Raw genomic sequence first — 57,403 nt, 5'->3', positions numbered from 1 at the left:
CGCGTTCGGCTCGGACCCGGTCCTCGCCGCCCGGCACGTCGCCGCGTGGGTCGAGGGCCTGCAGACCGTGGGCGTCGCCGCGTGCGCCAAGCACTTCCCCGGCCACGGAGCGTCCACAGAGGACTCCCACGAGCAGCTCCCGGTGCTCCCGCGCACCGAGGAACAGCTCCGCGCCGTCGAGCTCGTGCCGTTCCAGGCGGCCGTGCGCGCCGGCGTCCGCTCGATCATGACCGGCCACCTCGTGGTCCCCGAGTGGGGCCCGCAGCCGGTGACGCTGAACAAACACGCCATCGACCTGTTGCGCACCGAGCTGGGCTTCACCGGCGCGCTGATCACCGACGGTCTCGACATGAAGGCCGTCGGCGGCGACCTGGCCCACGGCGCCGTCCGCGCGCTGGCGGCGGGCGTGGACGCGTTGTGCCTCGGTGGCATCGCCTTGGATGACGACGACCTGCAGTGGTTGATCGACTCGATCGTCGCCGCGGTGAAGTCCGGCGAGCTGTCCGAGGAACGCCTCGCGCAGGCAGCTGCCCGTTCGCTCGCGCTGGGCCTGCCGCCGTCGACCGTCGACGCCCACGACGCTGAGATCGGTCTCACGGCCGCTCGACGTGCTGTTGAAGTGCGCGGCCGGGTTGGTGTCGGAAGCGACCCGGTGGTGGTCGACCTCGTCGTCGACCCGTCCATCGCGGTGGGCGACGTCCCGTGGGGCCTGGGCCCCTACCTGGCCGAGGTGCTCCCCGGCACCGAGGTGATCGCGGCTCGCGACACCACGGCGGAAGAAGTTGCGAAAACCGCTGGTGGCCGCACGATTGTCGTCGTGACCAGAGACGCCCACCGACACACGAGCGCTCGACAACTGGTAACAAACTTAACTAATCTGGGCCTCGAGGTGGTGCACGTCGAAACCGGCGTGCCCGGCCCGGACCTGGGCAGCGTCGCCCGCATCGACACCCACGGCGGTTCTCGGGTGAGCCTCCGAGCCGCGGCCGAGCTGATCCTGAAAGGCACGACATGACCACGCCCCAGCCAGGCAGGCACATGGCAGCGGAGATCGCCGCGCAGCCGGAGATCTTCTCGTCCCTGTACTCCTCGCGCGCGGCCATCGCCGAGGTCGCCGCCGTGATCCGCGAACGGGCCCCGCGCTTCGTGCTCTTCGCGGCCCGCGGTTCGAGCGACCACGCCGCCATCTACGCGAAGTACCTGACCGAGATCCTGCTGGAGCTCCCGGCGGGCCTGGTCTCGGCCTCGACGACCACCCTCTACGGCGCCGAGCCGGACCTGCGCGACGTGCTGCTGGTGACGGTGTCGCAGTCGGGCGGCTCCCCCGACCTGCTGGAGGTCACCGCCTCCTACCGCAGGCGCGGCGCGCTGACGGTGGCCGTGACCAACACCCCGAACTCACCTCTGAACGCGGCCGCCGAGCTCTCGGTGGACGTCTCGGCGGGTGTCGAGCACGCCGTGGCCGCCACCAAGACCTACTCGGCGACGCTGCTGGCGTTGTACCTGCTGATCGACGCCGTGCGCGGCGGCGACGGCGAGGCGGCCGCGTCGCTCGGCGAGCTGGCTCAGGTCACCCTGGACGCGTCGGCCCCGACCGTGGACGAGGCCGTGCGCCGCTACCGGTTCGTGGACCGCGTCCTCACCACCGGCCGTGGCTACTCCTACGCCACGGCGTTGGAAGCGTCGTTGAAGCTGGCGGAGACCTCGTACCTGGCGGCCCGCGCGTACAGCGGTGCCGACCTGCTGCACGGTCCGGTCGCGGCCGTCGACGGCGAGACGGCGGTCCTGGCGATCACGTCCCTGGGCAAGGGCGGCGACTCGCTGCGCGACGCCCTCGACGTGGTGCACCAGCGCGGCGCGGACGTCGTGGCGGTCGGGTCGGCGTCGGAGAAGGTCGGGGCGACGCTGGCCGTGACGATCCCGGAGACGGCCGAGGAGGTGGCTCCGGTGCTGGAGATCCTGCCGGTGCAGCGCCTCGCCTACGGCCTCGCCCTGGCGCGTGGCGGCGACCCGGACAGCCCGCGGGGGCTGAACAAGGTCACCCGCACCCTGTAGTTCTGAACAGCGCCGTAGTTGTCACGCGACAAGGCCCGCCAGGTTCTCCTGGCGGGCCCTTTTCGTTGTCGCTCAGCCGAACACGGCACCAATGAGCCGCTGCGTCATCTCCTGGAACGGCCCCGCCAGCGACAGGTCCGCGTCGTCGACGTAGTTCAGCGCCGCGGTCAGGGTCTTGCTCCCGTCGGCCGTCGTGTACATCAGCGCGGCGTGGCCGAAGGCGCCACCGTTGTGCGTGATCACCTTGCCGCTGCCCGTCTCCTGCACGAACACGCCCAGCCCGTACCCGGCCTTCGGGTGCACGTGGAGCATCTCCTCCAGCAACGGCGCCGGCAGGAGCTCACCGCGGGCGAGCGCCGTGATGAACGTGTCCAGGTCGCGGGTCGTCGAGATCATGTCGCCACCGCTGGAGACCCACGACGGGTCGACGCGGGTCACGTCGATCGTCTTCTCCACGCCGCCGTCGTCGTAGCGGTAGTACGCGTGGGCGTGCGGCTCGGGGATCTCCGGACCGGACGGCGCCGAGGTGCCGGTGAGGCCGAGCGGTCCGATGACCAGCCGTTGCACCTCGTCGGCGAACGACCGGCCGGTGACCTTCTCGACCAGCAGCCGCGCCACCACGTAGTTGGTGTTGGCGTAGCTCCAGTCCGTGCCCGGCTCGAACCGCGCGGGCTTGCCCAGGGCGAACCGCACGAGGTCCTCCGGCCGGTGGAAGTCGAACCGGTGGTCCACCCACTCCTTGCCCTGCCAGGGGATGCCCGGCGCGACCGTGCCGTCGTCGTAGTACTCGCCGGTGTGGTTGAACAGGCCGCTGGTGTGCTGCAACAGCATCCGCACCGTGATCCGGCCGTCGAACCCGTACTCGGGCAGGTGGTCGGCGACCACGTCGTCCAGGCCGATCTCGCCCTCGGCGACGAGCTTCAGCACCACGACCGCGACGAACGTCTTGGTGTTGCTGCCGACCCGGACGTGCCCGTTCGGCGGTGGCTCCGCGCTTCCCTCCCGCTCGCTGAGGCCCGCCCGGAAGGACCTCTCACCCTGGTCGTCACGCACGCGGATCTCCACACCGGTGATCCCGGCGTCGACGAACTCCTGGGCGATGGACTGCAGCTGCTCGGTCATGGTCGTGATCCCTTCTGGTTGGTCGATCAGAGGCCGCGGGCGGTGATGTCGCCGTAGGCGGTGGTGGCGTGGATGTGCAGCGCGGCGGTGCCGTCGTTCTTGAGGGAGTTGTGGACCCGGCCGTAGGTGGTGCCGGCGTCGAGCGAGGCGGACAGCGCGGTGGCGACGGTGATGTCGCCCTTCTGCGTGCTGATCTCGGCGGACCCGGTCAGGCGGCCGACGGTGACGTCACCGGCCTGGGTGCTGACCTTGAGACCGGCGACCTCGTCGATCTTGACGTCGCTCTGCGCCGCCTCGAGGGCGACGTCGCCGAGCCGGCCGACCCCGCGGAACTCGGCGGCCGCGACCTTGGCCTCGACCCGCGACCCGGCGGGCAGCTGGACGGTGATGTCGACGGCGCCGGACGAACCGAGCAGCGTGCCGCCGGCGTCTCCCGTGATCCGCAGGACACCGTCGGCGAACTCGACGCGGGTCTTCTCGGCCGCCTTGACGTCGCGGCTCCTGGCGGCGTCGGCGGGACGGACGTCCACGGCGGTGTCGGCGCGGTCGGCGGCGATGAGCTGGACCCGGCCGGCGGGGAGGTCGAGGACGGTGGCGATCGGGGCGGGGGTGGCGAAGTTCTGCATCTCGGGCTCCTGCGTCTCGTTGTTTCTGACATCGCAAACGCTACGTTGCGTTCGCAGAAGTCGGCAACAAACTTCATTGCGCAGGATTGCAGTACTTGCAGTTCAAAGCCCTAAGATCGTTGCAACAGGTTCCGTTTTCAACGCAACGATCATGGCCGCGTCGATTGCAATGAGCTGATTTTGAACGCTACGGACACGCCGAAGGGCGCCTTCCCCGTGCGACGGGGGAAGACGCCCTCGGGTGTCGTGCTTACTGGCCCGCGGTGGCGTACCCGGCGACGACCGGCGCCGCGGGCACCTCGGCGTCGAACACCACCCGTCCGTCGACCCAGACCTTCTTCGGCCGCAGCTCGTCGTCCCACCAGACGAGGTCTGCGACGGCACCCGGTGCGAGCCGGCCGAGACCGGACTCCCCGATCACCTCGGCCGGCACGATCGTCGCCGACGCCAGCGCGTCGGCCACCGGCACGCCCACGGACACGATGTTCCGCACGGCGCGGTCGAGGGTCAGGGCGGACCCGGCGATCGTGCCTTCCGGCGAGCGCGGCACGCCGTCCTCGGTGAGCAGCACGTCCGCACCACCGAGGTGGTAGCGGCCGGGCGGCATCCCCGCGGCGGCGACGGCATCGGTGACCAGCGCGACTCGTGCTCCGGCAGCGTTGAACACGAGACGGCACACGTCCGGCCCGACATGTGCGAGGTCCGCGATCAGCCCGAGCGTGAAGCGTTCGTCGACCAGCGCCACGCCCGGCACGCCGGGTTCGCGGTGGCCGAGCGGCCGCTGGGCGTTGAACAGGTGCGTCACCATGCGGGCGCCGGCGTCGGCGGCCTCACGGGTCTGCTCACCGGTCGCGTCGGAGTGCCCGACCGCGACCAGCACCCCGGCCTCGACGAGACGGCGGACCGCCTCCAGACCACCGGGCTGCTCGGGTGCCATGGTCACCATCCGCAGAGCGCGGCGCAGCGTGTCGTCCTCCAGCAGCGCCGAGATCTGGTCAGGTCCCGGCTCGACCATGAACGACGGGTCGTGCACCCCCGCCCGCTTCGGCGACAGGAACGGTCCCTCGAGGTGCACTCCCAAGGGCCTCGCGCCAACCCCGTCCGGCAACGCCGCGGAAGCCGAGAGCACAGCCCTCGCCTGCCGCAGCACCACGTCGACCGGTGCGGTGATCAACGTGGGCAGGAACCGGGTCACACCGGTCGACGGCAGTGCTTCGGCGACGGAACGCATCCCGGCGGCGTCCACCTCGGCGAAGTCGACGCCGACGGCGCCGTTCACCTGGACGTCGACGAGACCCGGCGTCAGCAGGCCGTCGGACAGGACCTCCGCGCCGGGTGGAGCTTCACCGGTGGTCACCTCGACGATGCGGCCGTCCCTGATCCGCACCGAGGCAGGACCGACGATCGTGCGACCGAGCAAAGCGCGCGGTGCTGCGACAACGGCGTCCAAGATCCCTCCTAGAATGGTCCAGACCATTATGGCGACAACAAGGCCCCCCGTCACCTGTCGTTACCAGATAACCATCTCACAGATCATTCGGTGAATCATGGCCATAGGTGCGGGTGGCACGAACGTGCGGGACTTTGTCGCATACTGGACACCAGACATCCGAGGTCTACGACGAGTTGAGGGTGCGAGTGGCAGTCACCGACGATGCGATCCTGCGCGTCAAGGAGATGATCGTGTCGGGCGAGCTCAAGCCCGGCGACCGCCTCCCGCGTGAGGCCGACCTGGCAGAACGCCTCGGCCTGTCCCGCAACTCCCTGCGCGAGGCCGTGAAGGCCCTGTCCCTGGTCAGGGTCTTGGACGTGCGCCAAGGCGACGGCACGTACGTCTCGTCCCTGCGCGCCGACGACCTGCTGGGCGCCCTGTCGTTCGTCCTGGATCTGCACCGCGGCGAGGACTCAGTCTTGGAGGTTCTCCAAGTCCGCCGCATCCTGGAGCCCGCCGCGGCCGCCATGGCCGCCCAACGGGTGGACGCCGACGAGATCGTCAAGCTCCGAGCCCTGTGCGACGCGGCCGAGTCGGCCAAGTCCGTCGAGGAGCTCGTGGAGCACGACCTGGACTTCCACCGCGCCATCGCCCAGTGCTCGGGCAACGCCTACCTGGCCCAGCTCCTCGACACCCTGGCCGGCCCCACCGTGCGGGTCCGCATCTGGCGCGGCATCACCCAGTCCAACGCGGTGGACCGCACGGTCGCCGAACACCGCGCGATCGTGGACGCGTTGGCCGCGCACCAGCCGGAGCTCGCGCGGTCGTGGTCCACGGTGCACGTGGCCGGTGTGGAGCAGTGGTTGTCAGACCTGGCCTAGTTCGCCGCGCTTGACGGCTTCGACGAACGCCGCCCAGCCTGGGACGGCGATGGTCGTGGCGTGGTTCTTGGAGTCACGGACGCGCGCGGTGGGGCCGGTGAAAGCCACCTCGACGCAGTCAGCATTGCCGCCGTTGTTGCTGCGACTGCTCTTACGCCACACAGCGGGCACGTCGATCCCTACCTTTCAGCAGCCAACCTCCCGATCCACGTGGCGGACTGCTCGGGGGTCAACGCCAGCTTCGAGAGGTGCTTGAAGGTGAGGGTAGCCGACTTCACCCGAGCCGGGTCTTCGATGTGGATGGCACCTTCGGTGTGCTCGACGTAGAGAACACGCGGGTCGTTGGGATAGGCGAAGTCCAGCAGCGTGAACGAGCCGTTGTGCCCGTCGTGCATGCCGATCGACTCCAGAATGACCTGCACCGTGACGTTGGTCAGCTCGCTCACCTTGTTGATGTGCACCAACTGTTCGCGATCCGCATGGCGCAGCGCGGACTCGGCGATGATCGCGTGGTACTGGAGCGGGTTGTCACCTTGAAGACGCCGCTGTCGCCGCGATCGGATCTCGATCTGATCCTCGATCCACTTCTTCGACCGTTGTGCCCGCGAACCGGCGAACAACGCTCGCATGTACCGCTTCGTCTGAAGGGTGCCCGGCACGTAGCTGGCCTGGAACGTCCGGATCACAGTCGCATCGTGCTCAAGGCTGATGTACCCGTGATCTTCCAGCCGGAACTGGTGCCACCAGGCCTTTTCGACCGCGAGGTTCCACATCTCGACGTACGGGTCCACGTCGTCCGCGATTACGCCGTACATGTCGAGCATCGTCTCGAAGGCGGTGTAGTCCGGCACTTGGCCGTTCTCAATGCGGCTGACCTTCGGGACGTTGTAGTGCAGGCGGTCGGCGATGTCCCTCTGGCTCAGGCCGGCCTTCTCGCGCAGCTCTTGCAGCACTCTGCCGAGGCGTCGCTGGCGGAAGGTGGGTTCGGGCACGAATGAGACGGTATCGGCGTGATCTGGAATCTGAGATTCTCACTCGCCCAGAAGTGACACGACCGGATGAAGACAAAAAGAAACCCGGCCCACGAGGGACCGGGTGGATATACATGCATGCCAGCATGCCAGCACGAACCTTGCTTTCATGCATCACCAGCCGGATGGGCGCGTGTACAGGCCTGAGGGGTCAGGCAGCTGGTGAGCTTGGCAGTCGGCCGCCGACAGCGTTCGCCTCCAGTGGTGACCGGTGCCCACCCCGGTTCCCGCGCTCATCGACAAGGCTCCGGCCATGTAACCACCACCTAGGTTGACCACACCCACCGGCACTCTTCGCCAAGCGTGTTCGACCGGCAGCTTGAGGTCGCTGTCGTTGCTGACGAGCGCGACGGCGTCGACCGCGCCGGTCAGCACGTCGACGAGGAGATGAGAAGCGACGTCGACGTCCGAGCCCTTCCTCGAACGTCGCCACCGAGGCCATGAACGACGCTCCGGTGACTGGCTGTCCCCAGGCTTGCACCTTGATCGGCCAGTCCGGCTGGACGAGCACAGGTCGGCCGCGGTTGCCCTCCGTCTCCAGCGGCCGCTTGATCACCCTCGCTGATGTGGTTGCAGTAGACAATCCGGTCGACGTGAGCGCCCGGCCAGGTGGACGCCCTGGCCGCACACCAGCCGGAACTCGCGCGCTCGTGGTCCACGGTGCACGTGGCCGGGGTCGAGCAGTGGCTGTCAGACCTGGCCTAGGTCGACTGTGAGGAGTCACTTGAGTTCGAAGGTGTGTGACGTCGCCTGTCCATGGCTGCCGGTGTAGTAACCGGAAGCCTTGACCATGACCTTCTCCTTGCCTCCGTCAGCGAACTTGAGGATCTCCACGCCGCCTTCCTTGGCCGGATAGCCCACCCAGCTCATCGTCTCCGCAGGTGTCTTACCCGGAGTCACCGAACCATGAGGCATCAGAGTGCTGGCCAGCAGCTGAAGAGCGTGCAGCCGATCGTCTCCTTCTTTATCACCGAGCTCCTGCTTCACAAACGCGAGCACGCCTTTCCATGCCCAGTTCTCCAATACAACGAACTCACCCGAGTTTCGCACGCAAGCCAGTCTGTCCGATGTTGCATCGTCCAGCTTGGTGCGATGAAGACTCACAAAGGTTGTGCCAGGAACAGCGTGCCCGTAAACGGTGCGCCCGGCGAACCCAAAACCCTCTTCCGCCTGCTTGGAGGCCACCTCGTTGGTTGACTTGCTCCAACCCTCCCAAATCTTGCCGAAAACCCACTTGCCACCTTCGACGACTTGGGCCGCGATCTCACCTCTGATCTCATTGCTGAACTCAGCCAGCCATCCTGCCGCAGCACCACTGACACCTGCAACGACAGGCGCCGGTACGCACGCTGCCAGAGCAGGAACACCGACCGTCAGCGCGACGGCGGCACGACCCGAGTCAACCAGCACTCTCCTCCGAGAGATCACCATCTCGCCCCCTGCATCGCTCAGACCAATGTCGCAACGGTACGCGGGAATCCCAATATCCGCATATGACGGAACTCAAGGTAACAATTCAAGAAAGATGGGAACCCAGCCGACCCATGCGTAAAACCTATAGAGGACGGAAAGTGGAAATCCATAACGGAACTTAATGGCAGGGTTGTCAGATCTGGCGAAGCTGTTCCAAGACCACCCGAACGGCCGGCTGCCCGTCCGCCCGGTTCCGCACAACCGCTGACACGGTCCGGAAAACCTGCTGCTTCAACGGCCGCAACGCCACCCCGGGCCGCCGCGCGACAGACGGCACCAGCGCCACCCCGAGCCCGGCCTCGACCAGACCGCACATCACCCCGAAGTCGTCGCAATAGGCTTGGGCCCGAGGCACGAACCCGGCCGCTCCACAAGCCCTCTGCGTCAGCTCGTGACAGGACGCGTCGGTCCGGGGCATGATCCACTGCCGATCGACCAACGCTGAAAGGTCCACAGAATCCTGCTGCACCAACGGATCCGACAGGGGCAGGGCGACGTTCACCGGTTCCACGAAGAGTTCGAACGACTCGCACGACTCCGGCAGCGACCGGGGCATGATGTTGTACGAGTGGATCAGCGCGATGTCGATATCCCCGCGCCGCAACGCCGGCAGTGAAGCCTCGGGTTCCATCTCGTGCACGAACAGGTCCACATCGGACCCGTGCGCCGACCGCAGCACCTGGATCACCCGCGGCAGCAGCGCGGCCACCGACACGAACGCGCCGATCCGCACGACACCCGAAACCGAAGTCCTGAGAGACGCCAAATCCGCTTCGGCCGCGGCCAACTGATCCAGCACCAGCTGCGTGTGAGCCGCCAGCATGTGTCCGGCGCGCGTCAACGACAGGCGGCGCCCGTCCCGTTCAACCAGCGGAACCCCTGCCTCTCGCTCCAGGGCGGCCAGCTGCTGGGACACCGCTGGAGAGGTCACGTGCAGAGCCTCGGCGGCGGCCGTGACCGTGCCGTGGACCGAGAGAGCGTGGAGCAAACGGAGTCTTCGCACGTCCAACACAAAGCTCAGCTTAACGTTCCGGACAGAAACTCTAACTGGAACTTCGCGAAGACTGGAGCCACGCTGGAGTCATGTTCGGACGAGTGCTGGTAGCGATGGTCACCCCGTTCACCCCCGACGGTGACCTGGACCTCAAGGGTGCGCAGGAGCTGGCGGCGCACCTCGTCGACAAGGGTGGGGCCGACGGGCTGGTCGTCAACGGCACGACCGGTGAGGCGCCGACCACGACCGACGCCGAGAAGGCGCAGGTCATCAAGGCCGTGAAGGAAGCGGTCGGGCAACGAACCCAAATCCTCGCCGGTGTCGGCACCAACTCCACGCGCCACACGATCGAGCTCGCGCACCAGGCCGAGGCCAACGGCGCGGACGGGCTGCTCGTCGTCACGCCGTACTACAGCAAGCCCACGCAGGAAGGCGTCGAGAACCACTTCCGGCAGGTGGCGAACGCGTCCGGCCTGCCCGCGCTGCTCTACGACATCCCCGGCCGCACCGGCACGGCGATCGACACCGAGACGTTGCTCCGGCTCGCCGAGCACCCGCGGATCGTCGGCGTGAAGGACTGCAAGGTCGACCTGCTGGCGACGGCGAAGGTCATCGCCGAGACCGGGCTCGACTACTACTCCGGCAACGACGAGCTGATCCTGCCGCTGTACTCGATCGGCGGTGTCGGCACGGTCAGCACGGTCGGGCACGTCGTCGGCAACGAGATCAAGGCGATGCTCGACGCCTACGACGAGGGCGACAACAAGGAAGCCCTCCGCCGCCACCAGGCGTTGCTGCCGGTCATCACGGCGATCATGACCCGCGAGCCGGGTGCGGTGGCGGTCAAGGCCGCGCTCACCCTGCTCGGGCTGCCGTCCGGACCGGTCCGCGAACCGCTGGTCGGTGCCACGCCGCAGCTGATCAACGAGCTGAAGGCGCTCTTCTAGAGCCCGTAGACCCGGCGAGCGGTGCCCGAGAAGATCTCGGCCTGCTCGCCGGCGGACAGCTCGGACACCAACTCCTGAGCAGCCCCAAGCCACTCGGAGTAGGAAGCCGCCAGCAGGCACACCGGCCAGTCCGAGCCGAACATCAACCGCTCAGGACCGAACGCGTCCAGCACGACCTCGAAGTACGGGCGCAGGTCGGCCACGCTCCACGACTTCCAGTCGGCCTCGGTGACCAGCCCGGACAGCTTGCACGTCACGTTGTCGTGCGCCGCCAGCGACCGGACCAGCTCGGCCCACTCCCCGATGTCGGACCCGATCGCGGGCTTCGAGCAGTGGTCGAGAACGAACCGAACCTGCGGCAACGCGGCCACGGTCCGTCGCGCGGCCGGCAGCTGCACCGGCACCGTCAGCAGCTCGTAGACCAGCCCGTGCGACCCCACGGCGGCGAGGCCGTTCCAGACGTCCTTGCGGCACAACCACTCCGGGTCCGGCTCGCTCTGCACCTGGTGCCGGATCCCGCGCAGCCACGACCCGTCGGCGCTGTCCACCAACGCGGACAACGCGTCACCGACCGCGGGCGACGTCAGGTCCGTCCAGCCCACCACCGCGGCCACGACGTCCGACGACGCCGCCACCGCCAGGAACTCAGGCGTCTCCTCCGGCACGCACACCGTCTGCACCAGCACGGATGCCGACACCGAAGGAGCCGCGGCGATGAAATCCGGTTCCAGGAACGACCGGCGGATCGCGCCCATCGGCGGGTCGGTGATCCAGTCCTGGTCGCGGACGGACAGGTCCCACAGGTGGTGGTGAGCGTCGACGATCACGGCGTCGGAACCTCCGAACCCAGCAGTCCCAACGACTTCAGCTCCTCCCACAGCGACGCGGGGATCGAAGCCGAGAAGGAAGCCGCGTTCGACGTCATCTGCGAAGCAGTCCGCGACCCGATCACCACCGACACGACGGCCGGGTGGCCGAGCGCGAACTGGATCGCCACCTCCGGCAGCGTCACCCCGTGCCGCGAGCACACCGCGGCGATCTCACGGGCCCGCGTCACCAGCTCAGGCGGGGCGTCCTCGTAGTTGTACTTCGCGTCGGTGGGCACGACCGGCTTCGACAGCAGCCCGGAGTTGAAGACACCGCAGGCCACCACCGACACACCGCGCTCGACGCACGCGGGCAGGAACGACGGCAGCGAAGGCTGTTCCAGCAACGTGTAGCGCCCGGCCAGCATCACCACGTCGATGTCGGTCTCGCGGACGAACCGCTCCGGCATCTGCCACTGGTTCATGCCGACGCCGATCGCGCCGACGACCCCCTGCGACCGCAACGACTCCAGCGCCGGGTAGGCCTCGCCGAACGCCTCGTCCCAGTGCTCGTCGGGGTCGTGGATGTAGACGATCTCCACCCGGTCCGTCCCGAGACGCTCCAAAGAGGACTCCAGGGAGCGGAGAACCCCGTCCGCCGAGTAGTCCCGGACCCGCCGGAACTGGCGCGGCACGGCGAAACCCTCGTCGTCGAGCCCCTCGCCGTCGAACGGCTCCAGCACCCGCCCGACCTTCGTGGAGATCACGTACTCGTCGCGCGGACGTCCGGACAAAGCAACCCCAAGACGCCGCTCCGACAGCCCGAGCCCGTAGTGCGGCGCGGTGTCGAAGTAGCGGACACCGCTCTGCCATGCGGCCTCGACCGCGCCGAACGCCTCGGCGTCGGAGATCTCCCGGTAGAGGTTGCCGATCGGCGCACCACCGAAGCCCAGACGAGAAACAGCGACCTTCACGGCAGCTCCCACACGAGTCGGACATCGGGTTCGGCGCCGGAGTAGTCGTCCTCGACCTCCAGCAGCTCGGCCATCCGAGCCTGCCACGGGATGTTCGCGGGATGCGAGGCCAGGAACTCCCGCATCGCCCGGTAGTCCTCCACCTCGACCAGGTGGAACAGCTCGCGCCCGGACCGCCAGATCCGCCACGAGTGCACCCCGGCCTCGCGCAACGCCCCGTCCAGCTCGACCGGAATCGTCGCGTGGATCCTGTCGTAGTCGGCCTCTCGACCAGCTCGAAGCCGGGTGTGCAGAGCAACGGTCTCCACGCTCACTCCTGCTTCTGGCCGGTCGCGAACCGCGTCACGATCAACGCGAGGATGATCACCGCGCCGTACGAGGCCTTGATGTAGAAGCCGGACACGCCCTGCAGCCGCAGGATCTGCTCGACCAGCCCCAGCATCAGCACGCCCGACAGCGCGCCGAACAGCGTGCCCTTGCCGCCCTGCAACGAGATCCCGCCGATCACCGCGGCCGCGAAGACCTGGAAGATCATGCCCTCGCCCTGGGTGGCGGCCACCGAACCGAGCCGGCCGGTCATCAGGATGCCCGCGACCACCGCCAGCACCGAGCCGATGATCAGCACGGTCCACGTCACCCGGTCGACCCGGATGCCGGCGGCCCGCGCGGCCTCGGAGTTGCCGCCGATCGCGTACAACGAACGCCCGGCGCGCAGGTACTTCAGCACGAAGATGCCCGCGGCGTAGCAGACGATGCAGATCCACACCGCCGCCGGCAGCCCGAGCCAGGTCGTGGAACCCAGGTACAGGAACGACTCCGGCACGTCGATCAGCGACTTGCCCTCGGTGATCGCGAGCTGCAGACCGCGCAGCATCGTCAGCATGCCCAGGGTCACCATGAACCCGGACAGGCCGACCTTCAGGATCAGGAACCCGTTGAAGCCACCGATCACCACGCCGATGAGCAGGCACAACGGCAGCGCCATCCAGGCCGCGAGCCCGACGTCGAGACCACCGGCGGACGCGGGCACGATCAACGCGACCGCCAGTGCGGGGGCCAGACCGACCGTCGACTCGAGCGACAGGTCCATCTTGCCGACGATGAGGATCATCGCCTGGCCCAGCACCAGCAGCGAGAGCTCGCTCTGCTGGGTCAGCACGGCGATGAGGTTGGCCGGCGTCAGGAAGATCGGCGACAGGATCGCCCCGACGACCAGCAGGATGATGATCACCGGCACGAGCGCCAGGTCCTGGTACCGCGCCAGCTGGAACCTCTGCTTCGGCGGAGCGGCCGGTGCCGGGACCGGCGGTGTCATGGCCTTGGTCATTCCGAGCTCATTCCCTCGATGGCGGAGATCAGGTCCTGGTCGCGCCAGCCGCGGGTGAACTCCCGCACGACCTGGCCGTGGAACAACACCAGGACGCGGTCGCAGACCCGCAGGTCGTCGAGCTCGTCCGAGACGACGAGCGCGGCCTTGTCCCGGCGCGCCTGCGCGTCGACGACGCCGAGCAGCGACTCCTTGGACTTCACGTCGACACCCGCGGTCGGGTTGATCAGCACCAGCACGGACGGGTCGCCCGCCAGTGCCCGTGCCATCACGACCTTCTGCTGGTTGCCGCCGGAAAGATCGGACACCGGTTGGTCCGGTCCGGCGGCCTTCACGTCGTAGGAGGCGATCGCGGTGGAGCCGGCCGAGCGTTGGGCCGACGGCCACACGAACGCGCCGGCGGTGCTCATCGTCGCGTTCTCCGCGATGGACAGGTCCACCACGAGCCCCTGGTGGTGCCGATCCCGTGGCACACAGCCGATTCCGGCCTTCAGAGCCGAAGGCACGTCACCGCCGCGCACCGCGGAACCGTCCACCGAGATCGAGCCGGACGACGGCTTCCGCAGCCCGTAGACCGTCTCCGCGAACTCGTGCTTGCCCGACGACGCACTGCCCGCGAGCCCGATGACCTCGCCGCGGGTCGCCGACAGCGAGATGTCCGAGAAGTGGTCCCCGCTCAACGACGAGACCTTCAGGACCTCTTCCGTCGACGACGGCCGGTCGTCGCCGCTGGGCACGTTCAGCCCGCCGGCCTCGCCGGTCATCGCCTCGATCAGGTCGGGCTTCGACATCTCCGCGACCGGGGCGGTGACGATGTGCCGCGCGTCGCGGTAGACCGTCACCGTCTGGCAGACCTCGTAGACCTCCTGCAGGTGGTGGGAGATGAAGAGGAACGTCACTCCCCTGTCCTGCAACGACCTCATCCGGTCGAACAACCGCTCGATCGCCGGGCCGTCGAGCTGCGCGGTCGGTTCGTCGAGGATCACGAACCGCGAGCCGATCGACAACGCCCGCGCGATCTCGACCAGCTGCCGTTGCTCGACGGTCAACGTGGACACCAGCGCGTCCGGCCGCACCGCCACGTCGTAGGTCTCCAGCAACTCCGAGGCCTCATGACGCAGCTTCTTCCAGCTGATCAGCCTGCCGCCGAGGTCCTGCCGGTTGATGAACAGGTTCTCGGCGACCGACAGCTCCGGCACGACGGTCGACTTCTGGTAGACGCACGCGACGTGCCGCCGCCACGCCGCGCTGTCGGCGACGGGCGGCGCGGGTTCGCCGAAGAAGGTGACCTCGCCCGCGTCCGGCACCTGCATGCCGGTCAGGACAGAGACCAACGTCGACTTGCCCGCGCCGTTGCGCCCGACGAGCGCGTGCGACTCCCCTGCCCGGATCTCGATGCCCACGTCGTCGAGCGCGAGCGTCTGCCCGAACCGCTTCGTCACGCCCAGCGCGATGGCCGCGAACTCGGTCATTTCGCCAGCTGGTTGCCCCAGAAGGCCTTGTCGTCCACGTTCTCCTTGGTGATCAGCGGCGCCGCGAGCTGGTCCTCCAGCCGGCCGCTGCCGGTGTCGACGATGACGGAGTCGTGGTCGGTCTTGCCGGGCTGGAACGTCTTGCCCTCGACCGCGGCCTTCGCGTAGAAGAGCGCCCACTGCGCGTACAGGTCGGCCGGCTGCGAGACGGTCGCGTCGATCTCGCCCTTGCGGATGGCCTCCAGCTCCTGCGGGATGCCGTCGTTGGAGACGATGAAGATGTGCTTCGGGTCGGTCGGCGGCACGATGAGGTTCTTCTGCCGCAACACCTGCAGCGTCGGCGTGAGGAACGCGCCGCCGGCCTGCATGTAGATGCCGTTGATGTCCGGGTGCTGGTTGAGCCGGGTCTGCAGCGCGGCGGACGCCTTCGGGCCCTCCCAGTCGGTCGGCTCCTCGAAGATCGTGATGCCGGGGTAGTCCTTCTTCATGCAGGCGGCGAACGCCTCGGACCGGTCACGGCCGTTGATCGACGCCAGCGCGCCCTGGAACTCGACGACCTTGCCCTTGCCCCCGAGCTTCTCGCCGAGGAACTTGCACGCCTTCTCGCCGTACGCCTTGTTGTCCGCGCGCACGACCATGTAGGTCTTGCCCTTGTCCGGACGGGTGTCGACGGTGACGACCGGGATGTTGGCCTTCTCCAGGCGGTCCAGGGTCGAGGCGATGGCACCGGTGTCCTGCGGGGCCATGATGATCGCCTTGGCGCCCTGCGACTGCAGCGACTGGGCGTTGGCGACCAGGTTCTCGACCTTGTTCTGCGAGTTGGTCGGGTTCAGCAGGTTGATCCCGAGGTCCTTGGCCTTGTCCGGGAAGTACTTGATGTAGGAGTTCCAGAAGTCGGTGTCGGCCCGCGGGTGGTCGGCGCCGATCGGGCCGACCCCGCCGGATCCGGTCCCGGCAGCTCCGCCGCCACACGCGGACAGGGTCAGAGCACCGGCGAGGGCGAGGCACACCGCGGCGGTGAGGTTGCGACGCTTCATCGTGAGTTGCCTTTCATCACTGCTGGGGACGCAAGCGAAGGCCGTACATGCCACCGTCGACGGCCAGAACCGTGCCGGCGGTGGAACCCGACAGCGGGCTCGCCAGGTAGGCGATGGCTCCCGCGACCTCGTCGGCGGAGACGAGCCGGCCGTGCGGCTGGCGTGCCTCCAGCGCGGCTCGCTCGGCCACCGGGTCCGGCGCCGAGTCGAGCAGGCGGCCCACCCACGGGGTGTCCGCCGTGCCGGGGGCGACCGCGTTGACGCGAATGCCTTCGCGCACGTGGTCGGCGGCCATCGCGAGCGTCAGCGCGTGCACCGCGCCCTTGCTGGCCGAGTAGAGAGCGCGCTGCGGGAGCCCGGCCCAGGCAGCGATGGAGCAGGTGTTGACGATCGCCGCGGCGGGCGAGTTCCGCAGGTGTGGCACCGCGGCCCGCGCGACGCGGACCATGCCGAGGACGTTGACGTTCAGGACCTTCAGCCACTCCTCGTCGGAGTTGGCCGTGACGTCGCCCTGGGCGCCGATGCCCGCGTTGTTGACCACGACGTCGAGCCGGCCGAACCGCCCGACGACCTCGTCGATCGCGCCCTGGACGCTCGTGCCGTCCGACACGTCCGTGCGGATGCCGACGAGCGGGTCCGGCACGTCGGGGTTGAGGTCGAGCACGGCGACCGTCGCTCCCCTGCTGCTCAGCAGGGTCGCGGCGGCCAGCCCGATGCCGGACGCACCGCCCGTGACGACGGCGACGAGCCCCTCGAAGTCAGTCATCCCCACGCTCCAGCTCCGTCCACACAGGACCGTCGGGGTAGACGTACTCCGCCAGCGTCTCGTCCTTGAGCTGCGCGGAGAACCCCGGTTCGGCCGGTGCCAGGTAGCGGCCGCGTTCGACGACGGCCGGGTCGAGGAAGTGCTCGTGCAGGTGGTCGACCCACTCGATCACGCGGTCGCCGACCTCGCCGGACACCGCCACGTAGTCGAAGAACGACAGGTGCCGGACCAGCTCGCACAACCCGACACCACCGGCGTGCGGGCACACCGGCACGCCGAACTTCTTGGCCAGCAACAGGATCGCGATGTTCTCGTTCACGCCCGCGACCCGGCACGCGTCGAGCTGCAGCACGTCGATCGCGCCGGCCTGCAGGAGCTGCTTGAACACCACGCGGTTCTGCACGTGCTCGCCGGTCGCGACCTTGATCGGGGCCAGCGCGTCGGCGATCGCGCGGTGTGCCAGCACGTCGTCCGGCGAGGTCGGCTCCTCGATCCAGTACGGGTCGTACGGCGCCAGCTCGCGCATCCAGCGCACGGCCGTGCCGACGTCCCAGCGCTGGTTCGCGTCCACCGCGACCCGCACCTCGTCGCCGACGACCTCGCGGGCGAGCTTCATCCGCCGCACGTCGTCGTCGAGGCTGCCGCCGACCTTGAGCTTGATCATGTCGAAGCCGTCGGCCAGCGCCTGGCGCGCGAGGCCGGCGAGCTTCTCGTCGGAGTAGCCGAGCCAGCCCGGTGACGTCGTGTAGGCCGGGTAGCCGTCGCGGGCGACGATCTCCGCGCGGTCGGCTTTGCCGTGCTCGACCTCGCGCAGGAGCTGCAAAGCCCCGTCGGGCGTCAGCGCGTCGCTGAGGTACCGGAAGTCGACGAGGCTGACGATCTCCTCGGGCGACATCCTGGCGAGGAACCGCCAGACCGGCAGCCCGGCGCGGCGGGCGGCGAGGTCCCACGCGGCGTTGACGACGGCGCCGATCGCCATGTGCGCGACGCCCTTCTCGGGGCCGAGCCAGCGGATCTGCGAGTCGCCGATGAGCTCGAAGTACAGCTCAGCCAGCGCCTTCGCGTCCTCCGGCACGTCCTTGCCGACGACGTGCGGGGCCAGCGCCTTGATCGCGGCGGCCTGCACGTCGTTGCCGCGGCCGATCGTGAACGCGAGTCCGTGGCCCTCCGGTCCGTCGTCGGTCCGCAGCACGACGTACGCGGCGCTGTAGTCCGGGTCGGGGTTCATCGCGTCGGACCCGTCGAGCTCCTGGGACGTGGGGAACCTGATGTCCAGGACGTCCAGTGCGGTGATCTTCGGCATCACGCCTGCCCCAGGATCTGCCGCTGCCGGCCGAGACCCTCGATCTCCAGCTCGACCACGTCGCCCGCGCGCAGGTACGGCTTGGGCTCCGGCTGGCCGAGCGCCACTCCGGCGGGTGTACCCGTGTTGATGACGTCACCCGGACGAAGGACAAGGAACTGGCTGAGGTAGCGGACGACCTCGGCGATCGGGAAGATCATGTTCTTGGTGGACGAGTTCTGCCTGATCTCGCCGTTCACCCAGAGCCGCATGTCGAGGTTCTGCGGGTCGGCGATCTCGTCGGCGGGCACGAGGAAGGGACCGAGCGGGTTGAACGTCTCGCAGTTCTTGCCCTTGTCCCAGGTTCCGCCCCGCTCGATCTGGAACTCGCGCTCGGAGACGTCGTGCGAGAGCACGTACGCGCCGATGCACTCCAGAGCCTCCTCGTCGGTCTCGAGGTAGCGGGCCGTGCGCCCGATGACGACGCCGAGCTCGACCTCCCAGTCGGTCTTCACCGACCGCCGCGGGACGAGCACCTGGTCGTACGGGCCGACGATCGTGTCGGGCGTCTTGAGGAACACCACCGGCTCGCCGGGGATGTCGGCGCCGGTCTCCTCCGCGTGGTCGCGGTAGTTGAGGCCGATGCAGATGATCTTGCCGGGGTGCGCGAGCGGCGGCCCGACCCGGACGTCCTCCGTGCTCAACGCCCCCAGCTCGCCGCCTTCGAGCGCCGCCCGCACGCGGTTGACGCCGTCGTTCTCGAGGAACGCCCCGTCGATGTCGGGGGTGATCGGCAGGAGGTCGTACGTGGTCCCGTCGTCGGTCCTCACCGCAGGACGCTCATGGTCCACCGGCCCCAGGCGCAAGAACTGCACGGCCGTTCCTCCTCTGCTCACACCGCACGAAATACATCGGATGTATAGCCCTGCCGAGGTACATCCGTCTAGGCCTTGAAGAGAAGTCGTCGGATGACTATCAGGGGTTGATCATGAAATTGGTGGCCACGTCACTCGTGGCAGGCGCACTGCTGACGCCGTCGTCCCCGGTCGAGCCCGTGACGGTGTTCGTGGAGCTGACCACGGCACCGGCGGTGGAGGCCCGCACCGCCGCGCAGGCACGATCGGCGCGCGACAGGACATCGGAGCAGGTGGAGTGGGTCGTGTCCCGGTCTGGTGGCCGTGAGGTCGCCAGGACCGCCAACGCCGTTCCCGGCGTCGTGCTGGCGGCGTCGCGGTCCCGCGTGGCCGACCTGGCGCGGATGCCGGAGGTCCGGGCGGTACATCGGATGACCCCCAAGAAGCTCACCAACGCCTCCGCCGTCCGGCTCACCCGCACGTCCGAGGTGTGGCGGTCGCTGGGCCGGTTCGGTGACGGCGTGCGGATCGGCGTGATCGACACCGGCATCGACTACCGGCACGCGGACTTCGGCGGCGGCACGTTCCCGACCGCCAAGGTCGTCGGCGGCTACGACTTCGCGGGCGACGCCTACACGGGCGCGGCGGGCGCGGTCCCGAAGCCGGACGCCGACCCGCTGGACTGCCAGGGCCACGGCACGCACGTCGCCGGCACGGCGGCCGGGTTCGGCGTCAACGCGGACGGGACGACCTTCCGCGGCTCGTACTCGTCGGTCGACCTCGGCTCGCTGAAGATCGGACCGGGAACGGCGCCGCGCGCGTCGCTCTACGCGTTGAAGGTCTTCGGCTGCGAGGGCGGTACGAACCTGACCGCACAGGCCCTCGACTGGGCGCTCGACCCCAACGGCGACGGCGACTTCTCCGACCGGCTCGACGTCGTGAACCTGTCGCTGGGCAGCGACTTCGGCGCGGCGGACGACCCCGACTCGTTGTTCGTGCGCAAGCTCGTGGAGCACGGCGTGGTCGTGGTCGCGGCGGCGGGCAACGGTGGCGACTTCTACGACGTGTCCGGGTCGCCGGGCAACACGCCAGAGGCGATCTCGGTGGCGAACAGCCGGGACGCGTTCTCGATGCTGGACGGACTGGAGGCGTCCGGTCAGCGGTGGGCGGGGCAGTACAGCCAGAACTACGAGCAGCCGGTGGACCTCACGGCACCCGTCGTGCGACTCACGTCCGATGTGGACGGTTGCGGGCCGATCGGCGAGCAGCTGACCGGCAAGATCGTCTGGCTGGAGTGGGACGACAGCGACGCGACCCGCGCCTGCGGTTCCGGTGCCCGCACGGACAACGCGTGGAAGGCCGGAGCGGCCGGGGTGCTGCTGCCGACGACGCTGCCCGCGTTCGCCGCCGGGATCGCCGGCAACGCCCACATCCCCGCGTTCCAGCTGACCGCGGCTGCCACCAGGGCGTTGCGACCCGCGATGGAGGCGGGAACGCTGACGGTGCACCTGACCTCGGCGTTGAAGAAGTCGGTGCCGTCGGTGGAGCCGGCGATCGAGGACACGATCACGCCGTCGTCGTCGCGTTCGCGTTCGTCGATCGCCGTCTCGGCGCCGGGTGACACGATCTTCTCCGCGGAGTCCGGGACCGCGTCCGACGGCGTGTCGATGGGCGGGACGTCGATGGCGTCGCCGCACGTCGCGGGCATCGCCGCGCTGCTGCGCGAGGTCCATCCCGAGTGGACGGTCGCGGAGGTCAAGGCCGCGTTGATGAACACGGCCGCTGGGGTCGTGCGCAACGCCGACGGCGTGCGCGAGGCGCCGATGCGGGTCGGCGCCGGACGGGTGGACGGGCTCGCGGCCCTGTCGACGGACGTGCTGGCGCTGGGCGACGCGTCGTTCGGCACGGTCGAGGTCGGCGGTCCCGTGGTGACCGACCGGACGATCCAGCTGGTCAACAAGGGCACCGGGACGGTCTACCTGCACGCCCGCTACGAGCCGATCACGACGGTGCCCGGGGTGTCGTTCCAGGTCGCGAAGCCCGAGGTGGTGGTGCCGGCCGGTGGCACGACGTCGGTGACCGTGCGGCTGCGGATCCCCCGCCCGGCCGCGTTGCGCAAGACGCCCGACCCCACGGTGTCACCGGCCGACGGACGCCAGTTCCTCGCGGAGGCCTCGGGACTGGTGACGTTCACGGGTGACCGGACGCTCCGGGTGCCGGCCTACGCGGCGCCGAAGCCGGTGTCCCGGCTGTCGGTGGCGGACGGTCGCGTCGTCGGACAGGGCCTCGACCAGCAGGACTACCGGTCGCGGATGACCGTGCTGCAGCTCGGCGCGCGCTCGGACCGGCTGCCGGACTGCGGTCCTTCGCTGCAGGACGACTGCGCCGTGAACCGCACGGCCAGGGGCGCCGACCTGCGGTACGTGGGCGCGACGGCGACGCCCGACCTGCTGGCGTTCGGCGTCGCGACGTGGGACACCTGGGCGAACATCGGCAGCAACACCCAGCCGCAGGTGCGGTTCTCGGTGGGTGGCAAGGACTTCGTCACGACGGCGGTGAAGCGGACCAACGCCGACGGTGACGTGACCGCCGACGTGTGGCTCGCGCGCACGAAGGTCGCGGGTTCCGACGAGGTGGTGGACGAGCAGCCGTTGAACGGTGCCGACGGGTCGACCGACACGAACCTGTTCGACAGCGACGTCGTCGTCCTGCCGGTGTCGCGGTCCGCGCTGCCGTCCGGCCCCGTCGCCTACACCGTCGGGGTGCACAGCCGCTACCCCGCTCCCGCCGACCCCGACGACCTCGTCGACGTGGCCCCTCCGGCGACGTTCGACTACAGCTTGATCGTCCCCGCACTGTCCACAGTGGTCCGTCCGGGTGATCCAGTTGCTCCCGGGTCGCTGGTGTTGTTCCACCACAACGCAACCGGTAACCGCGCCCTGACCTCGTGACACCCGGTTGGGCGTGCCCTCGCGCGAGCCTCTCTCGGCATACTCGGTCTCTATGGATCTGGTCGTGGGACTCGACGCGGGCGGCACGTCCACCAGGGCGCTGGTGCTGGATCTCGACGGCGCCCGGCTGGGCCAGGGCCTGGCGGGCGGTGCGAACCCCAACTCGCACCCGCCGGCCGTGGCGGCGGCCCACATCACCGAGGCCCTGACCGAGGCGTTGGACGGTCTGGACTCCCGCAAGGTCCGCAGCGGGGTCCTGGGCATGGCCGGCGCCTCCCGGATGGCCGACCCCGCCGTCTTGGACCTCTTCCAAGCAGCGTGGGAACGCGCGGGCCTGCACTGCCCGATGCGCGTGGTCACCGACTGCGAGGCGGCGTTCGCCACCGGCACCTCGTCCCCCGACGGCACGGTCCTGGTGGCGGGCACCGGTTCCATCGCGGGCCGCATCGAGAACCACCGCATGGTCGGTCAGTCCGGCGGCTACGGCTGGCTGATCGGCGACGAGGGCTCGGCGTTCTGGCTGGGCCGCGAGGCCGTGCGGGCGACGTTGAAGCTCCTGGACCTCGGCGCGCCGCTGGAAGGCCTGGCCACCGCGGTCCTGACCACCGCCGGTGCCCGCACCCGCAGCCAGCTGATCACCACGGTCAACGCGCGGCCGCCGATCGCGCTGGCGCAGTTCGCACCGCTGGTCAGCTCGGCCTACCACCACGGCGACCCCGAGGCGTTGACGATCGTGGCCTCCGCCGCCCGGCTGCTCGCCGACACCGCCACCGCCGTGCGCGAGCCGTCCGACACCTCGCCGATCGTGCTGGTCGGGAGCCTGATCAAGACGCCGGTCGGCACGCACCTCAAGCAGGAGCTGGTGACCCGCTGCAACGCCCGCGTGATCATGGCGACGGAGGGCGCGGCGGGAGCGGCGTGGCTCGCGGCCGTGGACGTGCTGGGTCCGACGGCCCCGCGCCCGGCCTGAGGGTCAGCTCGCCGCCAGCTCGGGGTGCACCCGCGGCGGCGTCTGGCCGTGGTACGCGCGGAGCAGCCCCGCGTGCACGTCGTCCACGTACCGGGCGGCGTCGCCGTCGTTGTTCCACACCAGCACGATCCGGCGGTGGACGGGGTTGCCGATGATCGGTTTGAGCAGCACGCCCGGCAGCTCGTGCCCGGCGGGGAAGAAGCCCGCGACGGCACCGGTCGAGCGCACCAGGTCGGCCGCCGTCAGGGGGTCGACGCCGAAGTAGGCGCAGCGCGGCGTGAACCCGACCGACTCGCACGCCAGGTCGAGGTTGAGCCGCCCGCCGTGGTGCTCGTCCGGCACCACCCACTCCTCGCCGGCCAGCTCGGACAGCAGGACCTCGCTGCGGCCGGACAGCCGGTGGCCCGCCGCGACCCCGACGACCATGCGTTCGGTGACGACCCCGCGCACCCCGACCTCCGCCGGGAACCGCAACGGGGTGCGCGGGAACTCCACCACGAGCGCGAAGTCGAGCTCTCCCGCCCGCACCAGCTCCAGCACGGCGGCACCGCTGCGTTCCACGTGCGTCGTCTGCGGCACGGCGGGCAGCATCCTGCGCACCACACCGACCAGCAACGTGGTCGGTGACCCCGGCACCCCGCCGAGCCTGATCCCGGAGGCGTCGCCGCGCTCGGTCAGCTTGTGCGCGGTGACGAGCAGGTCGTCGAACCGTTCGACGATGTCCTGGGCCCGCAGCACGACGTGGCGGCCCAGCTCGGTCAGCTCGACGCCGTCGGAGCGGCGCACGAACAACGGGCCGCCGAAGCCCGACTCGATCCGGCGGATCTGGGCGGTCAGCCCCGCCTGTGCGATTTTCAGCCGGGAGGCCGCCCTGCTGATGCTGCCCGCGCGCGCCACCGTCAGCACAACCTGGAGATGTCTCAGGTCTATTCGCACCGAGGAAGCCTAGGGCAGTCCCGGAGCCTCGGGCGCCGTCCGCGCGGGTGTCGCCGCATCACTCTCCGTCGCGGTTGTACTTGATGCTGCTCCATCGAGTGGATAACTCACGAGTTATCGAAAGCTCGTACCTGCCGCCACGGCCGCGACCTGCCCCACCCTGCAGTTGACACCAAACGACAGGGAGGTGGGAGCGATATGAGGAAAGCGTTGCGGCTGCGACGCCTTTCCCGTCCGCAGGACGAGAGGTACCTCTTCGTGCCGTTGGACCACAGCGTGTCGGACGGTCCTGTGGTACCGCGCGACCGGTGGAACGACCTGGTCGGGGCCGTCGTCGTGGGCGGTGCCGACGCCCTGATAGTCCACAAGGGACGGATACGCGCGATCGACCCGGCGGTGCTGGGCGGGTGCGCGTTGATCGTCCACCTCAGCGCGGGAACGGCGCACATGGCCGACACCAACGCGAAGGTGCTCGTCGGCGAGGTCGACGAGGCGCTGCGGCTGGGTGCCGACGCCGTGAGCGTGCACGTCAACATCGGCTCCGACACCGAGGCCCGCCAGCTCGCCGACCTGGGCACGGTCTCGGCGGCGTGCGACGCGTGGAACGTGCCGCTCGTCGCGATGATCTACCCGCGCGGCCCCCGGATCGACGACACGCGCGACCCCGCACTGCTCGCCCACGTCGTGAACATCGCGGCGGACCTGGGCGCGGACATCGTGAAGACGAACCTGGCCAGTCCCGCCGCGGCGATGGCGGACGTGATCGCCCAGTCCCCGATCCCCGTGCTGGTCGCGGGCGGTCCGGCGTCGTCGGACAGCCTCGCGGGCCACGCCCGCACGGCGATGGCGGCCGGCTGCGCGGGCCTCGCGGTGGGACGGCGGGTCTTCACCTCGCCCGCGCCCATGCCGCTGGTGGCCGAGCTCGCGTCGATCGTGCACGCCCCCGCCGAGCAGGACCTGCTGCACGTCCTGACCGAGTCGGCGTCCCGCTCCTGACCCGCTACCGCTTGGAGAACCGGTGAAGTTCGCTTGGATCGACCTCCGCACCGTGCCAGAGGACCAGCGCGCCGCCGTCGTCGAGGCCGCGGTGCACGCCAAGATCGCCGGGATCGTCTCGGACGACCCGGCACCGCTGGAGGGCCTGCCGCCGACGATCACCCGCGTCCTGCTCGCGGACTCGTTCGTGGACACCCCGCACCTGCTCACCCTCGTCGTGCAGGACGAGGACCAGCTCGACCGGTTACCGGTCAGCTCCGCCTTCGTCGAGGTCAGCGACGACCGCACGTTGAAACTCGCCTGCACCTCCGCCCAACGGCTCGACCACACCGTGGTCGCGTTCACCGACCCGACGAAGATCCCGCTGGAGATCGTCATCGCGGCTGCCTCGGGTTCCCCCGGCAAGCTCATCACGGTCGTGGGCGACCTGGTCGAGGCCGCGATCGTGCTGGAGGTGCTCGAACACGGCTCGGACGGCGTGCTGATGGCGCCGCGCGACGCGACCGACGTGTTCAAGCTGGCCCGCCTGCTCGAAGCGACGTCCCCTCCGTTGACGCTGACGACCCTCACCGTCGAGGCCATCACGCACAACGGCCTCGGCGACCGCGTCTGCGTCGACACCGCCTCGCACTTCCGGGAGGACGAGGGCATCCTCGTCGGCTCGTTCTCGTCGGGTTTCGTGTTGTGCTGCAGCGAGACCCACCCGCTGCCGTACATGCCGACGCGACCGTTCCGGGTCAACGCGGGCGCGCTGCACTCCTACGTGCTGGGCCCCGCGAACCGCACCAACTACCTGTCCGAACTGCGCTCGGGCAGCAAGGTCCTCGCCGTCGACGCCGAGGGCCGCACCCGCGAGATCACCGTCGGCAGGGCCAAGCTCGAGTCCCGCCCGATGCTCACGATCACCGCGCGCTCACCGGAGGGCGTCGTGGTCGACCTGATGGTGCAGGACGACTGGCACGTCCGCGTCCTCGGTCCGGGCGGCAAGGTCCTCAACGTGACCGAGCTGCGGCGCGGTGACGAGCTGCTCGGTCACATCGCGACCGAGCAACGGCACGTGGGACTGCCGATCGGCGAGTTCTGCAGGGAGTCCTGACGGGCGCGAGCCCGGCACCGAACCGCTCCAGCGCTAAGACGTGGTCTCCGGCACCTGCGGGTGCCGGAACCCGGGGTGCTCCGCAGGCAGAGCCCGCCGCAACATCCACCCCGAAACCAGGATGCACACGATCTGCAACGGCCACGACAACGCGAGCCGCAACGTCGCCAGCCAGTACACCTGCGCGTCCAGCCACAACGGCGTGAAGACAGCGACCCGCAACGCGTACTGCCCAACCCAAGGCCACGACGCGATCGAGTATGCGCGCAGAAGCTGCGGATCCCGCCGCCACCGCGTCTTCTGCCCCAGCAACGTCCCCACGACGACGCCGAGCAACGGCCACCGCACGGCGATCGAGCCCGCCCACGCCAGTGCCGAGGCCATGTTGGACAGCAGCTGGATCAGGAAGAAGTCCTCGACGCGGCCGGTGTAGAGCGCCACCAGCGCGGCCGCCACCACGGCCAGTACGGAGAACACGACGGCGCGGGGCTTCTCGCCGCGGACGAACCGCACGACCCCGATGACCACGCCGCACAGAACGGCACAAACGGCGCCGGCGCCGATCGAATGCCCGAACAGCAGCCAGCCCGCCACGAACGCCAGCGGCGGCAGGGAGGCGTCGAGGGCGCCGCCCCGGCCTCCGAGCAGTGATGCGAGCGACTCCTGGCGCACGTCCGTCATGGTTCCAGAGTGCCTTAGGTGAGCCTAAGTCAGGTAACGGACCCATATCGGGGATTGACCGCGGTGAGCCGGGTCACTACCGTCTGCGGAAATCGTCTGGAAAGTTAACAGACAGGAGCGGACCAGTGCGTGCCGGAAGCCCACGACTGCTGCGGGAGATCAACGACCGCGCAGCCATCGAGGCTCTGCTGCGCAACGGGTCGCTGACCAGGTCGGAGTTGGAGGGCCTGATCGGTCTCTCCAAGCCGGCGACCGCACAGCTGCTCACCCGGCTGGAGACCGCCGACACCGTCGTCCGCAACGGGCTGCGGGGCGGCGGGCGCGGGCCGAGGGCGCAGCTGTGGTCGGTCAACGGGACGCTCGCGCACATCGCCGCCGTCGACCTGACCCCCGAGACGGTCGACATCGCGATCGCGGACATCACCGGTGCCGTGCTCACCGAGCACAAGGCGCCGATGCCCGCGAAGCACGGCGTGCTCGAGGCGTTCGTCAGCGCGGTCGGCAAGGCGTGCGGGCAGGCGGGCCTGAACGCCGAGGACCTGCTGCACGTCGTGGTGGGCTGCCCGGGAGCGGTGAACCCCGCGAACGGCGAGCTCGCCTACGCACCGCACCTTCCCGGTTGGAACGGCTTCGACGTGCCCGGCCGGCTGCGGCAGGAGCTCGCGACGTCGGTGAGCGTCGAGAACGACGTCAACCTCGTCGCGCTGGAGGAGATGGTGGCCGGGCGGGCCACCGAGGTGAACGACTTCGTCGTCATCTGGCCGGCCGACCTCGTCGGCGCCGCCGTCGTCGTCAACGGGGTGCTGCTGCGCGGCGCCTCCGGTGGCGCCGGCGAGATCGACGGGCTGATGATCCCCGACCGGGCGGCTGCCGACACCGACACGGACCGCTCCGGCGGCACGTACGGAGAACTCCTCAGCAGCACGTCGATCTGCAAGCTCGCGAGGGCCCACGGGCTCGCCGCGCGCAACGGCCACGGTGCCGTGCGCAAGGCGTTGGCCGCGGGACCGGCGGGCCGGGAGTTCCTGGGCGACCTCGCCCGGCGCATCGCCACGGGTGTGGCGAGCGTCGTCGCGGTGCTCGACCCGGAGCTCGTCCTCCTGTCCGGCGACATCGCCCAGGCAGGCGGAACCACGCTCAACGATCTCGTTGCCGCGGAACTGCGGCAACTGGTGGTGCCGCGGACACCTGTCCAGCTGGCGTTGGTGACGGGCAAGCCGGTGCGCAGCGGTGCGCTGCACTCGGCACTGGCCGTCGCGCGCGAGCAGGTGTTCGGCCTCCCGGCAGCCACCACGGCTCCATTCCGCGGCCCAGTGGTCGCCGGGTCCCCACGTTGATCGAGAAGGAGTGCACATGCGCAAGCACACCCGTGCTGCCTTGCTCTGTGTCGCCGCAGCGCTGACCCTCACCGCATGTGCGGCGGGCAAGGGTGGCGGCGCCAGTTCCGAGGCCGCGGCTGCTCCTGGCAAGGACGACAAGCTGACGCTCACGGTCTGGAGCAACTACTCCGACCGCGAGTACGAAGAGGTCACCAAGGCCCTCAAGACGTTCAACAAGAAGTTCCCGAACATCGAGATCAAGCACGAGGGCTCGCAGGACGACGACAAGATCACCGCGGGCATCCGGTCGGGCAACACGCCGGACGTCGCGCTGTCGTTCACCACCGACAACATCGGCCAGTTCTGCTCCTCCGGCGCGTTCCAGCCGCTGAAGTCCTACATCGACCGCGACAAGGTCGACATGGACCAGATCAGCCCGGCGGTCCGCGACTACACCGAGTACAAGGGCAACCGCTGCGCGATGCCCATGCTCACCGACGTCTACGCCATGTACTACAACAAGGACCTGCTCGCGGGCGCCGGCATCACCACGCCGCCGAAGACGCTCGACGAGCTGTACGACGCGGCCGTGAAGGCGACGAAGAAGGCGCCCAACGGCGACATCGAGGTCGCGGGTTACCTGCCCACCATGGGCTTCTACGCCAACCGCCCGACCATCCTCGCGCCGTCGTTCGGCGCGGAGTGGGAGAAGGACGGCAAGTCCTCGCTCGCGAGCTCGCCCGGATTCACCGAGATGATGACGTTCCAGAAGAAGCTCGTCGACTTCTACGGCTACGACCAGCTGGAGCGCTTCCGCGCCGGTCTCGGCCAGGAGTACTCGGCCGACCACGCGTTCCACCAGGGCAAGATCGCGATCATGATCGACGGCGAGTACCGGACCGCCTTCCTCAAGGCGCAGGCACCGCAGATCAAGTTCGGCACCGCCCCGTTCCCGACCTGGAAGCCCGCCGACTACGGCACGGCGTTCACCACCGGCACGATCATGGGCATTCCCAAGGGCGCCAAGAACCCCGGCGCCGCGTGGGAGCTGATCAAGCACCTGTCGTTCGACACCGACACGATCGTCGACCTCTCGAACGCCATCAAGAACGTCCCGAGCACCAAGGCCGCCATGGAGAGCTCCAAGCTCGAGGTGGACGAGCAGTTCAAGACGTTCATCGACCTGGCCAAGAGCGACAAGCTCAAGGGCAACCCGGTCACCCCGATCGGTGACGCGCACATCAAGGCCGTGACCGACTTCTCGGTCTCCTACCAGTCCGGCAAGGTGCCGGACCTCGCCGCCGGTCTCAAGGAAGTCGACAAGAACATCGACGACCAGATCGCCAAGAGCGGCAAGTAGGGAACGCCAGCGATGACCGCCACGCTCAGCGCGAAGCCCGCCCCCGGCCGGGGGCGGGCCCGTGCCCGGCACCGCCTCACGGTGCTCGCGTTCATGGCCCCGGCCCTCGTCGGCTTCGTCCTGTTCTTCGGCTACCCGCTGGTCGCCACGGTCGTCTTCAGCTTCACGAAGTACGACCTGATCAACCCGCCGGAGTTCAACGGGCTCGACAACTACACGTTCATGTTCAAGGATCCGCTGCTCGTCAAGGCGATCACGAACACGCTGTGGTTCGTCGTGGTGCTCACGATCGCGCGGATGGTGTTCGCGCTGGGCGTGGCATCGGTCATCGCTCGCCTGAAGTCGGGCGTCGGGTTGATCCGCACGCTCTGCTACCTGCCGTCGCTGGCACCGCCGGTCGCCGCGACGCTCGTGTTCTTCATGGTGCTGCGCCCCAACGGTGGCCCGGTCGACAGCTTCCTCGGCTGGTTCGGGGTCGACTCGCCGCTGTGGTTCTCCGACCCGGCGTGGGCCAAGCCCGGCATCACGGCGATCATGCTGTGGATCTCGGGCGACCTGATGATCATCATCCTGGCCGCGATCCTCGACGTTCCCCAGGAGCAGTACGAGGCGGCGGAGCTCGACGGTGCCGGCCCGATCCGGCGCTGGTGGCACGTCACGCTGCCGACGATCTCCCCGGTGCTGCTCTTCGGCGTCGTGAACTCGGTGATCCTCGCGTTGCAGCTCTTCACGCAGGCGGTCGTCGCGGGGTCGGCCGGCTCGGGAGCGGCGGACGCGACGGGATCGACCAAGTACCTCGGGTTCCCGGACAACTCGACGCTGACGTTCCCGGTCTACCTGTACACGCAGGGCTTCCGCTACTTCGACATGGGCTACGCGGCCGCGATGGCCACGGTCCTGTTCGTCATCTCGTTCGCCGTGACCATCCTGCTGGTCCAGCGGATGCGCAAGAACTCCACCGCCGAGGAAGGGGGTCCGGGAGCATGACCGCCACGCTGACCAAACCACCGGTCGACGTCCCTTCGGAGCCGGAACAGCCACGCCGCAGGCGCTCGACCGGCGGCTTCCTGAACTGGGTCGCGACGCACGCGATCGGCCTCGCGCTCGGCCTGATGTTCGCCACGCCCGTCGTGTTCGTCTTCCTCACCGCGGTGATGTCGGACAACCAGGCGTTCACCTCGGACCTGTGGCCGCGCGAGTGGCACTGGGAGAACTTCGTCGAGGTCTTCGACAAGGCGCCGCTGTTCCAGTACCTGGTCAACAGCCTCACGTACTCGCTGCTCGCGACGTTCGGCATGCTGATCTCGTCGATCCCGGCGGCCTACGCCCTGGCCAAGCTGAAGTGGCGCGGCCGGAACGTCGCGTTCGTCCTCGTCATCGGCGCGATGATGCTGCCGCCGCAGGTCGTGGCCGTGCCGCTGTACGACACCTGGTCGTCGCTGGGCCTGACGGGCACGCTGGTGCCGTTGATCGCCCCGTACTTCCTGTTCGACGCGTTCAGCATCTTCCTGCTGCGCCAGTTCATGCTCACGATTCCGCAGTCCTATGTGGATGCCGCTCGGGTAGACGGCTGTTCGGAGTTCCAGGCGCTGGTGCGGATCATCGTGCCGATGGCGAAGCCGGGCATCGCGGCCACCGCGCTGTTCTGCTTCCTCTTCACCTGGAACGACTACTTCGGCCCGTTGCTCTACACGGGCGAGGTGAAGGACCAGTGGACGTTGTCGCTGGCGCTGGCGACGTTCAAGGGCATGCACATCGTGCAGTGGAACTCGTCGATGGCGGTGACGTTCCTGACGATGATCCCGGCCGTCGTCCTCTTCGTCTTCGCCCAGAAGTCGTTCGTCAAGGGAATCACGTTCACGGGAGTCAAGGGTTGACTTCCTCTCGCTCGCACACGAGGAGATTCCCACGGCTCGCGCCGCAGGGTTTCTGCTTCGTCACCGATCGCCCGCCCGGAGTGTTCCGTTGAGGTCCTACATCGGCTCCACAGACCGACACCGCCAGCCCGGCGGCCAGAATGTTGCGCGCCGCGTTCACGTCCCGGTCATGGGTCGTGCCGCAGCCACAGGTCCACGTGCGAATGTGCAGGGGCATCGCCCCCGCGAGTGCACCACAGACCGAGCACAGTTTGGACGACGGGAACCAGCGATCGACCACGACCAGCTGCCGCCCGTACCAGCTTGCCTTGTACTCCAGCAGTTGTCGGAACTGCCGCCAGCCCGCGTCACCGATGGCTCGCGCCAAGTGGTGGTTGCGAACCATGTTGGACACGGCGAGGTCCTCGATCACGAGCGTTTGGTTTTCACGCACGAGCCGAGTGCTCACCTTGTGCAGGAAGTCCGATCGCCGATCGGCGATCAGGGCGTGGATGCGGGCGACCTCAACGCGGGCCTTGGCCCAGTTGCTGCTGTCCTTCTGCTTGCGGCCCAACGCACGCTGGGCCCTGGCAAGCATGGCCCGGCCCCGACGCTCGTGCCTGGGATTACCGATCTTCTCCCCACTCGACAGCACCAGCAGGTGGCCAAGGCCCACATCGATCCCTACCGCTGTATCCACAGCGGGCAGCGGCTTCAGCCCGGGGTCTTCGCACAGCATCGACACGAACCACCGACCGGCCGCGTCCAGCGAGACGGTCACCGTCGAGGGCACCGCGCCCTCGGGCAATGGCCGGGACCAGCGGATGTGCAGCGGTTCGGTCATCTTGGCCAGCGTCAGCACGCCGTTGCGCCAGCGGAACGCCGAGCGCGTGTACTCAGCACTGGCGCGAGACTTCTTGCGCGACTTGAACCGCGGATGCCGGGCGCTTTTGGCGAAGAACAGGGAGAAGGCCGACTGCAGGTGCCGCAACGCCTGTTGCAACGGCACCGCCGACACCTCTTTCAGGAACGCCAGCTCCTCCGTGCGTTTCCAGGAAGTCAACAGCGCCGACGTGGTGGCATAGCCGATCTGTTCCCGACGCTGCGCCCACGCGTCGATACGAGCCTGCAACGCCAAGTTGTAGACCTTGCGGACACATCCGAACGTGCGCGACAGCTCCGCCGCCTGCGCTTCCGTCGGATAGAAGCGGTACCGAAATGCCCGCTTCACTGGCCCGTTCACCTTTCACAAACTACCAAGTCGTTGTTCGTCTCCCTGTGGCCAGGGCACGGGGTCTTCACGAAGGACTTCAGATGAAACTCACCGTCGTCGGTGGCGGGTCCACCTACACACCGGAGCTGGTCGACGGCATCGCCGGCCGTCGCACCAGCCTGGCGGTGGACGAGATCGTCCTGGTGGACCCGGACGAGCACCGCCTGGGCATCGTCGGCCCGTTCAGCCAGCGGCTGCTGGAGCACGCCGGGCACCCGGCGAAGGTGCGCACCACCACGTCGCTGGAGGAGGGCGTCGAGGGCGCGTCCGCGGTGCTGCTGCAGCTGCGCGTGGGCGGCCAGACGGCCCGCGCGTCGGACGAGACGTTCCCGCTGACCTGCGGGTGCGTCGGCCAGGAGACCACCGGCGCCGGAGGCCTCGCGAAGGCCCTGCGGACCGTGCCGGTGGTCCTGGACATCGCCGACCGCGTGCGCGAGCTGGCGGGCCCCGACACGTGGATCGTGAACTTCACGAACCCGGTCGGCATCGTGACGCGGGCGTTGCTCCAGGCGGGTCACAAGGCGATCGGCCTGTGCAACGTGGCGATCACCTTCCAGCGCTGGACGTCGTCCCTGCTCGGCGTGGACCCGTCCACCGTGGAGCTGGAGCACGTCGGCCTGAACCACCTGACGTGGGAACGCGGCGTCTACGTGGACGGCGTCGACCGCCTCCCGGAACTGCTGGCGGACCACGTCGAGGGCCTCGCCGAGCACATCGGCATCGACGGCGCCCTGATGCGGCGCCTGAACATGGTGCCGTCGTACTACCTGAACTACTTCTACAACCACGACGCCGTGGTGAAGAAGCAGCTCGACTCACCCCCGCGCGCCGAGGTGGTCGCGACCGTCGAGAAGGAGCTGCTCGACATCTACAGCGACAAGTCGGTGGTCACCAAGCCCGAGCAGCTGGGGCAACGCGGCGGCGCCTACTACTCCGAGGCCGCCGTGCAGCTGGTCCACGCCCTGACCGGCGGCGCGGGCGCGGAGAAGCACGTCGTGAACGTCCGGAACAACGGCACCCTCCCGTTCCTCCCGGACGACGCCGTCGTCGAGGTCTCGTCCACAGTGGACGCCGATGGCGGCAAGCCACTACCGGTCCGCCCGGTGGAGCCGTCCATCTCCGGCCTGATCTCGCACGTCACCGCGTACGAGTACCTGGCCCTGGAAGCGGCGATCCACGGAGGAAGAGACCGCGTGGCGAACGCACTTCTCGCCCACCCGCTGATCGGCCAGCACGCCATCGCGGACCAGCTGGCCGACGAGCTGATCGCGCAGAACCGCGACCTGCTGCCGTGGGTGAAGGGAGCCTGACCACGATGACGGACCGGGTGCTCGCCATCGACGGCGGAAACAGCAAGACCGCAGTGCTGCTGGTGGACGCGGACGGCAAGGTGCTGGCGCAGGTGCGCGGCCCAGGCGCCCCACCACAAACCGTGGGCATGAAGCGCGGCTTGGACGTGTTCGAGGGCTTGGCGCGCGAAGCCGCAGCACAGGCGGGCCTGTCCCCCGACGAGCCGATCGCCCGGCACACGTCCGCCTACCTGGCGGGAGCGGACCTCCCCCGCGAGGAGGAGGACCTGACCAGAGCGATCTCCGAACGCGCGTGGTCCACCACCATCTTCGTGGGCAACGACACCTTCGCCCTGCTCCGCGCCGGCACCGCCGCAGCAGGCGGCGTGGCCGTCGTCTGCGGCGCGGGCATCAACGCCGTGGGCGTGGCCAGAGACGGCCGAACCCACCGCTTCCCCGCACTGGGCGCCATCTCCGGCGACTGGGGAGGCGGCGGCCAACTGGGCAACGACGCCCTCTGGCACGCCGTACGAGCAGAAGACGGCCGAGGCAAACCCACCCTCCTCCTCCCCGCCCTGCTCAAGCACTACGACGAGACCTCCATCCTCAAGGTGGTGGAGAAAATCCACTTCGAGGAACTGGAACTGGACCCGCACGCCCTGTGCCCCTTGGTCTTCGAGGCAGCAGCCCAGGGCGACGAGGTGGCCCTGACCCAGGTCGACCGCCTGGTGGAGGAGATCGTCCTGCTCTCCACGGTCTCCATGCGCAAACTCGACCTGCTGAACGAACCGGTGGACGTGGTCCTGGGCGGCGGCGTCCTGACCAACACAGGCGAAACCGTGGTGGCCCCAGTCCGCCAGCAGATCCTGGAAGCGGCCCCCCTGGCCCAGGTCCGCCTGGTAGACGTCCCCCCGGTGGTAGGCGCCGCCCTCCTGGGCCTGGACCACATCGGCGCCTCCCCAGCAGCCGAACTACGCCTCCGCTCGGCCTACGCGGACCAGGCACGGAACCCCGCGCTGAACGTGGCAGCCAGCGGCTGACCCCAGACCCCGTCTCAGGGGCAGATCGGCGGCGGCGCCTCCTGAGACGGTCCATCCCCACTGCCCGGGGCAACACATCGGCGGCGGCGCCCCGGGCAGTGGCCCACCCCGCAACGCCTCAAGTGCCAGAGGCGTTGCGGGGTTTCCGCTTCGCGCAGGCTGACGCAGGGGTCCCCTTGGATTTCAGCTCCCCCGCGACCCAACGTACAGACGGGGTCTGACACTGCCGCGAAGCCGAAGGCGAGCAGGCGGTGGCGGCACCCGACGCGAGGCCAAAGGCGAGCAGTGAAGGCGAAGCCGAACCGACCGCGAGGCCGAAGGCGAGCCAAGCGATGGCGAAGCCGAGCAGTGAAAGCTTGAAACAGAAGGTTCCGGTGGGGTGGTCCCGTCACGAGCCGTGGCACAGCACTCGCTGCACCTGAGGAGGGGTGTCAACTCGCCACGCTTTTCGGCGAGTTGACACCCCTCCTCAGGTGTGGCTCGCTCTTGCCTCGGTTCGTGACGGGACCACCCCACCCGAACCGCACCACCCACCCAACAGCAAGCCGCCCAACACAAACAGGCGTGCCATCAACCCGCTAACGGCGCTGGCCGGTCTTTGATCAGTTGGCGGGGTCCGGGGCAGAGCCCCGCGCACGAAACGGGACACGCAAGCACCAACGCAACCACCCGCGAAGTCGCGAAAAGCCACTAACCCCACTGTGACAAGCACAACACCGAAGTCAAAAGATGGCTACAAACCAAGACGAATCAGGACGAACCCACTCCCACCCAGCCCACAAAAGAGTAAAACAATCGTCACCCACAGCGACAAAACCTACGATGCCGTAACCGACGGTGGCGTAACCGGCCATTCGTTGTGCATGCTAACTAGTCGCCTGCGAACGGGAGCCGCAGACGAACAGGAAGAACGGGACGGACCGCAAGGGGGATCCAGTGCTACTGCGATGGAACAGTCTCGTGTCCCTGGGGGACAGCTTCACCGAGGGAATGGACGACCCCGGCCCAGGAGACACCTACGTCGGCTGGGCCGACCGCCTCGCGAACATGATCGCGCGACAGGCCCCGGAGTTCCGGTACGCCAACCTGGCGGTCCGCGGGAAAATGCTGCAGGAGATCATCGACGAGCAGGTCCCGCTCGCCATCTCCCTGAAGCCGGACCTCGTCACGTTCTGCGGCGGCGGCAACGACATCCTCACCCCGAACAGCGACCCGGACGCGCTGGCCGAGGTCTACGAGGTCGCGGTGGCGGATCTCAGGTCGGCCGGCTGCGACGTGGTGATCTTCACCGGCTTCGACACGCGGAGCACGCCGCTGCTCAGGAGCATCCGCGGCAAGGTCGCCATCTACAACACCCACCTGTGGTCCATCGCCGAGCGCTACCACTGCCGGATGGTCGACCTGTGGTCGATGCACGCGCTGCACGACCGTCGCGCGTGGAGCGAGGACCGGCTGCACCTGTCGCCGGCGGGGCACCAGCGGGTCGCGCTCAAGACCGCCGAGGTGCTGGGGCTCACCGACGACCACTCGTGGAACGAGCCGTGGCCCGTGCTGCAGCAGACCGACTGGGTCACCCAGCGCAAGGCGGACCTGAAGTGGGCGCGGGAGCACGTCGTGCCGTGGATCGGGCGGCAGCTGCGCGGTGAGTCGATGGGGGACGGTCTGGCGCCGAAGCGTCCGGAACTGCTGCCGATGGCGCGGTGCTCCGAGGACGGTTAGCAAGAGGCCCGACCGGCACTCTCCCCCGAATGCCGGTCGGGCCCTTTCGGGCAGGCGCCTTACCCCCTCGGTAATCCCCCACTCGGCTGCCTGCACGTCCAACATCCCATGTTTTGGGACCGCACGACTAAACGCTCACTAAACCTCGGACGACATCGCGTCCAAAGCGGCCCGCACCTCCACCGCGCGCGCCGAGTTGACCTGCGAATACAGGCGCAACGCCTCCGTCAATTCGGCTGCCGCAGCAACCCATTCCGCCCGGCGGAGCAACACCCCGCCGAGGACGTGCCTGCCGAAGCCCTCCAGGTACGTCACCTCGGCCACCGAGGCCAGGTCGACGACCTGCCGGGCGAGCGACTCGGCCTGGTCCAGCGAGCCGGCCTGCAGGTGCAGCTCGGCGAGGTTGGCCAGACCGCGGATCAGCGCCACCTGGTCACCGGAGCGGCGGTAGACCTCGACGGCGTGGGCCTGGTGCTGCAGCGCCACCTCCACGTGGCCGCGGGCCTGTTCGACCTGCGCCACGTTGTTCAGGCCGTGGCCCTCCCCGACCACGTCGCCCGACTGCTGCGCGAGCTGCACCGACTCCCAGAAGTGCAGCAGCGCCTCGTCGTGCTGCTCCAGCCGGAACAGCACGTCGGCGAGCTGGGCGAGCGTCAGCACCAGGTACTGGCGCTCGCCCAGCTCGGTCGCGAGCCGATGCGCACGGCGCGCGTCCGGCAGCAGGACGGGTCGTCCCAGCCGGGCGTTCGTCGTGTAGGTCGTGTCCAGCATGAGGACCTGGCCGAGGCGGCTCCCCGTCACCTCGGCCGCGGCCAGACCGAACCCGACCAGCGCCACCCACTCCCCCGTGAGGGCGCGCACCGTCGCGTAGGAGTGCAGCAGTCTCACGAGCTGCCACACCTGGTCGTGCAGGCCCGCTTCGGCGGACGCGTGCACGACCGCGACGATGTTGGGCCACTCCTGGTCGAACCAGTCGATCGGGTCGCCGAACGTCGGCAACGCCGTGGAACCGTTGTCCCCCAACGCGAAGTCGAGGCCGTCGCGCGCCGGGCGGATCGCGCGGCGGACGTGGTCGCACGCCACCAGGTAGTAGTTCACCAGGCGCCGCAACGAGTCCTGGTCGGGACGACCCGCTCCCCGCACGTACAGGCGCACCAGCTCGTGCATCGTGAACCCGTCCGGCCACGGCTCGACCAGCAGGTTCACCTCGACGAGCTGCGACAGCCGCGACCGCGCCGACTCGACGCGCGTGCGGGTCAGCGCCGCCACGGCGTGCGGTGACATCCACCGGCCGGGCGCGAGGCCCACGGACTGGAAGATCTCGCCCAGCTCGGACGGCAGGTCGCGGGTCGACAGGTCGAGCGCGCGCGACACGCCCATCCCCGCCTCCGGCAGGTCCAGGCCGCGCATCCGGTGGCCGTCGTCGGCCAGCTCCCCCACCAGCTCCTCGACCGTCCACTCCGGACTGATCACGAGCTTCGCCGCCGCCACCCGCAGCGCCAGCGGCAGCCCGCCGCACAGCTCGGCGAGCTTGCGGGACGCCACCGGGTCCTCCTCGGACAACGGCTTGCCGAGCACGTCGTCCACCAGCTCGCGCGCCGCGTCGTCGTCCAGCGGCCCGAGCTTGCGCACGCGGGCGCTGTTGGTGACGACCAGCCGTTCCATCTTGCTGCGCGACATCACCAGCACCACCGAGCCCGAACCCGGCGGCAGCAGCGGCTGCACCTGCTCGAACGCCGTGGCGTCGTCCAGCACCACCAGCACCCGGCGGCGGTGCAGCAGCGAGCGGTACAGCCCGACGCGGTCCTCCACCGCGACCGGCACGCCGTCCGCCGGCACCCCCAGCGCCACCAGGAACCTGGTCAGCACCTCGCCCGGCTCGGCGTCACCGAGCGACGCGAACAGCACGCCGTGCGGGAACATCTCGGGGTTCTCGTGGCCCCACGTGGTCGCGAGAGCGCTCTTGCCGACTCCGGGCGGCCCGGTCAGCACCGCCACGGTCGTCGAGAGCAGGTTCCTGGTCGCGCACACGTTGTCCAGCCACGCCTTGTCGGCGTCACGGCCGAACAACCGCGACGTGGACGCGGGCAGCAGCGCCGGCACCACGATCCCGGCGCGCGGTGCGACGGGCCGCGACTCCACCGGACCGACCACGCTCAACGCCGGGTCGTCGCGCAGCACCTGTTCCTGCAGCAACCGCAGCTGCGGGCCGGGGTCGATGCCCAGCTCCTCGACGGCGCGGCGCTGGAACCGCTGGTAGGCCTCCAGGGCGTCGGCGCGCTGCCCGGACCGGTAGAGCGCGCGCATGCTGTGGGCCACCAGGCGTTCCCGGAACGGGTACTCGGTGCACAGCCCGCGCAGCTCGCCCACCAGCTCCAGGTGGCGGCCGAGCTCGAGCTCGGCGTCGATGCGCTCCTCCAGCGCCGACAGCCGCAGCTCCTCGAGGTCCGACGTCATCGGGTCGCCCGGCACGTCCGCGAGCACCGGCCCGCGCCACAGCCCCAGCGCCTCCCGCAGCAAGCCCGCCCTGATGGCGGCGGGCTTGCCACGAGCGGACGCCACGAGCTGCCGGGCGCGGTGCAGGTCGAGGCGCCACGGGTCCACGGTCAGCTGGTAGCCGGTCGGCGTCGTGCGGATGACGGCGGAACCCGCCGGGTCCGACTCCTCCAGCACCTTGCGCAACCGCGAGACGTACCCGTGCACGATCGTCCGCGCCGTGGCCGGAGGCGCGTCCGTCCACAGCGCGTCCACGATCTGGTCGATCGAGACGGGTCGGTTCGCCTCGACCACCAGCATGGCGAGCAGTCCGCGCATGCCGCGGCGGCCCAGCTGCACGAGCCGTCCGTCCGCGAGCACCTGGAGTGGACCGAGCACGCCGAACTCGAGTCCGGTTTTGCTCCGCATGCCCCTCCCTCTCCCGCGCTGACGTCGTCACTTCAACAGGTGGGAGGCTCGCCGTCTCAGATACAAGTTCGGTTCGAGTTTCACCGTTCGCTACTGTTCACCTGTGCCGCGAGATCGGAACTCCGTGGTTGACCGCGGCGCCGGGTGCCTCCTCGGCGGCGCCCTGGGTGATGCGCTCGGTGCGCCCGTGCAGTATTTGGGCTGGGCCGACATCCAGCGAGAACACGGTCCGGAGGGCGTTCTGGCGCCTCCGAAACCCGCCCTGTTCACCGACGACACCCAGCTGACGCTGTTCACCGCCGACGGGTATCTGCGCGCCTACGTCCGCGGCAAGCGGACCGGTGAGTGGGAACCGTCCGAGATGGTGTGGCACAGCTACCGGCGCTGGCTGGTCACCCAACAGCAACCCGCCCCCGAACACGGTTCGACGGGCCTGCTCGCCGACGAACGCCTCTACGAGAGCCGCTCGCCGGGCCTGACGTGCCTGCGCGCGCTGGCAGCCGAGACACCGTCCACTCCGGAGAACCCGCACAACGAGTCGTCGGGCTGCAACGGCGTCACGCGCACCGCGCCGGCGGGTTTCGCCCCGTCCGCGGCGATCGCCTACGACCTGGGCTGCCGCTTCGCCGCGCTGACCCACGGCGGCACCGGCGGCTGGGTCTCCGGCGGCGCACTGGCGCTGCTGGTGCACCTGCTGGCCGTGAAGGGCAGGCCGATCCGCGAGGCGATCGACCAGGTCATCGGCCGGGTGCTGCGCGACGACACCTACACCGCGACCGTGCTCACGCGCGCCGTGGTGCTGGCCGAGGAACACGACGGCGCGGCCTCGGTCCGCGTCGACCGCCTCGGCAGCGGCTGGACGGGCCCGGAGGCGCTGGCGATCGCGGTCTACACCGTGCTGACGCACCCGAAGCCGGCGCAGTTCGTGGACGCCATGCGCGCCGCCGCCAACCACTCGGGCGGCAGCGACGCGACGGCCGCGCTCACCGGCAACATCCTCGGCGCGCTGCACGGCGTGGAGGCGCTGCCACGCGACTGGCTGAGCGGCCTGGAGATGGTGGACGTGCTGGACGCAATGGGCCGAGACCTCGGCATGTCGGCCGTAGGCGTCGACTTCAACGAAGACAGGTATGCCTGAGAAGGAGCGGCCCAGCTCCTGACCTGGTGGCTGCCCGATGGAGACCGCGCCTCGCTTTTGCGAGTTCGCGTCGGTCATCCGGTCGCCTCTTCGGGTCAACCGCCGAAGGCGATTCGGCCCGAAGCGGCGGCCGGATGACCGACCAAAGGCGAACTCGCCGCCGCGCCAGCGGCCAATAAACACAGAAACGGCCCGTGGTGAGCGCTCCCGAATTCGCTCACCACGGGCCGTTCCGCACGAAACTGTTGGTCAACAGCAGGCCGGGTCTTGCCCCGAGCGCGAGCTCCGATCCAGCTCTTGATCAACGAAAGACGTGCCCCGGAGTCAACGCTCCGTTGGCCGAGCATGTTAACACATGTGTACCGGAAGTCCAGGGCTCGAGAACACCTGACGATCTTCGTCGACGATGAAGACCGCGCACTCCTCCTGCGTCGCCGCCCACTCGATCCCCTCCCTGCCCAGCGCAAACGCTGCTGTGGCAGTGGTATCCGCGATCGCGAGGTCGGCGCAGTACACGGTGACCGAGAGAAGTCCGGTGACCGGCCGGCCCGTGCGGCCGTCGAGGATGTGCTGCCCACGCTCGTACAACGCTGACGTGGCAACGGCTCCGTCCCGCACGCCGAGCACGACGCTCAGCTGGTCGGCGAGATCGGGATGCCGAACGCCGACGCGCCAAGGCTTTCCGGGCTCGGGCTCGCCGGCCGTCACAACGTCACCGCCGGCGTTGAGACAAAAGCACGAAGCCCCGCCCTCCCGCAGAAGATCAGCCGCCCGCTGCACGGCCCAGCCCTTCACCACCGCGCACGGGTCGAGGCCGCGGCCCGGCACCCGTGCCGTGAAGGCACCGCCGGTCGACTCCTCGTACCAGTCGCACAGCGACAGCACCTCGACCAGGTCCGGGCTGAGCTGCTCCGCGGCCAGCTCGCCGCGGTCCAGCCGCGAGACCTCGCTGTCCGGCTTGAACGGCGAGAACCGCTCGTCCGCCTCGCGCAGCCAGGCGAACGCGCGGTCGGCCAGTGCGGCGTCCCCGTCACGCAGGTCCACCGAGATCGGCAGGCCCATGATGTGCTCGACGCGCCGCACGGCCATGCCTACTGCGCTCCGTCGATGGCGCCCTGCAACGACGTCTTGTAGCCCTCGGAGGTCGCGGTCGCGCCGGACACCGTGTCGATGTCCGCGCTCTGCGCCTTCAGGGCCGACTGCCGCAGCAACGGCAGCGCCATGCGGGTCGGGTTGGAGTTGGGTGCCCGCAACGCCTTCACGTCGGTGATCTTGGTGCCCTGGAACGTCACCTGCACCTGCACGGTGCCCTCGGACGTGTTCACCGCGGGCCCGGACACGCTGCGGGTCTGCGCCTGTTGCTGCGTCGGCTGCTGCTGGGTGGTCGGCGCGGCACCCGTGGTCTTCGGTGCAGCGGACCCCGTGGTCTTGGGCGCTGTCGTCTGCGGAGGCGCGGTCTGTTGCTGCTGCGGCGCTTCCGGCGCGGCGACCTCGCTGATCTCGCCCTCGTGGCCGGCGCCAGGCGAGTACAGCCACACCGGCACGAGGCCGGCGACGCTCAGCGCCAGAACGGGGATTGCCCTCTTCACGTCGTCAGACCTCTCAGTTGGCCAGCGCGAAGCGCTCGGCGTGGACCTGGTTGGCGGGAACTCCCAGTTCGTCGAGGCCGCGCACCACGGCGTCGGTCATGCCGTTCGGCCCGCAGATGAAGACGTCGCGGTCCAGCACGTCCGGCACGAGCGCGACGAGGTTCTCCGGCCCGAGCAGCGGGCCGTTCGGGGTGATGGTCTTCGACGAACCGGTGACCAGCCGCAGCACCGCGCCCTTGGCCCGCACGAGGCCCTCGATCTCGCGCAGCAGCACGGCTTCCCGCGGGTCGGTCACCCGGTACAGCACGACGACGTGCCCCTGGATCTCCTCGAGCAGCGCGCGGATCGGCGTGACACCGACACCACCGGCGACGAGGAGCGCGTTCGGCTTGGTCTGGTGCATGGTCGTGAAGGCGCCGTACGGGCCCTCGGCGAACACGCGCGTCCCGACCTTCACGTTGCGGACGTCGGCGCTGCCGGTGCCGAGCGCCTTGGCGGTGAGCCGCAGGTACTTACCGTTCGGCGCCGCGGACAGCGAGAACGGGTTGGCCTGCCACCAGCGGTCCTTGGTGACGAAGCGCCACAGGAAGAACTGGCCGGCCTTCGCGGGCAGCCGGTCGAGGTCCTTGCCCTCGATGTAGACGGAGACGACGTTGTGCGCCTCGGGCACGACCGCGGCGACCCGGAACTGGTGGCGCCAGTTGCGCCACAGCGGGAGCACCAGACGTCCGAAGAAGACGGACCCGAGAGCCACCGTCCAGAGCCCCCACCAGTAGGCGGTGGCGAGCGCCGAGTTGCGGAACGTGCTGCCCACGGCGACCTGGTGCGTGAACGCCAGGAAGATCGCGACGTAGGTGTACAGGTGGATGAAGTGCCAGTTCTCGTAGGCCATCTTGCGCCGCGCGAAGCGGGCGGAGACCACGCCGACGACCATGATGATCGTCCACGCCACCAGCGCGCGGAGGATGCCCTCCAGCTCGGTCGCCTGCCGCACGATCTCGGCGATCGGCCCTGAGTCGCCCGCGTTGCCGAACGCGATGAAGACCAGGTGCCCGATCAGCATCCAGAAGATCGTGAAGCCGGTCCAGCGGTGCCACGACGTCAGCCTGTCCATGCCCAGACGGCGGTCGAACCAGGGCAGGCGGGCGACCAGCAGCAGCTGGAACGCCATCGCGAGCGCGCCGTAGAGCCCGGTCAGCCTGCCGAAGTTGACCAGCTTGTTCGAGCCGACGCCCGCCGCGTTGAACAGGTAGGTCGCGAACGCCGCGTTGGCCAGGAGGAACACGTACAGGCCGGCTTTGGCCAGCACCTTGTGCCGCGTCGCGCGCCCGGCGGGAGCCGGTCGCACGGGGTGCTGCAGGGTGGTCGTCACGGCGGGCTCCTCGGTCTGGCGGCGGCGGTGGAGTCGATCTCGATCCTCAGCTCCCGAGCTGTGCACCCGCTTTGGACGGGCTGTCGACTTCCTGTCGATCGGGCGCGGGGGTCGTCGGGTGGCGCACCATGAGCACGTGGACAAGGGGAATTCGGTTCGACTGCTCGTCGTCGACGACGAGCCGCACATCGCTGACCTGGTCGCGACGGTCGCCCGTTACGAGGGCTGGCAGGCGTCGACCGCGCTCAACGGCGAGGAGGCCCTGAGAGAGGCCGCCGAGTTCCACCCGGACATCGTCGTCCTCGACCTCATGCTGCCCGACCTGGACGGGTTCACCGTCCTCGATCGGCTCCGGGCGGCCGGCGCGATGGTTCCCGTGGTCTTCCTGACCGCCCGCGACGGCACCGCCGACCGCGTGGCGGGACTCACCCGCGGCGGCGACGACTACCTGGTCAAACCCTTCTCCGTCGAGGAGCTGATGGCCCGGCTTCGGGCAGTGCTGCGCCGGTCGACGGGCCCGTCGTGGAAGCGGTCGGTCCTGAAGGTCTCCGACCTCGTGATGGACGAGGACACCCGCGAGGTCCGCCGCGGCGGCAAGCTCGTGACGCTCACGCCGACCGAGTACGAGCTGCTCCGCTACCTCATGCGCAGGTCACCCGCCGTGCTGACGAAGGCGCAGATCCTCGACCACGTGTGGGAGTACGACTTCGGCGGCCGGTCGAACGTGGTCGAGCTCGTCATCTCCCACCTGCGCCGCAAGCTCGACGACGGCCGCGAGCCGCTGATCCACACCGTCCGCGGTGTGGGGTACGTCCTGCGCAGAGCCGCAGAATGACCCCCGTGCTCACACCCGTCCGCGAATGGAGGCTCGGCACCCGGCTCGCTCTCGGCCTCGGCGCGCTCGCGCTGACCGTGTTCGTGATCGTCGGCTGGGTCATGATCGCGTCGATGCAGTCGTTCCTCGACCGCCGTCTCGACGACCAGATGGTGATCAGCCAGACCAGCGCGGTCAAGGAGGTCGAGGCCCACGGGAGGGTCAGCAAGCTGCCGCCGGACTGGTTCGCCGTCGTCTACAGGATCGAGGACGGCCGGGCGAAGGCCCTGGCCGGCGAGCAGCAGCCGCAGGACCGCGAGGAGTTCGACGACCTCGCGACCAAGGCGCTGGCCAAGGACACGTTCTCGACCGACTACCTGCGCGACGAGGGCAAGTTCCGGCTGCGCGCGTGCCAGGTCGTCAAGGACGAGTACATCCTGGTCAGCGCGGCCCCGATGCACGACAGGGACGGCACGATCTCCCAGCTCGTCACGGTCGGCGTGATCGCGTTCCTGTCCGCCCTGGTCGCACTCGTGGTGGGCGGCCAGGCGCTGATCCGCAGGGGCATGCAGCCGCTGTCGGACATGGCCGACACCGCGCACGACATCTCGTCCCACGATCTGACCGACTCCGCCGACCTCACCGTGCGGGTCGACGCCAGCGGCGGCGGCGTGGAGGTGGAGGAGCTGCGCGAGGCGTTCAACAAGATGCTCGCGCACATCGACTCGTCGCTGGCCGCGCGCACGGCCGCCGAGCAACGCCTGCGCCGGTTCATCGCCGACGCCTCGCACGAGCTGCGCACGCCGTTGACGTCGTTGCGCGGCTACGCGGACCTGTTCAAGTACGCGGCGGCCAACGAGCCGGGCGAACGCGAGAAGCACCTGGAGAAGCTGCGGTCGGAGGCCGCGCGGATGAGCGTGCTGCTCGACGACCTGCTGCTGCTGGCCAGACTGGACTCCGCGGCGGCCGAACCGCCGCTGCGACCGGAGGAGCTCGACCTCTCGGTGGTCGCGGAGGCGGCGGCGGACGCGTTCCGCGCGGGCAGGCCGTCGCACGTGCTCGACCTCGACGCCGACACGGTGACCATGACCGCCGACCCGACCCGGTTGCGGCAGGTGCTCGACAACCTGCTGACCAACGCGGCCGTGCACACCCCGCCCGGCACCGCCGTGCAGCTCAAGGTGACGGCCGAGAACGGCTGGGCGGTGGTGCGGGTGAGCGACACCGGCCCCGGCATCCCGGAGGCCGACCAGGCGCGGATCTTCGACCGGTTCTACCGCGTGGACGACTCGCGGACCCGGCAGCGCGGGGGCAGCGGCCTGGGCCTCGCCGTCGTTCGATCCCTCGTGGAGGCGCACGGCGGCACGATCGAGCTGGCCAGCCGGCCGGGAGCGACGGTCTTCTCGATCCGCCTCCCCCGGCACCAGCACTAGCGGTTCACTCCGCCTGCGACGACTGCGCCCACAGGTCGATGCCCGACTCGACGGCGTACTTGTCGATCTCCGCCAGCTCGTCGTCGGTCAGCGGCGGCGCCTGCAGGGCCGCGAGGTTCTGCTCCAGCTGCTCCACCGACGACGCGCCGATCAACGCCGACGTGACGCGCGGGTCGCGGATCGTCCAGGTCAGCGCGAGCTGCGCCAGCGACTGCCCGCGCGACTTCGCGACCTCGTTCAGCGACCGGATGCGGCCGAGGTTCTCGTCGCTGAGCAGGTCCGTCGACAGCGACTTGCCCTGCGTCGCGCGCGAACCCTCGGGGATCCCGTTCAGGTACCGGTCGGTCAGCATGCCCTGCGCGAGCGGCGAGAACGCGATGCAGCCCGCGCCGACCTCCTCCAGGGTGTCGAGCAGCTCCGGCTCGATCCAGCGGTTCAGCATCGAGTACGACGGCTGGTGGATCAGCAGCGGCACGCCGGCGCTCTTGAGCAGCTGGGCCGCCTCCCGCGTCTTGGCCGGCGAGTACGACGAGATGCCGACGTAGAGCGCCTTGCCCTGCTGCACGGCGGACACGAGCGCGCCCATCGTCTCCTCGAGCGGCGTCTCCGGGTCGAACCGGTGCGAGTAGAAGATGTCGACGTAGTCGAGCCCCATCCGCGTCAGCGACTGGTCGAGCGAGCTGAGCAGGTACTTGCGGCTGCCCCACTCCCCGTACGGCCCCGGCCACATGTCGTAGCCCGCCTTCGTCGAAATCACCAGCTCGTCGCGGTGCGGCCTGAGATCATCCTTCAGGATCTGCCCGAACGTGATCTCCGCGCTTCCGTACGGAGGTCCGTAGTTGTTGGCGAGGTCGAAGTGCGTGACACCGAGGTCGAACGCCCTGCGCGCGATCCCGCGGCCCGACTCGTAAGGCCGGTCGCCGCCGAAGTTGTGCCACAGGCCGAGCGAGATGGCGGGCAGCTTGAGACCGCTGCGTCCCGTCCGCCGGTAAGTCATCTGGTCGTAGCGCGCGCTATCCGCGAGGTAGGACATGGTGCCCACAATGTCACGTCCTGATGGGACAGAGCAGGACATGAAGCGCGCCGCACTGGCCGGGGAGGTGCTCGACCTCTCCCGTCGCGGGAACAACGTGCTGCGCGCCGAGGCGATCGAGGACCTGCTGCAGGCGGGAGGGCTGAGCCCGGTCGGGCTCCAGGTCTCCGGTGCGCGGATCACCGGCAGGCTCGCCCTCGACTTCCTGAGGTCCACGGCACCGCTGCTGCTCGACGCCTGCCTGTTCGAGGAGCCGCTGTCGTTCTTCCACGCCGAGCTGCCCGCGTTGTCGCTCGACGACTCGACGATGCCGGGCATCTCCGCGGAGGGCCTGCGCACCGGCTACCTCACCCTGCGCGACGCCCGCTGCACCGGCGTCCTCGACCTGGACAACGCGCGGATCGACGGCCCGTTGTTGCTGGACGGGAGCAGCCTGCGCGGGATCAGCGGCGGCAGCATGCACGTGAGCCGCGACGTCTGGATGCGACGTGTCCTGATCACCGCCAAGGGCGTCGGCTGCTGGTTCGACAGCTGCGAGATCGGCACCGACCTGGTGCTCGAGAACGCGGTCGTGGACGCTGCGGAGACGGCCCTGAACCTCAACGGCGCCCAGATCGGTGGCATGGTCCGCGTCAACGACAGCTTCCTGCGGGCTTCACGGGAGGGCGACGCGTTCGTGTCCCTCGACGCGTCGGCCCGCGGCATCGTCATGACCCGCACGGTGTTGCGCAGCAACTCGGGCAACGCGCTCTGCGCCGACGGCGCCCACCTCCGCGCAGGCCTCGCCCTCCTCGACGGGTTCGACGCGCTGTCGCACGGCACCGAGGACACGGTCCGGATGGTCAACGCGAGGCTGGGCGGCGCGCTCGTGCTCAAGGGATCGGTTCGCAGCCGGGCGGCGCAGGCGATCTCCGTGCACCGGGCGGCCGTCGACGGCAACCTGCTGCTGAACGCGGACCTCGTCGAGGCGAAGTCGGTCCTGGCCGCGGTGGAGGTGAGCGACAGCGACATCGGCGGTGAGCTCGCGGTCCTGCCGGCCGAGGTCGTCAACCGCGGCAGGGGGCTCGCGCTCGACCTGTTCAGCACCAGGGCGGGGCGAGCCCTGCAGATCGACGTCCCCGCGCTCGTGGCCGGCCGCCGGTTCGCGGTGACGCTGAACGGCCTCACCTACCCCGAGCCGCCGGACGACACCGGCGCGTGGCTCAGGATGTTCCGCGACCACACCACGAGGTACGAAGCCCAGCCCTACCAACAGCTCGCCGCCGTCCACCGCGCCGCCGGCCACGAGCACACCGCCCGCAAGGTCCTGATCGCCCAGCAACGCGACCTCCGCCGCCGCGGCGACCCCGGCAACAAGCTGTGGCACTGGTTCCTGGGCGTCACGCTCGGCTACGGCTACAAGCCGTCCAGGGCGGTGGCCGGGTTGCTGGTGACGTTCCTGCTCGCGATCGGTCTGGTGTGGACGGCCGGCGCCCAGAACGGCCTCACGCCGGCCAAGGACCGGCCCGCGGACTCCTGTTCACCGGTGAACAGGATCAGTCTTGCGGCCGATCTGGCCATCCCGCTCGTGAAGCTCGGTGGGACACCGCGCTGCGAACTGGCGAACGGACCAGCCGGGCAGTGGGCGACCGGAGCAGGCTGGGTGGTGCAGATCCTCGGCTGGTCGTTCGCCACGTTGAGCGTCGCGGGCTTTACCGGGCTCGTTCGCAAAAGCTGAGGATTCGTCATAACGAAATGAGATGAGGGTCCGCCCACCTGGGCGAACCCTCTTCCGCTTTGGAGCCGGCGAGGGGAATCGAACCCCTAACCTTTCGCTTACAAGGCGAGTGCTCTGCCAATTGAGCTACGCCGGCCTGCGGTTGTTCGCGAACATGGTAAGCGCCCGTTGCTGGTGCTCCCTGCGGCGAACGGTCTGCTCTCAGTGTGATCGGATTGCTCCGACCGGAGCTGGACCAACCAACTGAGTGGATCAGAGCGCCGAGCAGGGCGCCTTGACCAGGTCAGGAGGGTAATCGACAGACAGTGATCATGTCCTCCTTTTCGGGTCCCCCGATCGGAGGTGGTCGACGACACATCATAAGTCGAAGTACTCGTCACGATCGCACAACGGAGGTGCGAGAGATTTCAACCAACAACCTGCACGGCCCCTCGCTGCCCGACGACACCACTGTTCACCTGGTCCTGGATCTCGCCCTCAGGATCGGTGAGGTCCAAATGTCCAGCGGGGCCGGCGCCGCCGATGTGACAGCGACGATTCTTTCCGTCACCGAGAGCTATGGACTTCCGCACACGGAAGTCGACGTGATCTACACCTCTATCAGCGTGTCGTGTCATCGGGGCACGGAGGCGCCTCCGGTGACCGCCGTGCGCGTGGTCCGGCAGCGCGGTCTGGACTACACGCGCCTCGCGGCCGTCGAGCACCTCGTGCACAACCTCGGGCCGATCGAGGACGCGCACGCGAAGCTCGAGGACATCACGAACGCCCAGCACCCGTACCCGCGCTGGGTCGCCACCGCGGCGTGGGGCGGAATGGCCGCCGCGGTCGCGTTCCTCGTCGGCGGCGGGCTGGTGCTGGCGCTCACCGCCGCGGCCATCACGGCCGTGGTCGACCGGGTCGGCCGGATCCTCAACCGCCGCGCGCTGCCGTTCTTCTTCCAGCAACTGGTCGGCGGCGCGCTCGGGACGGGTGCCGCCCTGGCCGTGTACGCGACCGGGCTGCTTCCCGTGCGCCCCAGCCTGCTCGTGGCCGTCGGCATCGTCGTGCTGCTGTCCGGGCTCGCGCTGGTGAGCACCGTGCAGGACGCGATCTCCGGCTACAACGTCACCGCCGCCGGCCGCACCGTGGAGACCGTGCTGCTCAGCGCCGGCCTGATCGCGGGCGTCGCGCTGGCGATCCGCGCCGCCGTCCACTTCGGACTCGACATCAAGCTCAGCGACCCGCTGCCCGCGCTGATCTCCGCGGTGCCCCTGCAGTTCGCGGCCGGCGCGGCGACGAGCGCGTTCTTCGCACTCGCCTGCTACGCCCAGCCCCGCGCCCTCGTGGCCGCCGCCGTCTCCGGTGCGATCGGCACGGCCGCCTACGGGCTCGTGACGAGCTTCGGCCTCGACGTGCTGCTCGGGTCCGCGGTCGCCGCCGCGATCACCGGGTTCGGCGGCGCGACGCTGACCCGCCGCCTGCGCATCCCGACGCTCGTCGTCGTGCAGGCAGGGGTCGTGCCGCTGCTGCCCGGCTGGACCACGTACCGGGGCCTGTTCCAGCTCACCGCGGAAGGCGACCCGGCCGGCCTGAGCACGCTCGTGTTCGCGAGCGGCATCGCCCTCGCGCTGGCCGGTGGCGTCGTGCTCGGCGAGTACCTGGCCCAGCCGGTCCGCACGGGTCTGGGTCGTTTGGAGCGGAAGTTCGCGGGGCCGCGACTGTCCGGGCCGCTCAGGCCCACGAAGCGTCGGTTGGAGTGAACCTGCTTGTGACGGCCGTTACACGACACGCGACACGTTCGCATCGCCACTAACCTGGGCATTTGTGAGCATGGACATTGGCGAGAACGGGGCGGAGTTCGTAGTCGTGGCCAACCGGCTGCCGGTTGACCTGGAGCGTCTGCCCGACGGGACGGAGCGCTGGAAGCACAGCCCAGGAGGGCTGGTGAGCGCGCTCGAGCCGTTCCTCCGCTCACACAGCGGCGCGTGGGTCGGCTGGCCGGGCGTGGCCGACGCCGACGTGGCGCCGTTCGAGGACGACGGCCTGCTGCTGCACCCCGTCGAGCTCTCGGCCAAGGAGGTCGAGGACTACTACGAGGGGTTCTCGAACGGCACGCTCTGGCCGCTCTACCACGACGTCGTCGCGCAGCCCGCGTTCCACCGGCACTGGTGGAACGCCTACGTGAAGGTCAACCAGCGGTTCGCCGACGCGACCGCGAAGGTGGCCGCGCAGGGCGCGACGGTGTGGATCCAGGACTACCAGCTGCAGCTCGTCCCGGCGATGCTGCGCGACCAGCGGCCCGACCTCAAGATCGGCTTCTTCCTGCACATCCCGTTCCCGCCGGTCGAGCTGTTCATGCAGCTGCCGTGGCGCACGGAGATCATCCGCGGCCTGCTCGGCGCCGACCTGGTGGGCTTCCACCGGCCCGGCGGCGCGCAGAACTTCCTCTGGCTGGCCCGCCGCCTCGTCGGCCTGGAGCCGAGCCGCGGCACCGTCGGCGTGCGGACCAGGCCCGGTGTCGTGCAGGTCGGCGACCGCACGGTGCGGGTCGGCGCGTTCCCGATCTCGATCGACAGCGCGGGCCTCGACGCGGTGGCCAGGCGCAAGGAGACGCAGGCCCGCGCGAAGCAGATTCGAGCGGACCTCGGCAACCCGAAGCGCATCCTGCTCGGCGTGGACCGCCTCGACTACACGAAGGGCATCGACGTCCGGATCCGCGCTCTTTACGAGCTGATCGCGGACGGACGAGTGGACCCCGAGGACGTCGCGATGGTCCAGCTCGCCACGCCCAGCCGGGAGCGCGTCGACCACTACGTGACGATGCGCAAGGACATCGAGCAGTCCGTCGGCCGGATCAACGGCGAGTTCGGGCGGGTCGGCAAGCCCGTCGTGCACTACCTGCACCAGTCGGTGAACCGCGAGGAGCTCGTCGCGTTCATGAGCGCGGCGGACGTCATGGTCGTCACGCCCGTTCGGGACGGAATGAACCTCGTGTGCAAGGAGTACGTGGCCTGCCGTTATGATCTTGGTGGGGCTCTGGTGCTCAGCGAGTTCGCCGGCGCTGCCGCAGAGCTGACCAGTGCGTTCCTGGTGAACCCCCATGACCTGGACGGTGTCAAGAACGCTCTGCAGGCCGCCCTCGACATCGATCCCGCTGAAGGCCGCCGTAGGATGCGCGCGCTGCGCCGACAAGTCCTCACCCACGACGTTGACCGGTGGGCGAGGTCGTTCCTGGAGGCGTTGGGCACGCAGACCTCGGTCTGAATCCTTTCAGACCTGCCAATGACCCATCAAGTGCTCCTGGAGGGGCGTTGACCGCCGAGGCCCTCCCCGCCGAACTGCGCAGAGCGATCGTGCAGCTGGCCCGTACACCTCGACTGCTAGTCGCAAGCGACTACGACGGAACACTCGCGCCGATCGTCGCCGACCCGGAGCAGGCCCGCCCGCTCCCGGAGTCGGTGAACGCGCTGCGTTCGCTGGCGTCGCTGCACGAGACCACATCAGCCGTGATCTCCGGTCGTGCGCTGCGCGACCTGGCCACGCTGTCCCGGCTGCCCGGCGAGGTCCACCTCGTCGGGTCGCACGGGTCCGAGTTCGACGTCGGCTTCGTCCACGCGCTGGACGCCGACGCCAAGGCCCTGCTCCGCCGTCTCGAGGCCGAGCTGGAGCAGATCGCAGAAGGCCAGGAGGGCGTCCAGCTCGAGGTCAAGCCGGCCTCGGTCGCCGTGCACGTGCGCCGTGCCGCCACCGAGGCCATCGGTGAGGCCGTCCTCTCGGCCGTCCGCTCCGGCCCTTGCACCTGGGACGGTGTGCAGGTCACCGAGGGCAAGGCCGTGATCGAGCTCGCCGTCGTGGAGACCAACAAGGGCCAGGCGCTGGACATCCTGCGCCACCAGGTCGGTGCCACCGCGGCGATCTTCCTGGGCGACGACGTGACGGACGAGAAGGCGTTCGCGCGCCTGTCCGGCCCGGACGTCGGCATCCGCGTGGGTGCCGGCGAGTCGCTGGCCGAGCACTACATCGCCGACCCGTCCGACGTGGCGACCGTGCTCGCGTTCCTGCTGGAGGAGCGCAGGGCGTGGCTGCACGGCGACCAGGCCGTGCCGATCGAGCGCCTGACCATGCTCGCGAACGAGCGTTCGGTGGCGTTGGTGACGCCGGACGCGAAGGTGAACTGGCTGTGCCACCCGGAGCCCGACTCGGCGGCGATCTTCGCCGACCTGCTCGGCGGACCGGCCGCGGGCCACTTCTCGATCAAGCCGGAGCACGGGTCGCTGCCGCTGGGCCAGCGCTACCTGCCGGGCACGATGATCGTGGAGACCCGCTGGTCACGCCTGCTGGTGTCGGACTACCTGGAGCACAACCTCTCCTCGCACCGCACGGACCTCGTCCGGCGGATCTCGGGCTCGACGAACGCGGTGATCACGTTCGCGCCGCGGCCAGAGTTCGGCCAGGTGCCGGTCCGGTTCATCCGCGAGCGCGACGGCCTGCGCGTCGTCGGCACGTCGGACCCGATGGTGCTGCGGTCTCCCGGCGTCGACTGGGAGATCACCTCGGACGGCATGCAGGAGACCGCCCGCGCCGTCGTCCGCCCGCGTGAGGGCGCGCCGGTGCTGCTGGAGCTGCGCTGCGGCACCGACGACATCTCCGAGCACCCGCTGAACGAGTCGGTGCGCCGCGACCTGGCCGCCAGCTACTGGTCGGACTGGGCGGCGGGCCTGCACCTCCCGAAGGTGCAGACGGACCTGGTGCTGCGCTCGGCGCTGACGCTGCGCGGCCTGGTCCACAAGGACTCCGGCTCGATCATGGCGGCGGCCACCACGTCGCTGCCGGAGGAGCTCGGCGGCGTCCGCAACTGGGACTACCGCTACTGCTGGCTGCGCGACGGCGCGATGACCGCCGCCGCCCTGGTGTCGGTGGGCTCGTACGCGGAGGCCGACGGCTTCCTGGCGTGGCTGCACCGTGTCCTGGAGACCATCCCGGGCCCGGAGCGGCTGCACCCGCTGTACACGCTGCACGGCACCCAGCTGGGCGCCGAGGCCGTGATCGACACGCTGCCCGGCTACGCGGGCTCCCGCCCGGTGCGCGTGGGCAACCTCGCGAACCAGCAGGTGCAGCTCGACGTGTTCGGCCCGGTCGTCGACCTGGTCGTCCAGCTGGCCACCGCCCGCGGCGCGCTGTCGGACACCGACTGGGCCATGGTCCAGGCGATGGCCGAGGCCGTCTCCCGCCGCTGGCACGAGCCCGACCACGGCATCTGGGAGGAGCGGCACGCGCCGCGCCACCACGTGTACTCGAAGGTCATGTGCTGGCTGACCATCGACCGTGCGATCAAGCTCGGCGAGCAGTTCGGCCGCGCACTGGACCCCTCGTGGGTGCCGCTGCGCGACACGATCTCCACGGACGTGCTGAAGAACGGCTGGAACGACGAGGTCCAGTCGTTCACCACGGCCTACGACGGCGACGACCTGGACGCGGCCTCGCTGTTCGTCGGCCTGTCCGGCCTGATCGATCCCACCGACGAGCGCTTCCAGTCGACGGTGACGGCCATCGAGGCGGAGCTGCGGTCCGGCTCCACGGTCTACCGCTACCACCGCGACGACGGCCTGCCGGGCGACGAGGGCGGCTTCCACCTGTGCGCGGCGTGGATGATCGAGTCCTACCTGCTCACCGGCCGCCGCACCGAGGCCGAGGAGCTCTTCGGCCAGATCGTCGCGGCGGCGGGCCCCACGGGTCTGCTGCCCGAGGAGTACGACCCGGTCGCCGAGCGCTCGCTGGGCAACCACCCGCAGGCGTACTCGCACCTGGGCCTGATCCGCTGCGCCCAGCTGCTCTCGCAGTGAGTTCGTGCCTCCGCGGTCCTCTCAGGGCCGTGGAGGCACCTTCTCGATGATCGTCGCGATCCCCGGCGAGCTCCCGAGCAACGTGATCCGGTCACTCCGCACGAGATGAGCCCAGGCCGGCGGCACGAACGGCCTCAGCCGCGCCGTGGCGGTCTCCCCGGCCTTGAGCACGGGCTTGGACTCGATCCACAAGGCGGCGACCCGCTGCTGGTTGCCCGTGACGTCCCAGGTGGGCCGCTCGCCCCGCGCCTGCACCGGTTCCGCGTCGGCAGCCAACGTCAGTTCCACGCGCCAGAGCCCTTGGATCGACTCCACGCAACGCCACTGGAACCAGGCGTCGTCGGCCTCCATCTGCGTGGCGGCCTCGGCGAGCAGGGCCCAGTAGCGCGGCGTCTGCCACGTGTTGCCGCCGAACTCGCCGAGCAGGTCGAGGACCAGCTCCCACTCCTCGTGGTCCACGTAGTCGCGCAGGTCCTCGGTGCGCACCTCGGGCGGCACCAGGTCCACGGCGAACCGCAACAGCTCGCCGATCTCGCGGTCGTGTCTCCCCAACACCCGCGTATGAGATCACGCCGGTGGAACCGGACACGCCCCGCCCGGTCCCGGACTCCCACCGCGGGGCAGCACTCGGCCACGCCGTCCCGAGCTCAGTCCTCGTCGCCCCCGCCCTTGCTCTCGCCCTTGCCGCTGGTGCGCCGCCGGTTCAGCCCCAGCACGTCCAGCGCCGACACGAGGTCGTTCGCCACCAGCGCCCGCACCCCGTCCGGCAGCGGTCCGTGGTCCGGCGGCACCAGCGCCTTCTTGAACCCGAGCCGCGCGGCCTCCTGCAGCCGCTTCCCGACCCCGTTCACCCGCCTGATCTCCCCGGCGAGCCCCACCTCGCCCAGCACCACCAGGTCGGCGGGCAGGGCGATCTCCCGCTCGGCGGAGGCCACCGCCAGCACCACCGCGAGATCGGCGGCGGGCTCGACCAGCCGCATGCCGCCGACGGTCGCGGTGAAGACGTCCTTCTGGAACAGGTTGACCTTGCCGCGCTTCTCCAGCACCGCCAGCGCCATCGAGATCCGCGCGGAGTCCAGCCCGCTGACCGCACGCCGGGGCGCGGGCAGGTTCGTCTTGGCCACCAACGCCTGCACCTCGCCGAGCATCGGCCGCTTGCCCTCGACGATCACCGTGACGCAGGTGCCCTCGACGGCCTTCTCGCGGCGCGTCAGGAACAGCCCGGACGGGTCCGGCACGCCCACGATCCCGTCGTCGCGCAGCTCGAAGCAGCCGACCTCGTCCGCGGCGCCGTAGCGGTTCTTGATGCCGCGCAGCAGGCGCAGACTGGAGTGGCGATCACCCTCGAACTGCAGCACGACGTCGACGAGGTGCTCCAGAACCCGAGGCCCCGCAACGGATCCGTCCTTGGTGACGTGACCGACGAGCACGACCGGCAGCCCGCGCTCCTTGGCCATGGCGATCAGCCCGGACGCCACCGTCCGCACCTGCGTGACCCCGCCCGGCACGCCCTCGACGCTGACGGTCGACATGGTCTGCACGGAGTCGACGATCAGCATCGACGGCTTCACCTGGTCGACCTGCCCGAGCAACGCGCTGAGCTCGCTCTCGGCCGCCAGGTACATCTCGCCGTGCAGGTTGCCGGTGCGCTCGGCCCGCAGCCGCACCTGCCCGGCCGACTCCTCACCCGTGACGTAGAGACAACGCCCGTGCGACTCGGCCCACCGATGTGCCGTCTCCAGCAACAACGTCGACTTGCCGACCCCGGGCTCCCCCGCCAGCAACACCACGGCACCGGGCACGAGCCCGCCACCCAGCACCCGGTCGAACTCGCTCACCCCGGTCGACAACGCCCGAGCCGACTCGATGTCGACCTCACCGATCGGCCGAGCCGCCGACGTGGGCGCGCCGGCCACCACACGGGTCACCGACGCGGTGCCGCGTTCCTCGATGCTGCCCCAGGCCTGGCACTCGGGGCAGCGGCCGAACCACTTCGCCACCTCGTGCCCGCACTCGGCACAACGGAAGATCGGCCGCGCTGTCTTCGCCACGAACAAGACGTTAGAGGACGCCACCGACAGTATTTGTTGGCCGCTGCTCCGCAGCGGCGGCGAGTTCGTTCTCAGTCGGTCGTCCGGTCGCCGCTTCGGGCCGAATCGCCTTCGGCGGTTGACCCGAAGGGGCGGCCGGACGACCGACACGAACTCGCAAACCCAGGTCCGCCGGAGCCTCAGGAAGCTCGCAAGTCAAGGCCGGAGCCTCACGAAGCTCGCAAACCCAGGTCAGGCCGTGCGCGGTGAACTTCTTCGAGATTTTTCGGGCCCGTTGTCGATCCGCCGTCGTGGCCGTTCGACGCATCAGTGGAAGGACACGACAGCCTGGAGGACACAGTGACCACCGCAACCGCGACCCAGACCCGCAAGTTCGCCCTCGGCCGCTACGCCACCGTCGTCACCCGCGTGCTGACCGGCCTGCTGTTCGCCACGACCGGTCTCAACGGCTTCCTGATGTTCATGCCCGCCCCCGACCCCAGCACGATGGCGCCGGACGGCGTCGCGTTCAACACGGCCCTCTACGCCACCGGCTACATGGTGCAGCTGCTGTCCGGCGCCGAACTGGTCGCCGGCCTGCTGCTGGTCGTCGGCCGCTACGTCCCGCTGGCGCTCGCCCTGCTGGCGCCGGTGGTCGTGAACATCTTCCTGTTCCACGTCTTCCTGGAGCCGGCGGGCATCGCCATGGCACTGCTGGTGGTCGCCGCCGAGATCGGCCTGGCATGGGCGTACCGCGACAAGTTCCGCCCGATGCTGCAGGCCTCGTAGCCCCCGGCCCCGCACACGAAAGCGCCGCCCCTCACGAAGAGGGAGCGGCGCTTTCACATGTCAGGAGCCAAGCCAGGCGTTCTTGCGAGTTCGCGTCGGTTGCCCCGGGTCCTCTTCCGGGTGAACCACCCCAGGAAGCCCGAACCAAAGAGAGAAAAGGAAGAAAAAAAAAAGAAAAAAAAACGCCACCCCGTGTA

50 protein-coding genes, 1 tRNA gene and 1 pseudogene (1 of these 52 running past the window's edge) are annotated in these 57,403 nt (G+C 69.5%); 24 read left to right on the top strand and 28 right to left on the bottom strand.

Going from position 1 to position 57,403, the window contains the following annotated elements:
• Positions 1–1,015 carry the 3' portion of a glycoside hydrolase family 3 protein gene (locus ACFWV3_RS30595; RefSeq protein ID WP_382416224.1) on the top strand. Its footprint begins 404 nt before the window's first position, so 1,015 of the gene's 1,419 nt are visible here — the last part of the coding sequence; its start codon lies beyond the left edge, outside the window; its stop codon occupies positions 1,013–1,015.
• On the top strand, positions 1,012–2,055 hold the full coding sequence (locus ACFWV3_RS30590; RefSeq protein WP_382416222.1) for an SIS domain-containing protein: 1,044 nt from the start codon (positions 1,012–1,014) through the stop codon (positions 2,053–2,055). The genes ACFWV3_RS30595 and ACFWV3_RS30590 overlap by 4 nt, the downstream gene beginning before the upstream one ends.
• A 72-nt stretch (positions 2,056–2,127) precedes the next feature.
• Here the strand turns inward: ACFWV3_RS30590 and ACFWV3_RS30585 are convergent, their stop codons facing one another.
• The 3 genes from ACFWV3_RS30585 to nagA form a co-directional block, all read right to left on the bottom strand.
• Positions 2,128–3,177 (bottom strand): serine hydrolase domain-containing protein, encoded by a 1,050-nt coding sequence (locus ACFWV3_RS30585; protein WP_382416220.1) that lies wholly within the window; start codon positions 3,175–3,177, stop codon positions 2,128–2,130.
• 26 nt (positions 3,178–3,203) lie between these two features.
• Complete coding sequence (locus ACFWV3_RS30580) at positions 3,204–3,803, bottom strand: DUF4097 family beta strand repeat-containing protein (RefSeq protein ID WP_382416218.1); 600 nt, start codon at positions 3,801–3,803, stop codon at positions 3,204–3,206.
• Between the two features lie 250 nt (positions 3,804–4,053).
• Complete coding sequence (nagA, locus tag ACFWV3_RS30575; RefSeq protein ID WP_382416216.1) at positions 4,054–5,253, bottom strand: N-acetylglucosamine-6-phosphate deacetylase; 1,200 nt, start codon at positions 5,251–5,253, stop codon at positions 4,054–4,056.
• A 188-nt stretch (positions 5,254–5,441) separates the two neighbouring features.
• On the opposite strand from nagA, the gene ACFWV3_RS30570 reads away from it, so the two are divergent.
• Complete coding sequence (locus ACFWV3_RS30570) at positions 5,442–6,116, top strand: FadR/GntR family transcriptional regulator (RefSeq protein ID WP_112262708.1); 675 nt, start codon at positions 5,442–5,444, stop codon at positions 6,114–6,116.
• Here ACFWV3_RS30570 and ACFWV3_RS30565 read toward each other — a convergent pair.
• The 3 genes from ACFWV3_RS30565 to ACFWV3_RS30555 all read right to left on the bottom strand — a co-directional run bounded on the left by ACFWV3_RS30565 (position 6,102) and on the right by ACFWV3_RS30555 (position 7,522).
• The gene (locus tag ACFWV3_RS30565; protein ID WP_382416214.1) at positions 6,102–6,287 is read right to left on the bottom strand and encodes a DUF397 domain-containing protein; all 186 of its coding nucleotides are present in this window, start codon (positions 6,285–6,287) and stop codon (positions 6,102–6,104) included. The two genes, ACFWV3_RS30570 and ACFWV3_RS30565, sit on opposite strands and share 15 nt — an antisense overlap.
• Before the next feature lie 8 nt (positions 6,288–6,295).
• On the bottom strand, positions 6,296–7,108 hold the full coding sequence (locus ACFWV3_RS30560; protein WP_382416211.1) for a helix-turn-helix domain-containing protein: 813 nt from the start codon (positions 7,106–7,108) through the stop codon (positions 6,296–6,298).
• A 153-nt stretch (positions 7,109–7,261) separates the two neighbouring features.
• Positions 7,262–7,522 (bottom strand): hypothetical protein, encoded by a 261-nt coding sequence (locus ACFWV3_RS30555; protein WP_382416209.1) that lies wholly within the window; start codon positions 7,520–7,522, stop codon positions 7,262–7,264.
• Positions 7,523–7,759: 237 nt separating this feature from the next.
• Between ACFWV3_RS30555 and ACFWV3_RS30550 the strand changes: the two are divergent.
• Positions 7,760–7,852: pseudogene (locus ACFWV3_RS30550) on the top strand (GntR family transcriptional regulator); the annotation flags it as partial.
• 15 nt (positions 7,853–7,867) lie between these two features.
• Here ACFWV3_RS30550 and ACFWV3_RS30545 read toward each other — a convergent pair.
• Both ACFWV3_RS30545 and ACFWV3_RS30540 read right to left on the bottom strand, forming a co-directional pair.
• Entirely contained in the window at positions 7,868–8,557 is a 690-nt protein-coding gene (locus tag ACFWV3_RS30545) for a hypothetical protein (protein WP_382416207.1), read from the bottom strand.
• A gap of 196 nt (positions 8,558–8,753) precedes the next feature.
• Positions 8,754–9,623, bottom strand: a complete 870-nt coding sequence (locus tag ACFWV3_RS30540; RefSeq protein ID WP_382416205.1) for a LysR family transcriptional regulator — start codon at positions 9,621–9,623, stop codon at positions 8,754–8,756.
• Between the two features lie 80 nt (positions 9,624–9,703).
• On the opposite strand from ACFWV3_RS30540, the gene dapA reads away from it, so the two are divergent.
• The gene (gene dapA / locus ACFWV3_RS30535; RefSeq protein WP_382416203.1) at positions 9,704–10,561 is read left to right on the top strand and encodes a 4-hydroxy-tetrahydrodipicolinate synthase; all 858 of its coding nucleotides are present in this window, start codon (positions 9,704–9,706) and stop codon (positions 10,559–10,561) included.
• On the opposite strand, the gene ACFWV3_RS30530 is transcribed toward dapA, so the two are convergent.
• From ACFWV3_RS30530 to ACFWV3_RS30490, 9 genes are read right to left on the bottom strand one after another with little or no spacing between them, the layout of a single operon-like run.
• Positions 10,558–11,388 carry an amidohydrolase family protein gene (locus tag ACFWV3_RS30530; protein WP_382416201.1) on the bottom strand — a complete coding sequence of 277 codons (831 nt, stop codon included), beginning with the start codon at positions 11,386–11,388 and terminating at the stop codon, positions 10,558–10,560. The genes dapA and ACFWV3_RS30530 overlap by 4 nt on opposite strands.
• On the bottom strand, positions 11,385–12,341 hold the full coding sequence (locus ACFWV3_RS30525) for an aldo/keto reductase (RefSeq protein ID WP_382416199.1): 957 nt from the start codon (positions 12,339–12,341) through the stop codon (positions 11,385–11,387). The genes ACFWV3_RS30530 and ACFWV3_RS30525 overlap by 4 nt, the downstream gene beginning before the upstream one ends.
• Complete coding sequence (locus ACFWV3_RS30520) at positions 12,338–12,649, bottom strand: L-rhamnose mutarotase (RefSeq protein WP_382416197.1); 312 nt, start codon at positions 12,647–12,649, stop codon at positions 12,338–12,340. The genes ACFWV3_RS30525 and ACFWV3_RS30520 overlap by 4 nt, the downstream gene beginning before the upstream one ends.
• A 2-nt stretch (positions 12,650–12,651) precedes the next feature.
• Positions 12,652–13,668, bottom strand: coding sequence for an ABC transporter permease (locus ACFWV3_RS30515; protein WP_382416195.1), 1,017 nt, complete (start codon positions 13,666–13,668; stop codon positions 12,652–12,654).
• Complete coding sequence (locus tag ACFWV3_RS30510; RefSeq protein ID WP_382416192.1) at positions 13,665–15,140, bottom strand: sugar ABC transporter ATP-binding protein; 1,476 nt, start codon at positions 15,138–15,140, stop codon at positions 13,665–13,667. Before ACFWV3_RS30510 ends, ACFWV3_RS30515 begins: the two co-directional genes overlap by 4 nt.
• Entirely contained in the window at positions 15,137–16,177 is a 1,041-nt protein-coding gene (locus ACFWV3_RS30505) for a sugar ABC transporter substrate-binding protein (RefSeq protein ID WP_382416190.1), read from the bottom strand. Before ACFWV3_RS30505 ends, ACFWV3_RS30510 begins: the two co-directional genes overlap by 4 nt.
• Before the next feature lie 16 nt (positions 16,178–16,193).
• Positions 16,194–16,943, bottom strand: a complete 750-nt coding sequence (locus ACFWV3_RS30500; RefSeq protein ID WP_382416188.1) for an SDR family NAD(P)-dependent oxidoreductase — start codon at positions 16,941–16,943, stop codon at positions 16,194–16,196.
• Positions 16,936–18,246 (bottom strand): enolase C-terminal domain-like protein, encoded by a 1,311-nt coding sequence (locus ACFWV3_RS30495; RefSeq protein ID WP_382416185.1) that lies wholly within the window; start codon positions 18,244–18,246, stop codon positions 16,936–16,938. Before ACFWV3_RS30495 ends, ACFWV3_RS30500 begins: the two co-directional genes overlap by 8 nt.
• Positions 18,246–19,100 carry a fumarylacetoacetate hydrolase family protein gene (locus tag ACFWV3_RS30490; protein ID WP_382416183.1) on the bottom strand — a complete coding sequence of 285 codons (855 nt, stop codon included), beginning with the start codon at positions 19,098–19,100 and terminating at the stop codon, positions 18,246–18,248. The genes ACFWV3_RS30495 and ACFWV3_RS30490 overlap by 1 nt, the downstream gene beginning before the upstream one ends.
• A gap of 113 nt (positions 19,101–19,213) precedes the next feature.
• Here ACFWV3_RS30490 and ACFWV3_RS30485 point away from each other — a divergent pair, with 113 nt between their 5' ends.
• Positions 19,214–22,030 carry a S8 family serine peptidase gene (locus tag ACFWV3_RS30485; protein WP_382416181.1) on the top strand — a complete coding sequence of 939 codons (2,817 nt, stop codon included), beginning with the start codon at positions 19,214–19,216 and terminating at the stop codon, positions 22,028–22,030.
• A gap of 52 nt (positions 22,031–22,082) precedes the next feature.
• Complete coding sequence (locus tag ACFWV3_RS30480) at positions 22,083–23,000, top strand: N-acetylglucosamine kinase (protein ID WP_382416179.1); 918 nt, start codon at positions 22,083–22,085, stop codon at positions 22,998–23,000.
• Between the two features lie 3 nt (positions 23,001–23,003).
• Here the strand turns inward: ACFWV3_RS30480 and ACFWV3_RS30475 are convergent, their stop codons facing one another.
• Entirely contained in the window at positions 23,004–23,936 is a 933-nt protein-coding gene (locus ACFWV3_RS30475) for a LysR family transcriptional regulator (protein WP_382416177.1), read from the bottom strand.
• A 198-nt stretch (positions 23,937–24,134) separates the two neighbouring features.
• Between ACFWV3_RS30475 and ACFWV3_RS30470 the strand changes: the two genes are divergently transcribed.
• Positions 24,135–24,932 carry a 2-amino-3,7-dideoxy-D-threo-hept-6-ulosonate synthase gene (locus ACFWV3_RS30470; protein ID WP_382416175.1) on the top strand — a complete coding sequence of 266 codons (798 nt, stop codon included), beginning with the start codon at positions 24,135–24,137 and terminating at the stop codon, positions 24,930–24,932.
• Positions 24,933–24,954: 22 nt separating this feature from the next.
• On the top strand, positions 24,955–26,028 hold the full coding sequence (locus tag ACFWV3_RS30465) for a 3-dehydroquinate synthase II family protein (protein ID WP_382416173.1): 1,074 nt from the start codon (positions 24,955–24,957) through the stop codon (positions 26,026–26,028).
• Positions 26,029–26,061: 33 nt separating this feature from the next.
• Here ACFWV3_RS30465 and ACFWV3_RS30460 read toward each other — a convergent pair whose 3' ends face one another.
• Positions 26,062–26,709 carry a DUF3159 domain-containing protein gene (locus ACFWV3_RS30460; RefSeq protein ID WP_382416171.1) on the bottom strand — a complete coding sequence of 216 codons (648 nt, stop codon included), beginning with the start codon at positions 26,707–26,709 and terminating at the stop codon, positions 26,062–26,064.
• Positions 26,710–26,834: 125 nt separating this feature from the next.
• On the opposite strand from ACFWV3_RS30460, the gene ACFWV3_RS30455 reads away from it, so the two are divergent.
• From ACFWV3_RS30455 to ACFWV3_RS30440, 4 genes are read left to right on the top strand one after another with little or no spacing between them, the layout of a single operon-like run.
• On the top strand, positions 26,835–28,046 hold the full coding sequence (locus ACFWV3_RS30455; RefSeq protein WP_382416170.1) for an ROK family protein: 1,212 nt from the start codon (positions 26,835–26,837) through the stop codon (positions 28,044–28,046).
• A 16-nt stretch (positions 28,047–28,062) separates the two neighbouring features.
• Positions 28,063–29,388 carry an ABC transporter substrate-binding protein gene (locus tag ACFWV3_RS30450; protein WP_382416168.1) on the top strand — a complete coding sequence of 442 codons (1,326 nt, stop codon included), beginning with the start codon at positions 28,063–28,065 and terminating at the stop codon, positions 29,386–29,388.
• 12 nt (positions 29,389–29,400) lie between these two features.
• On the top strand, positions 29,401–30,375 hold the full coding sequence (locus tag ACFWV3_RS30445; RefSeq protein ID WP_382416167.1) for a carbohydrate ABC transporter permease: 975 nt from the start codon (positions 29,401–29,403) through the stop codon (positions 30,373–30,375).
• On the top strand, positions 30,372–31,265 hold the full coding sequence (locus ACFWV3_RS30440) for a carbohydrate ABC transporter permease (protein ID WP_382416165.1): 894 nt from the start codon (positions 30,372–30,374) through the stop codon (positions 31,263–31,265). The genes ACFWV3_RS30445 and ACFWV3_RS30440 overlap by 4 nt, the downstream gene beginning before the upstream one ends.
• Here the strand turns inward: ACFWV3_RS30440 and ACFWV3_RS30435 are convergent.
• The gene (locus ACFWV3_RS30435) at positions 31,255–32,487 is read right to left on the bottom strand and encodes an RNA-guided endonuclease InsQ/TnpB family protein (protein ID WP_382416163.1); all 1,233 of its coding nucleotides are present in this window, start codon (positions 32,485–32,487) and stop codon (positions 31,255–31,257) included. The genes ACFWV3_RS30440 and ACFWV3_RS30435 overlap by 11 nt on opposite strands.
• 71 nt (positions 32,488–32,558) lie before the next feature.
• On the opposite strand from ACFWV3_RS30435, the gene ACFWV3_RS30430 reads away from it, so the two are divergent.
• The 3 genes from ACFWV3_RS30430 to ACFWV3_RS30420 all read left to right on the top strand — a co-directional run bounded on the left by ACFWV3_RS30430 (position 32,559) and on the right by ACFWV3_RS30420 (position 36,565).
• Entirely contained in the window at positions 32,559–33,827 is a 1,269-nt protein-coding gene (locus tag ACFWV3_RS30430) for a 6-phospho-beta-glucosidase (protein WP_382416161.1), read from the top strand.
• Between the two features lie 5 nt (positions 33,828–33,832).
• A complete protein-coding gene (locus ACFWV3_RS30425) occupies positions 33,833–34,846 on the top strand; it encodes an N-acetylglucosamine kinase (RefSeq protein WP_382416159.1) in 1,014 nt (337 codons plus the stop codon).
• A gap of 960 nt (positions 34,847–35,806) precedes the next feature.
• Positions 35,807–36,565, top strand: a complete 759-nt coding sequence (locus ACFWV3_RS30420; RefSeq protein WP_382416157.1) for an SGNH/GDSL hydrolase family protein — start codon at positions 35,807–35,809, stop codon at positions 36,563–36,565.
• A 138-nt stretch (positions 36,566–36,703) separates the two neighbouring features.
• Here ACFWV3_RS30420 and ACFWV3_RS30415 read toward each other — a convergent pair whose 3' ends face one another.
• Complete coding sequence (locus tag ACFWV3_RS30415; RefSeq protein WP_382416156.1) at positions 36,704–39,469, bottom strand: BTAD domain-containing putative transcriptional regulator; 2,766 nt, start codon at positions 39,467–39,469, stop codon at positions 36,704–36,706.
• Positions 39,470–39,572: 103 nt separating this feature from the next.
• Here ACFWV3_RS30415 and ACFWV3_RS30410 point away from each other — a divergent pair, with 103 nt between their 5' ends.
• Positions 39,573–40,607: an ADP-ribosylglycohydrolase family protein gene (locus tag ACFWV3_RS30410; RefSeq protein ID WP_382416154.1), complete on the top strand. Its 1,035-nt coding sequence runs from the start codon at positions 39,573–39,575 to the stop codon at positions 40,605–40,607.
• 348 nt (positions 40,608–40,955) lie between these two features.
• Here the strand turns inward: ACFWV3_RS30410 and ACFWV3_RS30405 are convergent, their stop codons facing one another.
• From ACFWV3_RS30405 to ACFWV3_RS30395, 3 genes are read right to left on the bottom strand one after another with little or no spacing between them, the layout of a single operon-like run.
• Entirely contained in the window at positions 40,956–41,696 is a 741-nt protein-coding gene (locus ACFWV3_RS30405) for an FAD:protein FMN transferase (RefSeq protein ID WP_382416152.1), read from the bottom strand.
• A 2-nt stretch (positions 41,697–41,698) separates the two neighbouring features.
• The gene (locus ACFWV3_RS30400) at positions 41,699–42,196 is read right to left on the bottom strand and encodes an FMN-binding protein (protein ID WP_382416150.1); all 498 of its coding nucleotides are present in this window, start codon (positions 42,194–42,196) and stop codon (positions 41,699–41,701) included.
• A 13-nt stretch (positions 42,197–42,209) separates the two neighbouring features.
• Positions 42,210–43,568 (bottom strand): ferric reductase-like transmembrane domain-containing protein, encoded by a 1,359-nt coding sequence (locus tag ACFWV3_RS30395; RefSeq protein ID WP_382416148.1) that lies wholly within the window; start codon positions 43,566–43,568, stop codon positions 42,210–42,212.
• Between the two features lie 136 nt (positions 43,569–43,704).
• Between ACFWV3_RS30395 and ACFWV3_RS30390 the strand changes: the two genes are divergently transcribed.
• Positions 43,705–44,403, top strand: coding sequence for a response regulator transcription factor (locus ACFWV3_RS30390; RefSeq protein ID WP_382416146.1), 699 nt, complete (start codon positions 43,705–43,707; stop codon positions 44,401–44,403).
• 5 nt (positions 44,404–44,408) lie between these two features.
• Positions 44,409–45,815, top strand: coding sequence for a sensor histidine kinase (locus ACFWV3_RS30385; protein WP_382416144.1), 1,407 nt, complete (start codon positions 44,409–44,411; stop codon positions 45,813–45,815).
• Positions 45,816–45,819: 4 nt separating this feature from the next.
• On the opposite strand, the gene mgrA is transcribed toward ACFWV3_RS30385, so the two are convergent.
• The gene (gene mgrA, locus ACFWV3_RS30380) at positions 45,820–46,848 is read right to left on the bottom strand and encodes an L-glyceraldehyde 3-phosphate reductase (RefSeq protein WP_382416142.1); all 1,029 of its coding nucleotides are present in this window, start codon (positions 46,846–46,848) and stop codon (positions 45,820–45,822) included.
• Between the two features lie 10 nt (positions 46,849–46,858).
• Between mgrA and ACFWV3_RS30375 the strand changes: the two genes are divergently transcribed.
• Complete coding sequence (locus ACFWV3_RS30375) at positions 46,859–48,565, top strand: hypothetical protein (RefSeq protein WP_382416141.1); 1,707 nt, start codon at positions 46,859–46,861, stop codon at positions 48,563–48,565.
• 60 nt (positions 48,566–48,625) lie between these two features.
• Here ACFWV3_RS30375 and ACFWV3_RS30370 read toward each other — a convergent pair.
• A tRNA-Thr gene (locus ACFWV3_RS30370) sits at positions 48,626–48,701 on the bottom strand.
• Positions 48,702–48,876: 175 nt separating this feature from the next.
• Here ACFWV3_RS30370 and ACFWV3_RS30365 point away from each other — a divergent pair.
• The 3 genes from ACFWV3_RS30365 (at position 48,877) to otsB (ending at position 54,387) form a co-directional block, all read left to right on the top strand.
• Positions 48,877–50,304 carry a threonine/serine exporter ThrE family protein gene (locus ACFWV3_RS30365; RefSeq protein ID WP_382416139.1) on the top strand — a complete coding sequence of 476 codons (1,428 nt, stop codon included), beginning with the start codon at positions 48,877–48,879 and terminating at the stop codon, positions 50,302–50,304.
• A gap of 70 nt (positions 50,305–50,374) precedes the next feature.
• Complete coding sequence (locus ACFWV3_RS30360; protein ID WP_382416420.1) at positions 50,375–51,808, top strand: trehalose-6-phosphate synthase; 1,434 nt, start codon at positions 50,375–50,377, stop codon at positions 51,806–51,808.
• Positions 51,809–51,855: 47 nt separating this feature from the next.
• The gene (gene otsB, locus ACFWV3_RS30355; RefSeq protein WP_382416137.1) at positions 51,856–54,387 is read left to right on the top strand and encodes a trehalose-phosphatase; all 2,532 of its coding nucleotides are present in this window, start codon (positions 51,856–51,858) and stop codon (positions 54,385–54,387) included.
• A gap of 21 nt (positions 54,388–54,408) precedes the next feature.
• Here otsB and ACFWV3_RS30350 read toward each other — a convergent pair whose 3' ends face one another.
• Positions 54,409–54,942, bottom strand: coding sequence for a hypothetical protein (locus ACFWV3_RS30350; protein ID WP_382416136.1), 534 nt, complete (start codon positions 54,940–54,942; stop codon positions 54,409–54,411).
• A gap of 92 nt (positions 54,943–55,034) precedes the next feature.
• Positions 55,035–56,438 (bottom strand): DNA repair protein RadA, encoded by a 1,404-nt coding sequence (gene radA / locus ACFWV3_RS30345; RefSeq protein WP_382416134.1) that lies wholly within the window; start codon positions 56,436–56,438, stop codon positions 55,035–55,037.
• 339 nt (positions 56,439–56,777) lie between these two features.
• On the opposite strand from radA, the gene ACFWV3_RS30340 reads away from it, so the two are divergent.
• Positions 56,778–57,206, top strand: a complete 429-nt coding sequence (locus ACFWV3_RS30340; protein WP_382416133.1) for a hypothetical protein — start codon at positions 56,778–56,780, stop codon at positions 57,204–57,206.
• The last annotated feature ends 197 nt before the right edge of the window (positions 57,207–57,403 follow it).

Source organism: Lentzea sp. NPDC059081, from assembly GCF_042738015.1.
Taxonomy (GTDB): Bacteria; Actinomycetota; Actinomycetes; order Mycobacteriales; family Pseudonocardiaceae; genus Lentzea.
The sequence above is the reverse complement of the archived record's forward strand: the minus strand, read 5'-3'. Positions and strand labels throughout refer to the sequence as shown.

What these genes read in the sequence shown, in the direction of transcription:
- ACFWV3_RS30425 (WP_382416159.1), top strand. Translation starts at nt 33,833, where the DNA reads ATGACGGACCGGGTGCTCGCCATCGACGGCGGAAACAGCAAGACCGCA.
- ACFWV3_RS30485 (WP_382416181.1), top strand. Translation starts at nt 19,214, where the DNA reads ATGAAATTGGTGGCCACGTCACTCGTGGCAGGCGCACTGCTGACGCCG.
- ACFWV3_RS30450 (WP_382416168.1), top strand. Translation starts at nt 28,063, where the DNA reads ATGCGCAAGCACACCCGTGCTGCCTTGCTCTGTGTCGCCGCAGCGCTG.
- ACFWV3_RS30585 (WP_382416220.1), bottom strand. Translation starts at nt 3,177, where the DNA reads ATGACCGAGCAGCTGCAGTCCATCGCCCAGGAGTTCGTCGACGCCGGG.
- ACFWV3_RS30405 (WP_382416152.1), bottom strand. Translation starts at nt 41,696, where the DNA reads ATGGCCGTGCGGCGCGTCGAGCACATCATGGGCCTGCCGATCTCGGTG.
- ACFWV3_RS30505 (WP_382416190.1), bottom strand. Translation starts at nt 16,177, where the DNA reads ATGAAGCGTCGCAACCTCACCGCCGCGGTGTGCCTCGCCCTCGCCGGT.
- ACFWV3_RS30480 (WP_382416179.1), top strand. Translation starts at nt 22,083, where the DNA reads ATGGATCTGGTCGTGGGACTCGACGCGGGCGGCACGTCCACCAGGGCG.
- ACFWV3_RS30365 (WP_382416139.1), top strand. Translation starts at nt 48,877, where the DNA reads ATGTCCTCCTTTTCGGGTCCCCCGATCGGAGGTGGTCGACGACACATC.
- ACFWV3_RS30360 (WP_382416420.1), top strand. Translation starts at nt 50,375, where the DNA reads ATGGACATTGGCGAGAACGGGGCGGAGTTCGTAGTCGTGGCCAACCGG.
- ACFWV3_RS30515 (WP_382416195.1), bottom strand. Translation starts at nt 13,668, where the DNA reads ATGACCAAGGCCATGACACCGCCGGTCCCGGCACCGGCCGCTCCGCCG.
- mgrA (WP_382416142.1), bottom strand. Translation starts at nt 46,848, where the DNA reads ATGTCCTACCTCGCGGATAGCGCGCGCTACGACCAGATGACTTACCGG.
- ACFWV3_RS30440 (WP_382416165.1), top strand. Translation starts at nt 30,372, where the DNA reads ATGACCGCCACGCTGACCAAACCACCGGTCGACGTCCCTTCGGAGCCG.
- ACFWV3_RS30415 (WP_382416156.1), bottom strand. Translation starts at nt 39,469, where the DNA reads ATGCGGAGCAAAACCGGACTCGAGTTCGGCGTGCTCGGTCCACTCCAG.
- dapA (WP_382416203.1), top strand. Translation starts at nt 9,704, where the DNA reads ATGTTCGGACGAGTGCTGGTAGCGATGGTCACCCCGTTCACCCCCGAC.
- ACFWV3_RS30375 (WP_382416141.1), top strand. Translation starts at nt 46,859, where the DNA reads ATGTCACGTCCTGATGGGACAGAGCAGGACATGAAGCGCGCCGCACTG.
- ACFWV3_RS30580 (WP_382416218.1), bottom strand. Translation starts at nt 3,803, where the DNA reads ATGCAGAACTTCGCCACCCCCGCCCCGATCGCCACCGTCCTCGACCTC.
- ACFWV3_RS30495 (WP_382416185.1), bottom strand. Translation starts at nt 18,246, where the DNA reads ATGCCGAAGATCACCGCACTGGACGTCCTGGACATCAGGTTCCCCACG.
- ACFWV3_RS30430 (WP_382416161.1), top strand. Translation starts at nt 32,559, where the DNA reads ATGAAACTCACCGTCGTCGGTGGCGGGTCCACCTACACACCGGAGCTG.
- ACFWV3_RS30460 (WP_382416171.1), bottom strand. Translation starts at nt 26,709, where the DNA reads ATGACGGACGTGCGCCAGGAGTCGCTCGCATCACTGCTCGGAGGCCGG.
- ACFWV3_RS30510 (WP_382416192.1), bottom strand. Translation starts at nt 15,140, where the DNA reads ATGACCGAGTTCGCGGCCATCGCGCTGGGCGTGACGAAGCGGTTCGGG.
- ACFWV3_RS30590 (WP_382416222.1), top strand. Translation starts at nt 1,012, where the DNA reads ATGACCACGCCCCAGCCAGGCAGGCACATGGCAGCGGAGATCGCCGCG.
- ACFWV3_RS30445 (WP_382416167.1), top strand. Translation starts at nt 29,401, where the DNA reads ATGACCGCCACGCTCAGCGCGAAGCCCGCCCCCGGCCGGGGGCGGGCC.
- ACFWV3_RS30500 (WP_382416188.1), bottom strand. Translation starts at nt 16,943, where the DNA reads ATGACTGACTTCGAGGGGCTCGTCGCCGTCGTCACGGGCGGTGCGTCC.
- ACFWV3_RS30470 (WP_382416175.1), top strand. Translation starts at nt 24,135, where the DNA reads ATGAGGAAAGCGTTGCGGCTGCGACGCCTTTCCCGTCCGCAGGACGAG.